Annotated in this window: 52 protein-coding genes and 3 pseudogenes (1 of these 55 running past the window's edge); 26 read left to right on the top strand and 29 right to left on the bottom strand. The window is 70.4% G+C overall.

What is annotated here, in order from left to right; genetic code table 11:
- Window positions 1-364: the beginning of a hypothetical protein gene (locus ACFU5K_RS14110; protein ID WP_384060492.1), read on the bottom strand. It extends 494 nt beyond the left edge of the window; only the first 364 of its 858 coding nucleotides appear in the window; it begins with the start codon at window positions 362-364; the stop codon falls past the left edge of the window.
- A gap of 128 nt (window positions 365-492) precedes the next feature.
- On the opposite strand from ACFU5K_RS14110, the gene ACFU5K_RS14105 reads away from it, so the two are divergent.
- Window positions 493-903 carry a hypothetical protein gene (locus ACFU5K_RS14105; RefSeq protein ID WP_384060489.1) on the top strand — a complete coding sequence of 137 codons (411 nt, stop codon included), beginning with the start codon at window positions 493-495 and terminating at the stop codon, window positions 901-903.
- Window positions 904-970: 67 nt separating this feature from the next.
- On the opposite strand, the gene ACFU5K_RS14100 is transcribed toward ACFU5K_RS14105, so the two are convergent.
- The 3 genes from ACFU5K_RS14100 to ACFU5K_RS14090 form a co-directional block, all read right to left on the bottom strand.
- A complete protein-coding gene (locus tag ACFU5K_RS14100) occupies window positions 971-1,393 on the bottom strand; it encodes a universal stress protein (RefSeq protein ID WP_384060486.1) in 423 nt (140 codons plus the stop codon).
- Window positions 1,394-1,484: 91 nt separating this feature from the next.
- Window positions 1,485-2,144 carry an FMN reductase gene (locus ACFU5K_RS14095; RefSeq protein ID WP_384060484.1) on the bottom strand — a complete coding sequence of 220 codons (660 nt, stop codon included), beginning with the start codon at window positions 2,142-2,144 and terminating at the stop codon, window positions 1,485-1,487.
- Window positions 2,145-2,149: 5 nt separating this feature from the next.
- Window positions 2,150-3,250 carry an LLM class flavin-dependent oxidoreductase gene (locus ACFU5K_RS14090; RefSeq protein WP_384060482.1) on the bottom strand — a complete coding sequence of 367 codons (1,101 nt, stop codon included), beginning with the start codon at window positions 3,248-3,250 and terminating at the stop codon, window positions 2,150-2,152.
- A gap of 353 nt (window positions 3,251-3,603) precedes the next feature.
- Between ACFU5K_RS14090 and trpS the strand changes: the two genes are divergently transcribed.
- The gene (gene trpS / locus ACFU5K_RS14085) at window positions 3,604-4,674 is read left to right on the top strand and encodes a tryptophan--tRNA ligase (protein ID WP_384060479.1); all 1,071 of its coding nucleotides are present in this window, start codon (window positions 3,604-3,606) and stop codon (window positions 4,672-4,674) included.
- A 66-nt stretch (window positions 4,675-4,740) separates the two neighbouring features.
- Here trpS and ACFU5K_RS14080 read toward each other — a convergent pair whose 3' ends face one another.
- The 4 genes from ACFU5K_RS14080 to ACFU5K_RS14065 form a co-directional block, all read right to left on the bottom strand.
- Entirely contained in the window at window positions 4,741-6,741 is a 2,001-nt protein-coding gene (locus tag ACFU5K_RS14080) for an NAD-binding protein (protein ID WP_384060476.1), read from the bottom strand.
- Window positions 6,742-6,778: 37 nt separating this feature from the next.
- Window positions 6,779-11,656: a DNA repair ATPase gene (locus ACFU5K_RS14075; protein ID WP_384060475.1), complete on the bottom strand. Its 4,878-nt coding sequence runs from the start codon at window positions 11,654-11,656 to the stop codon at window positions 6,779-6,781.
- Between the two features lie 209 nt (window positions 11,657-11,865).
- Window positions 11,866-13,974 carry a flotillin family protein gene (locus ACFU5K_RS14070; protein ID WP_384060472.1) on the bottom strand — a complete coding sequence of 703 codons (2,109 nt, stop codon included), beginning with the start codon at window positions 13,972-13,974 and terminating at the stop codon, window positions 11,866-11,868.
- A 99-nt stretch (window positions 13,975-14,073) separates the two neighbouring features.
- A complete protein-coding gene (locus ACFU5K_RS14065; protein ID WP_384060470.1) occupies window positions 14,074-14,712 on the bottom strand; it encodes a hypothetical protein in 639 nt (212 codons plus the stop codon).
- Window positions 14,713-15,009: 297 nt separating this feature from the next.
- Here ACFU5K_RS14065 and ACFU5K_RS14060 point away from each other — a divergent pair, with 297 nt between their 5' ends.
- Window positions 15,010-16,083: a PucR family transcriptional regulator gene (locus ACFU5K_RS14060; protein ID WP_384060467.1), complete on the top strand. Its 1,074-nt coding sequence runs from the start codon at window positions 15,010-15,012 to the stop codon at window positions 16,081-16,083.
- 96 nt (window positions 16,084-16,179) lie between these two features.
- Here ACFU5K_RS14060 and ACFU5K_RS14055 read toward each other — a convergent pair whose 3' ends face one another.
- The 3 genes from ACFU5K_RS14055 to ACFU5K_RS14045 form a co-directional block, all read right to left on the bottom strand.
- A complete protein-coding gene (locus tag ACFU5K_RS14055; protein WP_384060464.1) occupies window positions 16,180-16,635 on the bottom strand; it encodes a tellurite resistance TerB family protein in 456 nt (151 codons plus the stop codon).
- A gap of 214 nt (window positions 16,636-16,849) precedes the next feature.
- Entirely contained in the window at window positions 16,850-18,097 is a 1,248-nt protein-coding gene (locus ACFU5K_RS14050; protein WP_384060462.1) for a cation:proton antiporter, read from the bottom strand.
- 2 nt (window positions 18,098-18,099) lie between these two features.
- Window positions 18,100-18,570 carry a cation:proton antiporter regulatory subunit gene (locus tag ACFU5K_RS14045; RefSeq protein ID WP_384060532.1) on the bottom strand — a complete coding sequence of 157 codons (471 nt, stop codon included), beginning with the start codon at window positions 18,568-18,570 and terminating at the stop codon, window positions 18,100-18,102.
- Between the two features lie 157 nt (window positions 18,571-18,727).
- Here ACFU5K_RS14045 and ACFU5K_RS14040 point away from each other — a divergent pair, with 157 nt between their 5' ends.
- Complete coding sequence (locus ACFU5K_RS14040; RefSeq protein ID WP_384060459.1) at window positions 18,728-18,952, top strand: DUF6892 domain-containing protein; 225 nt, start codon at window positions 18,728-18,730, stop codon at window positions 18,950-18,952.
- Window positions 18,953-19,077: 125 nt separating this feature from the next.
- On the opposite strand, the gene ACFU5K_RS14035 is transcribed toward ACFU5K_RS14040, so the two are convergent.
- The 3 genes from ACFU5K_RS14035 to ACFU5K_RS14025 form a co-directional block, all read right to left on the bottom strand.
- Window positions 19,078-20,517 (bottom strand): flotillin family protein, encoded by a 1,440-nt coding sequence (locus ACFU5K_RS14035; RefSeq protein ID WP_384060457.1) that lies wholly within the window; start codon window positions 20,515-20,517, stop codon window positions 19,078-19,080.
- A gap of 82 nt (window positions 20,518-20,599) precedes the next feature.
- Window positions 20,600-21,121: a hypothetical protein gene (locus ACFU5K_RS14030; RefSeq protein WP_384060455.1), complete on the bottom strand. Its 522-nt coding sequence runs from the start codon at window positions 21,119-21,121 to the stop codon at window positions 20,600-20,602.
- 105 nt (window positions 21,122-21,226) lie between these two features.
- Window positions 21,227-21,712, bottom strand: coding sequence for a peroxiredoxin (locus ACFU5K_RS14025; RefSeq protein WP_384060452.1), 486 nt, complete (start codon window positions 21,710-21,712; stop codon window positions 21,227-21,229).
- Window positions 21,713-21,871: 159 nt separating this feature from the next.
- Here ACFU5K_RS14025 and ACFU5K_RS14020 point away from each other — a divergent pair, with 159 nt between their 5' ends.
- The 3 genes from ACFU5K_RS14020 (at window position 21,872) to ACFU5K_RS14010 (ending at window position 24,853) form a co-directional block, all read left to right on the top strand.
- Entirely contained in the window at window positions 21,872-22,615 is a 744-nt protein-coding gene (locus tag ACFU5K_RS14020; RefSeq protein ID WP_384060449.1) for an alpha/beta hydrolase, read from the top strand.
- 76 nt (window positions 22,616-22,691) lie between these two features.
- Window positions 22,692-24,386 carry a SpoIIE family protein phosphatase gene (locus ACFU5K_RS14015; RefSeq protein WP_384060446.1) on the top strand — a complete coding sequence of 565 codons (1,695 nt, stop codon included), beginning with the start codon at window positions 22,692-22,694 and terminating at the stop codon, window positions 24,384-24,386.
- 53 nt (window positions 24,387-24,439) lie between these two features.
- A complete protein-coding gene (locus tag ACFU5K_RS14010) occupies window positions 24,440-24,853 on the top strand; it encodes a hypothetical protein (RefSeq protein WP_384060443.1) in 414 nt (137 codons plus the stop codon).
- A gap of 97 nt (window positions 24,854-24,950) precedes the next feature.
- Here ACFU5K_RS14010 and ACFU5K_RS14005 read toward each other — a convergent pair whose 3' ends face one another.
- A complete protein-coding gene (locus tag ACFU5K_RS14005; protein ID WP_384060440.1) occupies window positions 24,951-25,169 on the bottom strand; it encodes a hypothetical protein in 219 nt (72 codons plus the stop codon).
- Between the two features lie 398 nt (window positions 25,170-25,567).
- Between ACFU5K_RS14005 and ACFU5K_RS14000 the strand changes: the two genes are divergently transcribed.
- The 4 genes from ACFU5K_RS14000 to ACFU5K_RS13985 all read left to right on the top strand — a co-directional run bounded on the left by ACFU5K_RS14000 (window position 25,568) and on the right by ACFU5K_RS13985 (window position 28,657).
- Window positions 25,568-25,909: a MerR family transcriptional regulator gene (locus ACFU5K_RS14000; RefSeq protein ID WP_384060437.1), complete on the top strand. Its 342-nt coding sequence runs from the start codon at window positions 25,568-25,570 to the stop codon at window positions 25,907-25,909.
- 305 nt (window positions 25,910-26,214) lie between these two features.
- Window positions 26,215-26,418, top strand: coding sequence for a cold-shock protein (locus tag ACFU5K_RS13995; RefSeq protein ID WP_327117007.1), 204 nt, complete (start codon window positions 26,215-26,217; stop codon window positions 26,416-26,418).
- 299 nt (window positions 26,419-26,717) lie between these two features.
- A complete protein-coding gene (locus ACFU5K_RS13990) occupies window positions 26,718-28,289 on the top strand; it encodes a DEAD/DEAH box helicase (RefSeq protein WP_384060433.1) in 1,572 nt (523 codons plus the stop codon).
- A gap of 59 nt (window positions 28,290-28,348) precedes the next feature.
- The gene (locus ACFU5K_RS13985) at window positions 28,349-28,657 is read left to right on the top strand and encodes an SCO5918 family protein (RefSeq protein ID WP_384060431.1); all 309 of its coding nucleotides are present in this window, start codon (window positions 28,349-28,351) and stop codon (window positions 28,655-28,657) included.
- A gap of 81 nt (window positions 28,658-28,738) precedes the next feature.
- Here the strand turns inward: ACFU5K_RS13985 and ACFU5K_RS13980 are convergent, their stop codons facing one another.
- The gene (locus tag ACFU5K_RS13980) at window positions 28,739-28,960 is read right to left on the bottom strand and encodes a hypothetical protein (protein ID WP_384060429.1); all 222 of its coding nucleotides are present in this window, start codon (window positions 28,958-28,960) and stop codon (window positions 28,739-28,741) included.
- Window positions 28,961-29,140: 180 nt separating this feature from the next.
- On the opposite strand from ACFU5K_RS13980, the gene ACFU5K_RS13975 reads away from it, so the two are divergent.
- Entirely contained in the window at window positions 29,141-29,905 is a 765-nt protein-coding gene (locus tag ACFU5K_RS13975; RefSeq protein WP_384060426.1) for an SDR family NAD(P)-dependent oxidoreductase, read from the top strand.
- An 18-nt stretch (window positions 29,906-29,923) separates the two neighbouring features.
- Here ACFU5K_RS13975 and ACFU5K_RS13970 read toward each other — a convergent pair whose 3' ends face one another.
- Complete coding sequence (locus ACFU5K_RS13970; RefSeq protein WP_384060424.1) at window positions 29,924-30,811, bottom strand: ScbA/BarX family gamma-butyrolactone biosynthesis protein; 888 nt, start codon at window positions 30,809-30,811, stop codon at window positions 29,924-29,926.
- Window positions 30,812-30,946: 135 nt separating this feature from the next.
- Here ACFU5K_RS13970 and ACFU5K_RS13965 point away from each other — a divergent pair, with 135 nt between their 5' ends.
- A complete protein-coding gene (locus ACFU5K_RS13965; RefSeq protein ID WP_384060422.1) occupies window positions 30,947-31,591 on the top strand; it encodes a ScbR family autoregulator-binding transcription factor in 645 nt (214 codons plus the stop codon).
- 92 nt (window positions 31,592-31,683) lie between these two features.
- Window positions 31,684-32,424: a peptidoglycan recognition protein gene (locus ACFU5K_RS13960; protein WP_384060420.1), complete on the top strand. Its 741-nt coding sequence runs from the start codon at window positions 31,684-31,686 to the stop codon at window positions 32,422-32,424.
- Between the two features lie 14 nt (window positions 32,425-32,438).
- Here ACFU5K_RS13960 and ACFU5K_RS13955 read toward each other — a convergent pair whose 3' ends face one another.
- Window positions 32,439-32,804, bottom strand: coding sequence for a PH domain-containing protein (locus ACFU5K_RS13955; protein WP_384060418.1), 366 nt, complete (start codon window positions 32,802-32,804; stop codon window positions 32,439-32,441).
- A gap of 125 nt (window positions 32,805-32,929) precedes the next feature.
- Between ACFU5K_RS13955 and ACFU5K_RS13950 the strand changes: the two genes are divergently transcribed.
- The gene (locus tag ACFU5K_RS13950; protein WP_384060415.1) at window positions 32,930-33,760 is read left to right on the top strand and encodes a transglycosylase family protein; all 831 of its coding nucleotides are present in this window, start codon (window positions 32,930-32,932) and stop codon (window positions 33,758-33,760) included.
- Window positions 33,761-34,105: 345 nt separating this feature from the next.
- On the opposite strand, the gene ACFU5K_RS13945 is transcribed toward ACFU5K_RS13950, so the two are convergent.
- Window positions 34,106-34,330, bottom strand: a complete 225-nt coding sequence (locus tag ACFU5K_RS13945) for a hypothetical protein (protein WP_384060412.1) — start codon at window positions 34,328-34,330, stop codon at window positions 34,106-34,108.
- A 136-nt stretch (window positions 34,331-34,466) separates the two neighbouring features.
- Between ACFU5K_RS13945 and ACFU5K_RS13940 the strand changes: the two genes are divergently transcribed.
- Complete coding sequence (locus ACFU5K_RS13940) at window positions 34,467-34,727, top strand: hypothetical protein (protein WP_384060410.1); 261 nt, start codon at window positions 34,467-34,469, stop codon at window positions 34,725-34,727.
- A complete protein-coding gene (locus ACFU5K_RS13935) occupies window positions 34,727-37,156 on the top strand; it encodes a glycoside hydrolase family 65 protein (protein WP_384060407.1) in 2,430 nt (809 codons plus the stop codon). The genes ACFU5K_RS13940 and ACFU5K_RS13935 overlap by 1 nt, the downstream gene beginning before the upstream one ends.
- Here the strand turns inward: ACFU5K_RS13935 and ACFU5K_RS13930 are convergent.
- Both ACFU5K_RS13930 and ACFU5K_RS13925 read right to left on the bottom strand, forming a co-directional pair.
- Window positions 37,151-37,837, bottom strand: coding sequence for a class E sortase (locus ACFU5K_RS13930; RefSeq protein WP_384060404.1), 687 nt, complete (start codon window positions 37,835-37,837; stop codon window positions 37,151-37,153). The two genes, ACFU5K_RS13935 and ACFU5K_RS13930, sit on opposite strands and share 6 nt — an antisense overlap.
- Window positions 37,838-37,914: 77 nt before the next feature.
- Entirely contained in the window at window positions 37,915-39,600 is a 1,686-nt protein-coding gene (locus ACFU5K_RS13925) for an ABC-F family ATP-binding cassette domain-containing protein (protein WP_384060401.1), read from the bottom strand.
- A 502-nt stretch (window positions 39,601-40,102) separates the two neighbouring features.
- Between ACFU5K_RS13925 and ACFU5K_RS13920 the strand changes: the two genes are divergently transcribed.
- The 5 genes from ACFU5K_RS13920 (at window position 40,103) to ACFU5K_RS13900 (ending at window position 45,611) form a co-directional block, all read left to right on the top strand.
- Entirely contained in the window at window positions 40,103-41,677 is a 1,575-nt protein-coding gene (locus ACFU5K_RS13920) for a cryptochrome/photolyase family protein (protein WP_384060399.1), read from the top strand.
- A 754-nt stretch (window positions 41,678-42,431) separates the two neighbouring features.
- Window positions 42,432-43,031: a hypothetical protein gene (locus ACFU5K_RS13915; protein ID WP_384060398.1), complete on the top strand. Its 600-nt coding sequence runs from the start codon at window positions 42,432-42,434 to the stop codon at window positions 43,029-43,031.
- Between the two features lie 299 nt (window positions 43,032-43,330).
- Window positions 43,331-43,717: a hypothetical protein gene (locus ACFU5K_RS13910; protein ID WP_384060395.1), complete on the top strand. Its 387-nt coding sequence runs from the start codon at window positions 43,331-43,333 to the stop codon at window positions 43,715-43,717.
- A 279-nt stretch (window positions 43,718-43,996) separates the two neighbouring features.
- The gene (locus tag ACFU5K_RS13905; protein WP_384060393.1) at window positions 43,997-44,764 is read left to right on the top strand and encodes a polysaccharide deacetylase family protein; all 768 of its coding nucleotides are present in this window, start codon (window positions 43,997-43,999) and stop codon (window positions 44,762-44,764) included.
- 295 nt (window positions 44,765-45,059) lie between these two features.
- Window positions 45,060-45,611 (top strand): hypothetical protein, encoded by a 552-nt coding sequence (locus ACFU5K_RS13900; protein WP_384060390.1) that lies wholly within the window; start codon window positions 45,060-45,062, stop codon window positions 45,609-45,611.
- Window positions 45,612-45,934: 323 nt separating this feature from the next.
- Here the strand turns inward: ACFU5K_RS13900 and ACFU5K_RS13895 are convergent, their stop codons facing one another.
- Window positions 45,935-46,153: a DUF6243 family protein gene (locus tag ACFU5K_RS13895; protein WP_384060388.1), complete on the bottom strand. Its 219-nt coding sequence runs from the start codon at window positions 46,151-46,153 to the stop codon at window positions 45,935-45,937.
- 711 nt (window positions 46,154-46,864) lie between these two features.
- Between ACFU5K_RS13895 and ACFU5K_RS13890 the strand changes: the two genes are divergently transcribed.
- The 4 genes from ACFU5K_RS13890 (at window position 46,865) to ACFU5K_RS13875 (ending at window position 51,537) form a co-directional block, all read left to right on the top strand.
- Window positions 46,865-48,190 carry an ice-binding family protein gene (locus ACFU5K_RS13890; protein ID WP_384060386.1) on the top strand — a complete coding sequence of 442 codons (1,326 nt, stop codon included), beginning with the start codon at window positions 46,865-46,867 and terminating at the stop codon, window positions 48,188-48,190.
- A 165-nt stretch (window positions 48,191-48,355) separates the two neighbouring features.
- Window positions 48,356-49,090, top strand: a complete 735-nt coding sequence (locus ACFU5K_RS13885; protein ID WP_384060383.1) for a DUF5819 family protein — start codon at window positions 48,356-48,358, stop codon at window positions 49,088-49,090.
- Window positions 49,080-50,303 (top strand): HTTM domain-containing protein, encoded by a 1,224-nt coding sequence (locus tag ACFU5K_RS13880; protein WP_384060382.1) that lies wholly within the window; start codon window positions 49,080-49,082, stop codon window positions 50,301-50,303. The genes ACFU5K_RS13885 and ACFU5K_RS13880 overlap by 11 nt, the downstream gene beginning before the upstream one ends.
- A 379-nt stretch (window positions 50,304-50,682) precedes the next feature.
- Window positions 50,683-51,537, top strand: a complete 855-nt coding sequence (locus tag ACFU5K_RS13875; protein WP_384060379.1) for a helix-turn-helix domain-containing protein — start codon at window positions 50,683-50,685, stop codon at window positions 51,535-51,537.
- 293 nt (window positions 51,538-51,830) lie between these two features.
- Here the strand turns inward: ACFU5K_RS13875 and ACFU5K_RS13870 are convergent, their stop codons facing one another.
- The 7 genes and pseudogenes from ACFU5K_RS13870 to ACFU5K_RS13840 form a co-directional block, all read right to left on the bottom strand.
- Window positions 51,831-52,232, bottom strand: coding sequence for a DNA-binding protein (locus tag ACFU5K_RS13870; RefSeq protein ID WP_384060376.1), 402 nt, complete (start codon window positions 52,230-52,232; stop codon window positions 51,831-51,833).
- Entirely contained in the window at window positions 52,229-52,477 is a 249-nt protein-coding gene (locus ACFU5K_RS13865) for a hypothetical protein (RefSeq protein ID WP_384060373.1), read from the bottom strand. Before ACFU5K_RS13865 ends, ACFU5K_RS13870 begins: the two co-directional genes overlap by 4 nt.
- A 90-nt stretch (window positions 52,478-52,567) precedes the next feature.
- Window positions 52,568-52,795: pseudogene (locus ACFU5K_RS13860) on the bottom strand (IS5/IS1182 family transposase); the annotation flags it as partial.
- A gap of 231 nt (window positions 52,796-53,026) precedes the next feature.
- On the bottom strand, window positions 53,027-53,260 hold the full coding sequence (locus ACFU5K_RS13855) for a hypothetical protein (RefSeq protein ID WP_384060370.1): 234 nt from the start codon (window positions 53,258-53,260) through the stop codon (window positions 53,027-53,029).
- Window positions 53,261-53,313: 53 nt separating this feature from the next.
- A pseudogene (locus tag ACFU5K_RS13850) lies at window positions 53,314-53,889 on the bottom strand (putative T7SS-secreted protein); the annotation flags it as partial.
- Window positions 53,890-53,892: 3 nt separating this feature from the next.
- A pseudogene (locus ACFU5K_RS13845) lies at window positions 53,893-54,542 on the bottom strand (hypothetical protein).
- Window positions 54,523-54,999 (bottom strand): hypothetical protein, encoded by a 477-nt coding sequence (locus ACFU5K_RS13840; RefSeq protein WP_384060367.1) that lies wholly within the window; start codon window positions 54,997-54,999, stop codon window positions 54,523-54,525. The pseudogene ACFU5K_RS13845 and the gene ACFU5K_RS13840 overlap by 20 nt, the downstream one beginning before the upstream one ends.
- Window positions 55,000-55,430 lie beyond the last annotated feature (431 nt).

Genomic DNA, 55,430 nt, shown 5'->3' with positions numbered 1-55,430 from the left:
CCGCCTGCCCGTCGTCACCGTGCAGCGCGGCGCTCACGGCCTGGTGGGCCGTCCGGTTCGCGCTGTCCCAGGCCCGCCGGAACGCCGCGGTCGTGGTGAACGACAGGGCCGCCTCGTGCAGGAAGTCCTCGACGGAGTCCTGCAGCGGCCCCACGTCGATGCTCTTCATCGCCTCCTCCGTGACGAGCGTGGCGACGGTGGCCCGCACGTCCGGGTCGGAGGCCAGCGGGGAGACGGCGGCGAGATAGCGGTCGGTGTCGTCGAGCTCCAGGTCGACCCAGGCCGAGAGCGCACTCAGCGGGACCAGCAGGGTGAGCAGGACGAGGAGCACCGCCGACAGGGCCGCTGAGAGGTAGGTCCGCACAGTGACCAGCCAATCCCGTCCGGCGGAGGGGCGCTCCGGGCCGTGGGCCGTTCGAGTTGCCGGGCGGCGCCTCCGGGTGTGCTCTGGAGTGACAGACGGACGGGGGCCGATGTGAGGAGCTGTGCGCCATGGCCACACACGCGACGATGCCGACGCGACGCCGCTCGCATGCCCGCACCCCGGCGCGCAGGAGCCACGGCCCGCTGGCATGGGCGACGCCGGTCTCGCTCGGCGTGATCCTCGGCTTCTGGGCCTTTTACATCAAGAGGGACGGCGGGACGACCACCGACGGCCAGATCTACCTGGGCGTCATCTCCGGGGTCGCGTACGCCGCGCTCTGCTACGCCTTCGTCCTGGTCGCTCACGCCCTCCCGAGGGTGCTGCGGGCCGGCGGATACGCAGTGCTCGCCGGGGGCGCGATCGGCTACCTCTTCAGCCTGAACGGCAACAGCGTCTTCTCGTCGAGCGGACTGGGGCTGGTCGTCGGCGCGGGCATGTTCCTGACGATGTTCTACTTCGACTACAGCCACCAACGGTGACCTGCGCCGAGCGCGACGGGACCCCGCGCGGTCCCGTCGCGCTCGTGTGTGGCGCGTCGGCCGGGGTTCAGTCGTGGACGACGGTCACCGGGCAGGCGGCGTGCTGCGTGACGTGGAGGCTGACCGAGCCGAGCAGTTTCGCCTTGAAGCCGCTGTAGCCGCGAGCGCCGACCACGAGCAGGTTCGCGCCCTCGGAGCGGTCCAGCAGCGACTGTGCCGGGTTGCCGATCACGACGATCCTCTCGATCGCCGCCGCGGCCTCGGCGCCGAGGGCCTCCTCCAGCGCCTCGTCGAGGGCGACGGTCGCCACCGCCTGCGGGTCGAAGTCCTCCGGCATGCCGGGCATCATCGACGCCCAGCTGGTCGCGGGGTACTCCCAGCTGTTCACGGCCTCGACGGTGTCGCCGGTCAGCTCGGCCTGGCGTACCGCCCAGCGCAGTGCCTTGAGTGACGCGTCCGATCCGTCCACTCCCACGACGATCCTGCCCATGTCTGCCTCCCGCTGATCGAACATTTCCGGCATTCGCCCATGACTCTAGTCAAACCGGCCGCCGGGGTCGTGGCGGCCCCCGGCGTCGGCGTCAGCCGATCCGCAGTTCCGCGAGCTGCTGCTCGAAGGGCACGACGGCGTCCTCGCCGTCGTCGAGCGTGAGCGTCCGTGAGGCGCCCGAGACGGTGTGCCCGGTGACGGCGGAGGCCAGCTCGCCGCCCGCGCGCCGGATGCGGGACGGGAGGCCTTCGGTGTACTCGTCGCCCTGCGAACCCCAGTCCTCCGACGCCGCGTAGACGGACGTCGGCAGGACGACGGCCCGCAGGTAGGTGAAGAGCGGGCGCATCGCGTGCTCCAGGACCAGCGAGTGCCGGGGGGTGCCGCCGGTCGCCGCGATCACCACGGGCTTGCCGGTCAGGGCGGTGTTCTCGACCAGGTCGAAGAAGGACTTGAACAGCCCGCTGTACGAGGCGGTGAACACCGGCGACACGGCGATCAGACCGTCCGCCCCGGTCACCGCGTCCAGGGCCTTCTTCAGGCCCGCCGGCGGGAAGCCGGTGACCAGGTGGTTGGCGATGTCGACGGCGAGATCGCGCAGCTCGACGACCTCGACCTCGACCCGCCGGTCCTGATCGCCCGCGAGGCGCTCGCGGGCGGCCTCGGCGAGCCGGTCGGCAAGCAGCCGGGTGGACGAGGGGCTGCTGAGCCCGGCTGCGACGGCGACGATCTTCAGGGGGGCGGTGGCGAGCACGTTCCTCAGAGCTCCTTCGGTTCCGCGGTGGCGGCGGCACGGGCGGCGGCGACCGCCGGGTGGACGGGGGCGTCCGGCACTCCGGCCGGGCGCAGGCGGGCGAACTCCTTGCGCAGTACGGGCACGACCTCCTCGCCCAGGATGTCGAGCTGCTCCAGGACCGTCTTCAGCGGCAGTCCCGCGTGGTCCATCAGGAAAAGCTGGCGCTGGTAGTCGCCGACGTCCTCACGGAAGGACAGGGTCCGCTCGATGACCTCCTGCGGGGACCCGACGGTCAGCGGGGTCTGCTGGGTGAAGTCCTCCAGCGAGGGCCCGTGGCCGTAGACCGGCGCGTTGTCGAAGTACGGGCGGAACTCCCGCACCGCGTCCTGGGAGTTCTTCCGCATGAACACCTGGCCGCCGAGGCCCACGATGGCCTGCTCGGCGGTGCCGTGCCCGTAGTGGGCGTAACGGCGCCGGTAGAGGTCGACCATCTTCCTGGTGTGCTCCATGGGCCAGAAGATGTTGTTGTGGAAGAACCCGTCGCCGTAGTAGGCGGCCTGTTCGGCGATCTCCGGGGAGCGGATGGAGCCGTGCCAGACGAACGGCGGGGTGCCGTCCAGCGGGCGCGGGGTCGCGGTGAAGGACTGGAGCGGGGTGCGGAACTTCCCTTCCCAGTCGACGACGTCCTCGCGCCACAGCTTGTGCAGCAGGGCGTAGTTCTCGATCGCGAGCGGGATGCCCTGCCGGATGTCCTTGCCGAACCAGGGGTAGACCGGTCCGGTGTTGCCGCGGCCCATCATCAGGTCGACGCGGCCGTCGGCGAGGTGCTGGAGCGTGGCGTAGTCCTCCGCGATCTTCACCGGGTCGTTGGTGGTGATCAGGGTGGTGGACGTGGAGAGGATCAGCTTCTCGGTGCGGGCGGCGATGTAGCCGAGCGTGGTGGTCGGCGAGGACGGGACGAACGGCGGGTTGTGGTGCTCACCCGTCGCGAACACGTCCAGGCCCACCTCCTCGGCCTTGAGCGCGATCGCCAGGGTCGCCTTGATCCGCTCGTTCTCGCTCGGTGCCGTACCGGTCGTGGGGTCGGTGGTGACGTCCCCGACGGTGAAGATCCCGAACTGCATGGCGCCCGCCTCCAGAAGATTTTGGTTGAACGTTGAACTATGTGAACACACCCTACAACGGAGCACCCCCCTTCTCTATTCCGGCCCCTCCGCGGCCCTGCGGCCAACGGCGCGGCGGAAAGGCGGTCGCGCCGCCCGGTCGCACCGCCGGACGGAGCGCGACCCCGGCCGGTCGGGCTACAGTCGGACCATGACCTCCGTACCGTGCCGCACCTGGTGGCGCTCCTCCTAGGAGCGGCCGCCTCTGCCAGCACGGAACCAGGGCCGTTCGACACACGGACGGCCCTTTCCGCTGCCCCACCGCTCCGCGACGGGCCGTCCTCCACGCGTACACCAGCAGCGAGGAGAACCCCGTGACCATCACCGCCGACCTGCCCGCCGACCTGCCCGCCGGCCCCGCCGCGCGCCGCAGCGCAGAGCTGGAGCAGCGCCTCACCCGCGACCCCGGAGCGTTCCGCGTGCTCACCGGGGACCGGCCCACCGGGGCCCTCCACCTCGGGCACTACTTCGGCACCCTCGACAACCGGGTGCGGCTCCAGGAACTCGGCGTGGACGTCTTCGTGCTCGTCGCCGACTACCAGGTCCTCACCGACCGGGACGTCGCCGAGCGGCTCACCGAGCACGTCGAGGGACTGCTCCTGGACTATCTCGCCATCGGCATCGACCCCGCCCGCAGCACGGTCTTCAACCACAGCGCCGTCCCGGCCCTCAACCAGCTGATGCTGCCGTTCCTCTCCCTCGTCTCCGTCGCGGAGCTCGGCCGCAATCCCACGGTGAAGGACGAGATCGCCCACTCCAGGCAGGCCGCCGTCAGCGGGCTCATGTACACCTACCCGGTGCACCAGGCCGCCGACATCCTGTTCTGCAAGGGCAACCTCGTGCCCGTCGGACAGGACCAGCTGCCGCACCTGGAGATCACCCGCTCGATCGCCCGGCGCTTCAACGAGCGCTACGGCCGCGTCTTTCCCGAACCCGACGCGCTGCTCTCCGCCGCGCCGCTGCTGCTCGGCACCGACGCCACCAAGATGAGCAAGAGCCGCGGCAACTCCATCACCCTGGGCGCGAGTCCGGAGGAGACCGCCCGTCTGGTCAAGGGCGCCACCACCGACGCCGAACGCCACATCACCTACGACCCGGAGAGGCGGCCCGGGGTGTCGGGCCTGGTCCTGCTGGCCGCGCTCTGCCTCGACCGCGACCCGCACGACGTCGCCGAGGAGATCGGGAGCGGCGGCTCGGCAGCCCTCAAGCGGACCGTGACCGAGGCCGTCAACACACGCATGGCCCCGATCCGGGCCCGACGGGCCGAGTACGCCCGGGACATGGGGTACGTACGAGAGGTGCTGCGCGCGGGCAACGAGAGGGCGAACGCCTTGGCGGACGCGACGCTGCGCGAAGTGCGCGAGGCCATGGGCACGCCGGGCTGACCGTACGGGACCGAATGGGGCGCGGCGCGGGACCCCGCACCGCCCGGCGGGCGGGCCGCCGGGCGGTCAGCGCCGGGCCATCGAGCGCTGCCCGCGCAGCAGTTCGGCCAGACCGCGACGGGTCGCCGCGATCACGACGCGGTCCTGCGCCCGCAGCACATAGCCCGGGTGCAGGTCCCAGACCAGCCCGGCGGGCCGGTCGGCGGCCGCCGGCCCCGGCGCGAGCGGGTCGAACGGCGGTACGGCGGCCAGGTCGGGGAGGCGGTCGCACGGCGGGGTCGCGTCCAGGGCCAGGACCCGCCAGGCGCCCGCCCGGAACGCCTGCTCGACCGTCCGGCCCTCCAGCTGCGGGTGGCCCGCCACCTCCAGGGCCGCGAAGAGCAGCACCTTGCGCTCGACCGGAACCGCCCCCAGGATCTGACGTCCCATCATGGCCACCGCGAACGCCGGGGCCGCCAGATGGGACACCGAGCGGGAGCGGGTCAGGGCGTGCGGATGGGCGGTGCGCAGGGTGCGGTATACGGCGGTCGCGAACTCGTCGTCGAACAGGCGCAGCGCCACCCGGAGGTCGGGTTTCACCGACCGGGCGTACAGCGTGGCCTCCAGGTTCGTCGTGTCGACGCTGGTCAGGGCGAGCAGCGCGCGGGCCCGGCGGATCTTGGCGGCCTCCAGGACGCCCTCCTGGGTGACGTCGCCCAGGACCGTCGGGACGTGCAGGCTGCGGGCCAGCGGGATGCCCCGTGCCTCCGGGTCCTCCTCCACCACGACGACGGGTATGTCGAGCTCGCGCAGCCGCACCAGCACCCTCGTACCGATCTTGCCGAGGCCCAGCAGGACGACGTGGCCCGACAGACCGCGCGGCGGGCGGCGCAGCGAGGACGCGGTGCGCAGCGAGCCGAAGGCCTCCAGGACGGCGGCGACCAGCAGGGGCAGCAGCAGGAGCCCGGCCGTCCCGGACAGCAGCTGGATGACCTGGCGGGACGCGGGGTCGCCCTCCTCGACGGCGGGGTCGCCCATGGCCAGCAGGTCGAGCAGGGTGAGATAGGCGGCGTGCAGCGGGCTGTCGCCGGTGGTGATCACCGACGCCACGGCGAGGGCGACGACGGCCGCCGCGACGCCCAGCGCCGACCAGCGCAGCCTGCGGGAGAAGACCTGGCCGAGCGGGGCGCCCCTGCCTCCCATCCGGGCGGGCGCACGGTCGGGGCCAGCCTGGCTGATGGCCTCCAGGACGATCGTGCCCCGGCCGGTCGCGGCGCGCACCGTCGCCCGGTCGGGCAGGAGCTGCGGCCCTTCGGCGCCGCTGCTGTCCGAGCCCTCGGAGCCCGCCGGGTCCTGACTGGTGGAGGAGAGGAGTGCGAGGGTGCACAGCCCGGGGTCGGCGTGTTCGCCCTGCCGGGGAGGTGTCCGCTCGACCGCCCGTAGCAGCAGGCCCTCGGCCTGGATGACCTTGCTGCTGCCGGTCAGTGCGGTGGCGGCCAGCGCCGGGGCGGCCGTGTCGGCGTCGGACAGGACGGTGGTGGAGGCGTCGAGCGCGGCATGCTCGAGACCCGGCATGGAGACGGCGGCGGCCTGGTCGAGCAGGGTCTCCAGGTGCTGCCCGAGCTTGCGGTTGTACAGCCGGATGACGAGCCGCAGACGTGGATTGAGCCGACGGGCCGTCAGGGCGGCGCGGATGTTGAGCTCGTCGTCGTCGTGGACGAGCGCGAGCGCGGCCGCCCGGTCGACGCCCGCCTCCTCCAGCACGTCGTAGGAGGGTTCGTGCGCCTCGATGATGCGTACGGCCTCGACGCCGGCGTTGGTGTCGCCCCCGCCGGCGGCCCCGTTGCGGTTCATGGCTGCCGACATCCGCCCGAACAGAGCGCTCGCGCGAGCCCGTTGGGTCAGCGGCAGCTCCGGCCGGCCGGCGTCGCGACCCGGCGGGAGCAGGAGGGTGACCCGCTCGCCGTACACGTAGCGCAGCTCCACGGCGAGCCGCCGGGCGAGGGCGTCGTCGCCGCTGACGACCATGTGGCCGCTTACGGGCGGGCGTTGGGGCTGCTGTGGAAGTGGTGACACGGAACCCAGCATGCCTTGCTCCTTCCGGTTCGGTCGGGCGGGTCGGTGATCACCGCGTGACGGGTCCGTGGCCCGCGTCGGGGCGGTGTGACCCTGCGGCCCGCTCGATGGCACCCTCGACCGCCTCGATCCGGTCCGCGAGCAGCCCCAGCGCCCCGACCGCCCGCGCGGCGGGATCGCCGTCCGGTCCGCCGAGCGCCTGTGCGCGCACGTAGGAGGCGGAGACCGCTGCCAGGCGCTCGGCCTGCGACGGGGTGAGTGTGCCCCGCAGGGCGGCCAGCTTCAGCAGGTTCCACTCGGCGCCGGTGGTGAGCGTGCCGGCCTCGCCCCGGTAGTGGTCGTCGACCACGGCGGCGAGTTCGGCGTCGTTCATGACGGGCACGATCCGCTCCGCGATCTTGTTCATGTCGCGGTACGACCCCTGCAGCCGGAACGGCGGCTCCGTGCGCGACGTGTCGGTCCGGGCGGCCGAGGCGATGTATGCCGCGTTCACCGCGAGGACGGTGTTCCTGGCGGTGATGAGATGGCGCAGGACGGCGACGATCCGGTCCAGCTCGGCGGGGCTGTAGGGGTGTTCCAGGCGGTCCGCCCGGACCCTCGCCCCGCCGTCGCCCGGACCGGTTCCGGACGCCGTGCGCACCAGGATGTCGAGGTCGCCGCGTGATCCGGCGGCCAGCGGAGCCAGCACGGGATTGGCGGTCAGGGCGTTCTCGACGAAGCTCAGCGCGAAGGCGTCGTCCCGGCCGCTCAGGACCTCGCCGAGGTTCCGGACGTCGGCCCGGTTGGCGAGCATGTCCGGGATGCGGAACCGCGCTCCGGACTCGGTGTACGGATTGCCCGCCATGACCACCGCGAACCGCTTCCCGCGCAGGTCGTAGCTGTGCGGCCGCCCCTTTCTCACACCCTCGACGCGCCGCGTGGCGTCGCACAGCGGAATGAACTTCTGGAGCAGCTCCGGTGAGGTGTGCTGGACGTCGTCGAGGTACAGGAGCGTGTTGCTGCCCGACTCGAACGCGAAGTTGATCTTCTCGACCTCCCGGCGGGCCGTGACCCCCGGCGCCAGATCCGGATCGAGCGAGGTCACCTCGTGCCCGAGGTTCGGGCCGCTGACCTTGACCAGGACCATCCCGAGCCGCTCGGCGACGTACTCCACGAGCGTCGTCTTGCCGTACCCCGGGGGCGACAGGAGCAGCAGCAGACCCTGCGAGTCGGTGCGCCGGTCCGTGCCGGCGGTGCCGATCTGCTTGGCCAGGCTGTCGCCGACGAGCGGGAGGTACACCTCGTCCAGCAGTCTGTTGCGGACGAAGGCCGGCATGGCGCGCGGTCTGTGGTCGTCCAGACGCAGCCGGGAGCGCTCGGCCGCGACCAGTGCCGTGCGCAGCCGCTGGTACGCGCGAAATCCGGGCACCACATGCGCCCTGAACGCGGCTGTACGGGCGAGCAGTTCGTCCAGCCGGACCGTCAGCCGCCCCCGATCCAGCCGGGGATGGTCGCCGAGCAGCCCTTCCACGGTCGCGGTCAGCGGCGCGTCGCACTCGTAACGTTCCAGCTCCGGGCAGAGCTCCACGGCGACGGCCTCCGCCAGGTCACCGGCATCCGCGTCCGCACCGCTCGTCGCGGCGTACGATCCCAGCCAGCCCTCGACCAGCCGGCGACGGGCGGACAGGTCGCCCGCGAGAGCGTCCAGGTCGTCGTCGTACGCCGAAGTGCCCACGGCACGACGGAACTTGTCCAGCAAGGTGCGGGCCCCGGCGCTCGTGACGAATCCGTCCGGCCCGCTGCTCAGCTCCTCGAAGAGATACGCGGCGACGGCGCCATCCGCCCCCATCACCCCGGCCCACTCCTCCTGGAGCGCGGCGATGGCGGGTGCCAGGCCGAAGGTGTCGCGGGCGCGGGCGAGCGAGCGGGCCTGGCGCGTCCACGAGGTACGCACGACCGCGTCGGCGGTGTGCTCCCAGAACAGCTGGGCCGTCGCGCGGTCCGAGGGCGTGAAGCGCAGCAGGCCGGCCCCGGCCCGCAGCCGCAGCAGGACGGTCAGGACAGCGAGGGCGTCCTCGTCGTGGACACCGCGCTGATACCCCTCGTCGTACGCCGTCGCCGCCGCTTCCCTGACGAGCGCCGCGAGATCCCTCCCGGCCAGGACCTCCGCGCCGTGCTCGTCCAGGAGCCGGGCGGCCAGGTGCTCGGCGCGGTACACGTCCCGGGACTCCGAGGGCAGGCGCTGGTCCCAGTAGGGCCGGGTCGCCGCGAACTCCGGGTCGGTGACCGGCGCCCGGTAGTCCGTGCCGGTGAGCGCGAAGGCGAGCCCGTCGCCGGAGGGGACCAGGGTCAGATCGAAGGGCCGGGTGTTCACCGCGAAGCGGTGGCGGCCGAACCGGATCACCGCACCGCCGTCCGCGTACAGCTCGCCGCGGTCGCGCAGGGCGCGCGCCGCCTCCTGCCGGGCGGCCTTCAGCAGGCCCTCCAGCTCCTCGGCGCGCACCGTGTCGCCGAGGCCGCGCAGTTCGGCTGCGGTGCGGCGGACCTTCTCGACCATGGGGTCGGACGCGAAGTAGGTGTGGACGGCATCCAGGTCCGCCAGGCCTGTCAGCCGCCGGGAGACGGTGTCCAGGACCCGGGCCGCCGACTCGGCGAGCCGTTCGGCGTGCCGGGCCCGGGTGTCCTGCAGCGTCTGTCTGCGGCCCGAGAACGCCTCGTACACCTCGGTGCGGCGCTCGGCGAGGCGGGCGAGGAAGCCGTCGTGCTCCGCGAACCGGGACTCCAGATTCTCCATCCGGAGCAGCACACGGGCCAGCTCGTCGTCACAGGCCTCGGGGGTCGCGGCCGACGCGAGCGCCCCGGTGACGGTCTGCCCGAGCAGCGCGAACTCCGCGGCGAACTCGGCCCGCCCCTCACGGGACACCAGCTCCCCGTGGCGGGCGTCGACGGCCGCGCGGGCGCGGTTCGTGCCGCCGAGCACCTCGGCGATCCGCTCCAGGACCGCTGTGCGGACGGTGGCGTCGCCCATGTCCAGCCCGGTGACGACGTCCGTGACCGTCCCGAGGTCCTCCGTGATCGCGGTCAGACGTTCCCCGGCCGATGTGGCGTCGGCGACGGTGCCCAGCCCTTCGGCGTCGGCGAGGATCCGCGCCAGGTCCTCGTGGTAGCCGTCGAAGGCGTCCTCTCGTGCCAGGAAGGCGACCGCCCGCCGGGCGGCGGATTCCAGGTCCCGTGCGGTCTCCTCGCGAAGTGCGTCGATGCGCTCCGTGTCGGCGTAACGCATCGTGGCGAGCGACGCCAGCCGGCCGTGGGCCCGGCGCAGCTCGGTGAGCCGGGCGACCCAGGCCGATGCCGAGTGCGGGGCCTCGCCCCGGATACGCCGTACCAGGGCGGTGAGGCCGGTGGCCGTTTCGTCGAGTGCTCCGGCGGCCTCCCGGGTCAGCTCCTGGACGGTCTCGAACTCGGCCACGATCCGGCGGGCCGTGGTCCCGAGTTCCTCCAACGGCTCGGCCAGGGAGCCCAGATCAGGTTCGGCGAGCCAGTGGTAGCGGTCCCGTGCCCGGGCGCAGTCGGCGACCAGCCGGGCGTAGACGGCGGCGGTGGGGGCCATCTCCCGCACGCCGTGCGCCAGGGCCAGGCAGTCGGAGATCCCGCGCACCAGGTCGGCGTTGCCGGTACGCGCCAGCGGTCCCGTACCGGTGGGACGGGACGCGGCACGGGTGTCCGACACGTACGGCGTCCGCCAGCGCTGCAGTGGATGGACGCGGCCCGGCCCGTCCGCGCCTTCCCGGAGAAGGATCAGGGTGCCGTCGTCGAGAAGGGCGTGGCCGCGCCCCACCAGGGGGGTGGCGACCTCCTGGCGGATCAGGTTGTAGGGGAGGAGCAGGGTGCGGCTCCCCTCGCGGGACCGGAAGACGTAGAGGACGTCCTCGCCGCCGGGGGATCGGACCGCTCCTTCGAAGACGGGATCGGCGAGCTCCTCGGTGACGTCGAAGGTCCTGGTGGCGCCCGTGGTGAGGTGGTAGCCGCCGGGGAAGATGATCCCCTGGTCCTCGGGGAGCCGCCGGCAGGCCGGCCCGATGCCGTCGAGGCGCCGCACGGTGGACAGCAGCGTGTTGAAGACGAGGTGGCGCCAGGCCTTCTCCTTGTAGGGGCGCACCCGCAGCAGGATCAGCGGCCCTGCCTCGGCGTATTCGACGGTGGCGTCGGCCAGCGACTGCAGCGGCTCGTCGACGGGCTCCTCGTGGATCCCGTCGGGGGACTCGGTGTCGTCGGCCGACTTCACGGTCAGCGTGCCGCCCAGGGTGTCGACGAACACCGTGCCGAGCACCGAGATGTGCGGGTGCCGTCCGGGCACGTGGGAGTCCCGCCCCGCGGGAGTCCAGTCGAAGTCGTGCGAGGGCGGGAACACGTGGTCGCGGTCGCCACGGGCGTCCAGGAACGCCCCGGGCGCACCGTCCGGACCCAGGGCCCAGCGCAGGACCCGGATGTCCTCGGCGGTCTCACCTGTACGGAAGACGGCGAGCAGACGCCCGCCGGCGCGCCGGAGCCGGAGCAGCCGGGCGTCCCTGTAGTAGCGGTGCAGGGCGGCGAACTCCCGCACGAACGACTCGTCTTCGAGGAGTCCCGCGCCGGATTCTTCGAGGCCGCCCTCGCGGAGCACGAGCACGTCACCGACCCCGGTGTCCCCATGAGCCCCCGGCCCCCGCTCGAACCCGAACAGCAGCCGCCCGCCCACGGCCACGAGGTCCCGGACCAGCGAGGGGTGCTCCGTGTGCACCTGCTCGGTGGCGAGCAGTTCCAGTCCGGCCGATCCGAACTCCTCGGTCCGCCGGGCATCGAGCGCTTCGGCCCGCCGGACCAGCTCGTCGGCCCGCTGCCCGAGCCGCCGCCGGAGCACCTCGTAGGCGTCGGCGTCGTCGTCGGTGAGGGTGATGCCGCTGTCCATGAGTGAGGCTCCCAAAGAGATGACGTGCGACTGTGCGGGCCACCGCCCGCCCCGGCAGCCCCTTCCGGCCGGGGGTCCCGGCACTGTTCCCGGCCCGTCCTGCCCGGCTACCGTCCCCGGCCCGGGCGCGGCGGCGCCGGCCGCCGGATCGCGCCACCGGGACCGGGCCGGGTCCCGGTGGCGCGATCCGGCAGCCGGCGGGCGTGCCACTACCCGGCGGCCGCCCCGTTGTGCGCGGCGGCCTTGGGTGAGCCGCCCGTCAGGGACGACACCGTCATCCCGGCCAGCCCCAGTTCCTCAGCCGCGGTGAGGAGTTGTCCGACCCGCCCGGAATCCGCCCCCGACGACCCCATGAGCCGCATCAGCAGGGCGGACACCGTCAGGTTCTGCACATCCCCCGTGGACACGGAACCCAGCACCCGGGTCAGGTCGTCCGTGAAGGACGACCTGCCGTCGAGCCAGGGTCCCGCCAGCGCCTGCGCGGTCTTCGAACTCCCGACGAACCCGTCCACGCTCCGGCCCATCGAGACCGAGGAGACGAGCCGGTCGAAGAAGACCGAGTCCCCGCCCACGATGTCGATGTCCGCGTTCTCCAGGCCCGTCGCCAGTACGGTCGCCTGGGACTCTGCGATCTGCCGCTGCACGTCGAACTCCGCCAGCCGGATCTCCTTCTCCGCGGCCAGCCGCAGCCGGTACTCCTCGTGGCCGCGCGACGCCTCGTCCAGCGCCGCCATCGCGGCCGCCTTCTGCGTGAGCCCTTCGGCCTCGGCCCGCAGCTTCTCGCCGATCACCGCCGCATCGGCCGTCGCCTGGGCCCGCGTACCCTCCGCGACCGCCAGTGCCTTCACACGTGCGCCCTCGGCCTCCGCCTTGAGCCGGGCCTCCGTCGCCCGGGCCTCCGCGAGGCCGGCCTTCTCCGTGACCTCGGCCTCGGCGTCACGGACCTGGACATCGGCCAGTCCGGCAGCGGCGCTCTCTGCCTGCACGGCCCCGGCGAGCCGCAGTTTCGCCTGCGCGTCGAGATCGGCGGTCTTCAGCCGGGCGTCCGCCAGGGTCAGCTGCTCGGCCGCCCGGTGGACCGCTGCGGCTTCGGCGGCCTCCGCCGCCTTGATGTCCTTGACCAGCTTCTCCTGAGCCTCGGCCTCGGCCGCGATGATCACGGACCTGCGGGTGCGCTCCGACTCCTCGACGGCCCGCAGGGTCAGGATCGACTCCTCCTGTTCGGCGACCGTGCGGTCCACCGCGATCCGCTCCCGGATGACGTCGGCGACCTCACGGCGCTCGGCCTCGACCTCCTTCGTCGCGGCGATGCGGTTCAGTTCGGTCTCCCGCTCCCGCCCGATGACCTCCAGCAGCCGGTCCTTCTCGATGCGCTCGTTCTCCACCGCGATGACCCGTTCGCGGTTCTTCTGCGCGACGGTGACCTCCCGGGCCTGGTTCTCCCGCTGGATGCCGAGCTGTTCCTCGGTGCGGATGAACGCGCTCTGCGCACCGAGCCGCTCCTCCTCCTGCACCCGGGCGGTGGCCGACTCCTCGCGTGCCCGCAGCGTCTCGACCTCGCGGCGCTGCTTGATCTCGGCCTCGGCCTGCCGGCGCTCCAGCTCCAGGATGGTCTCCCGGGCATCGACGTCCTGGCGGGTGATCTCCTTCTGCTCGGTGCGCTGGAACTCGTTGGTCCGCACGTGCTCGATCGCCGTCAGTTCGGTGATCTTCCTGATGCCCTGCGCGTCCAGGATGTTGGCACCGTCGAGCTGAGCCATCGGGGTCTGCTCGAGGAAGTCGATGGCGGCGTCGTCGAGGTGGTAGCCGTTCAGGTCGGTTCCGATGACCCGGATGATCCGGTCCCGGAACTCCTCCCGCTTGGTGTAGAGGTCGACGAAGTCGAGCTGTTTGCCCACCGTCTTGAGCGCCTCGGAGAACTTCGCGGCGAAGAACTCCTGGATGGCGACCTTGTCGCTGGCGCGCTCCGTGCCGATGGACTGCGCGACCTTGATGACATCCTCGACGGTCTTGTTGACGCGCACGAAGAAGGTGATGTGGATGTCGGCCCGGATGTTGTCCTGACAGATCAGGCCCTCGCGGCCGGTCCGCCGGATCTCGATGGTCTTCACCGAGATGTCCATCGTCTCGGCCTTGTGCAGCACCGGCAGGACGACCGCACCGGTGAAGGTGACGTCGACCTTCTTCGTCTTGGAGATGATCAGCGCCTTCCCCTGTTCGACCTTGCGGAAGAGGCGGGTGACGACGAGGAGCAGGGCGATGGTGATGAGCAGGACAACGGCGACTAGCACACCGATGCCCAGGGAGATGGCGTCCATGAAGGTCCTTGGCGGCTGGTGAGAGGTACGAGGAGAGACGGGCGCGCCCCATGCGCGCACGCGGAACCAGGCCCGGGGCCCGGAGTGTGGGAATGCGGGTCAGGCGGCCTCGCGCGGCAGCGGGTGCGGGGCGAGCGCCGCGTCGTAGGGCGAGACCCAGAAGAACTCGCCCTCGGCGTCGTACGCGTAGAGGAGTCCCGTACTGCCGGAGGTGAACACCTCAGCGGGTGCGGGCCGCCCCACCGGTCGGCGTACCTGCACGATCGCGGTCGAGCCGTCGTCCGCCGCGACCTCCGCCTGCCCGAAGTCCGAGCTGACACAACCCGTGCGGATCGTGCAGATCTGACCCACGAAGTCCTGGCGCGACGGGGGAGGTTGTGCCGGGAAGCACCGACGGAGACAGCGGACGAGCAGGCGCACCGCACCCCAGGCGGTCAGCAGAGCCCCCACCAGCACGGCGACGTGGAGAGCGGCCCGCGGCGTGCCGGTGGCGCCGGCGCGCAGGACCAGGAGGGACCCGGTGAGGCCGGTGAACCAGGAGATGACGACGAACAGCGACACCGACACCGCCACCGGAACACCGTCGAAGCCGACGGCCTCGGCGTCGAGGTCGGTGTCGAAGGAGTCGTGCCCGACCGCTCCGGCCAGCACGAGCAGCCAGAAGCAGACGACGACCACCAGTGCGGCGCCGAAGAGAACGGCCGGGAAGGCGAGTGCTGCGGAAATGAATTCGGTCATCGGGCCCACCCCCTGCGACGCCTGCGCTGCTGTACGGTCCGGGAGGTTGAAGGGACTTCGGGGGCACCGGCGCCGCGAGGCCGTGCTCGGCCCCGCAGCAACCGGTTCCTTCCCCCGTGATCCCCCGTGATCCCCCGTTGTTCCCCCGTGTGTTGCTGAACAGATCATGTCAGCCGGGGACGCCGGGTGCATTGCCGTGTTCCGGCAGAGTTCGCCGGGTCTGCCTGCCGGGCGACGGCACCGCGCCGCGTGCGCCGGCGGGGTGAACAGTGTGAGTGACGTGACGAGGAGAATGCTGTGGCGGAGCCCGAGATCCCCGAGGAGTTCCTGGCCGGCTACGCCCGGATCCTGTCCGAGGTGGCGGACACCGGCCGCCGGCTCACGCGTGACGAGCTGGAGACCCGGCGCACGCTCGGCCGCGAGGCCGCTGAGGCGGGGCACCAGCTGCGGGCCCTGGTGAGTCTGCACCTCTCAAAGACCCGCGCGGCCTGGCCGGTCACGGGCTCCGGGGCCGGTCCCGTCGGCACCGACGCGGTACTGGGTGCGGTGGAACAGGCGGTCGACGCCTTCGCGGAGGGCTTCGAGCGGGCGCAGCGCCTCACGGTGCGGCGCGAGGAGGCGGCGCGGCGGGAGTTCATCGACGACCTGCTGTACGGGCGCAGTGACCTGGGACGGCTCGCGGAGCGGGCAACCCGCTTCGGGCTGCGGCTCTCGCGGGCCCACGCCGTGGCGGTGGCCGCGGGCCCCGAGGCGTACACCGAGTCGGACGCAGTGCCGCGCGCTGTGGAGGCTGCCCTGTTCGCGCGCTTCAGCGGCCGGAAGATCCTGGTCACCACGAAGGACGGGCGCATGGTCTGCATAGCCCCCGGCAGTCAGCCGGACGTCCTGAGGTACTTCGCGAAGCAGGCGCACGCCGCGACCGACGGCGGCCAGGTCGCGGTGGGCCGCCCGCACCGCGGCCCCGGCGGGGTCGTCCACTCCTACGACGAGGCGCTCGACGCCCTGGACCTGGCGAAGCGGATGGCCCTCGACGACCCGGTGCTGTACGCGAGCGACCTGCTGGTCTACCCGGTGCTGACCAGGGACCGTCAGGCGATGGCCGACCTGGTGCGCAGCGAGCTGGGCCCGCTGAGGGAGGCGAGGGGCGGTGCGGAACCGCTGTTGCGGACGCTGTCCGTCTACTTCGACGCGGGCTGTGTCGCGGCGGAGACGGCCCGGCGCCTTTCGCTGAGCGTGCGCGCCCTGACCTACCGGCTGGAGCGGATACACCAGTTGACCGGATCGGATCCCACCGACCCGATGCACCGCTACAAGCTGCAGACGGCCGTGATCGGGGCGCGGCTGCTGGACTGGCCCGCGCGGGAGCTGTGACGCGCGGCGCCGGCCAGACGGGCCCGGGCCGCGGAAGCGTGCGAGGCGCCGGTGCGTACGGCCCGTGAATCCGGGCCGTACGCCGTGGGCGCGGTTCTACAGGTCGAACTCGTGCGGCGGCAGGTCGAGCGCGAAGCACGCCTCCCGGACGACGGCCTGCTCGGACTTGTCGAAGTCGCCGTCGGCGCCGCCGATGACGATGCCGATCTGGATGACGGCGCGGGCCTCGGCGGGCTTCTTCCTGGCCTTGCCGATCTCCTGGAGCACGCTGACCTTGCCGAAGGCGAAGTCCGCGGTCAGCTTGTCCACGTAGTCGTTGAACCGGCGCTGCAGATCGTCCGCCGGGAAGTTCCGCAGCACCTCGTTGCCTGCGATCAGCGAGGCGACGCGCTGCCGCTCGGACGGGTCGATGGAGCCGTCGGCCGCCGCCACGAGGGCGCACATGGCCATGCTCGCGTCCCGGAACGCCCCGCTCTTGAGGTCGTTCTTCTTCGCCTCCAGCTGCGTCTGCATCGTCGACGCGGATTCCTTGATCCGATCCCAAAGGGCCATGACGTCTCCATACGTAGCGTTGCCTGTGATGCGGGAACCAGTCGCACTCTACAACTGTGTAGAAGTCGGCAGGGGCGGCAGTCCGCCGGGGCGGGCACCGGCCACCGGCGGGCCACGCGCCGGTGGCCGTCCGACGCCGACGGCCCCGGGGCGGGTGCCCCGAGGCCGTGACGGTAGTGCGGGATCGCTCCGGCAGGTCCGCCGGAGGTGGCTCTCAGCCGGATTCGCGCCCGGCGTGCTCCGGAGTCAGGTCGTCGTGCGAGGGCATCGGGTCGTCGCGTGTGACGGCCTGCTTCTGCCTCTTCCCGGCCAGCGCCGCCTGCAGCCTGGAGGCGACCGGTTCCGTCCACCGGGCGGTGAGCGGCCCGGCGATCACCAGGATCAGGACGTACGCCGTCGCGATGGGCCCGATCCGCGGCTCCGTCGCCACGGCCAGACCGGCGATGACGATGGAGAACTCCCCGCGCGCGACGAGCGTGCCGCCCGCGCGCCACCGGCCCCGCGGCCCGATCCCGGCCCGCCGGGACGCGTACCAGCCCGTGCCGATCTTCGTGAAGACCGTGACGATCGCCAGCAGCGCCGCCGGGAGCAGCACGGGCGGGATCTCCGCCGGATCGGTCGACAGCCCGAAGAACACGAAGAAGACGGCGGCGAACAGGTCCCGCAGCGGCGTCAGCAGCTTGCGCGCGCCCTCGGCGACCTCGCCGGACAGGGCGATGCCGACCAGGAACGCGCCGACTGCCGCCGACACCTGGAGCTGCTGCGCCACACCGGCCACCAGCACGGTGAGCCCGAGCACGACGAGCAGCAGCATCTCCGGGTTGTCGGAGGACACCGCCCGGCTGATGAGCCTGCCGTGGCGCAGCGCGAGGTACAGCACGAACCCGACGGTCCCGAGCGCGATCAGCAGCGCGATGCTGCCGCCCGCCAGGCCGACGCCGGCCAGCATCGCGGTGAGCAGCGGCAGATAGACGGCCATGGCGAGGTCCTCGATGACGAGCACCCCGAGGATCACGGGCGTCTCGCGGTTGCCGAGCCGCCCCATGTCGGTCATCACCTTGGCGATCACGCCCGACGACGAGATCCAGGTGACCCCGGCCAGCGCGACCGCGCCGACGGGTCCCCACCCGAGCACCAGGCCGGCGATGGCACCGGGCGTCGCGTTGAGCACGAAGTCGACGACTCCGGACGGGTACTGCGTCTTGAGGCTGGTGACGAGTTCCGATGCGCTGTATTCGAGCCCGAGGAGCATCAGGAGCAGGATGACGCCGATCTCCGCCCCGATGGCGGTGAACTCCTCGCTCGCGCCGAGGGGCAGCAGACCGCCCTCCCCGAACGCGAGCCCGGCGAGCAGGTAGAGCGGGATCGGCGAGAGACCTATGCGCCCGGCGAACCTTCCGATGATGCCGAGCCCCAGAATGACGGAGCCCAGCTCCACCAGCAGTGCGGTTGTGTCGTGCACGGTCAGCCCTCCGCGATGATCTCGGAAAGCGTGTCCACGCCCTCACGCGTTCCGACGACTACGAGCGTGTCCCCGATGGCCAGCCGGAAGTCCGGGCCGGGCGACGGGTGCGCGCTGTGCGTGCGCAGGACGGCGACGATCGACGCCCCGGTCCTCATCCGCGCCCGGGTGTCCCCGAGCAGGCGCCCGCCGTACGGTGAACGGGTCCCGAGCGGGATGTGCTCGGTGACCAGGTCGATGCCCTCGGTCCGCACGGCGTCGATCGGCGCCGCGTCGATCAGGTGCGCGAGCCCGGTTGCCTCGGCCGTGGTCAGGGGCACGGAGAGCACGCACGAATCGGGGTCGTCCTGTTCGTAGAACCCGAGGAACCGTCGCCCGTCGTGATGCACGACGACCGAGATGTGCTGGCCCGACTCCGTCGTGTAGTCGTACTGGACGCCGACTCCTGGCAGCGATGTGCGGTGGGTTCCCATGACTTCCTCCCGAGGAGCACGCAGCGGCAGGGCGACGCTTTTGGTCATCTCTTTAGCTGCCCATTACCCTAACCGGGGCCGGCCCGGGGCTGCCGGGCACAGGAAACAGGGCTCCGGGCACGGCGGAGCCGCCGGTGCGGCGGCATGGTCGTCCGCCGTGGCCGACTTGGAGGACTTCGACTTCAAGGCGTTCGTCGTCGACGGCGGCCACCAGGTCTGCCACGAGTGCTCCCCGGTGCGGGACGGCGAGGACGCGCTCTTCGGCATCCACTCGCTCGACGACCTGGCACTGCACGGCGGACCTCACGCGCGTCTTCGGCGCGGAGCTGATCACGGTTGCCGGCCGGAGCGTACTCTTCGCGGCCCGCGGGCGTCACCGTAGTCGGCAGCCGAGTCCTTCCGGCTGAGCGGCTCCGGCCGCTGAGCCCTTCCGTCCGGTGTCAGGCGGGCCCGCGACCGGGCCGGGCCGCGGCACCCGAGCGGTACCGCGGCCCGGCCCGGGTGGTGTCAGTCCTTGATCTCGATCTTCTCGCCGTTGGCGGCGGGGGACGGGACCACGGCCGGCGGGGCGGTTCCGGCCGTCTTGGCCTGGAGGTTCTTCAGCAGCGCGCCCAGGTCCACACCCGTGGTGGAGTTGAGGAGTTCGATCCCCTGCGCGACGTTGTCGGTGACCGTCCGCGACAGCTGGCTGGCACCGTCCGTCGAGATGACCGTCATCTTGTCGATCGCGCTCAGCGGCTCGGCCGCCTTGGCGACGACCTGGGGGAGCACCTCGACCAGCATCTGCAGGACGGCCGCGTCACCGTACTGTTTGAAGGCGTCCGCCTTCTTCTGCATGGCCTCGGCCTCGGCGGCGCCCTTCGCGGCGATGGCGGCGGCCTCGGACTCACCCTCGATGCGTACGGCGTCGGCGAGGGCCGAGCGGTGCAGCTTCTCGCCCTGGCCGGTCAGACGGGACCGCTCCGCGTCGGCCTCGGCCTCCTTGACCTGCGCGATGCGGCGGGCTTCGGCCTCCTGCTCCGCGCGGTAGCGGGCGGCGTCGGCGGGCTTGCGGACCTTGGTGTCGAGCTCGCGGTCGGTCAGGGCCGCCTGGCGCTCGGCGACCTTCTCCTGCTCGGTGAGCACCTCCTGCTGGCGGGCGGCTTCGGCGAGGGGGCCCGCGGCGTTGGCCTTGGCCGCGGCGGCCTCGGTCTCGGCCTTGATCTCGGCCTGCTTGAGGTAGAACGTCCGCTCGGCGATGGCGATCTCCTCGGCGGCCTTCAGCCGGGCCTGCTCGGACGCCCGCCGGGCGATGGCCTCGGCGATGTCGGCCTCCTGCTTGGCGCGCGCGGCCTCCGGGCGGCCGAGGTCCTCCAGGTAGGAACCCTCGGTGGTGATGTCCTGGATCTGGAAGGCGTCCAGGATGAGGCCCTGGCCGGAGAGGCTGGCCTCGGCCTCTTCGGCGACCTGGCCGGCGAACGCGGCACGGTCGCGGATGATGTCCTCGACGGACATGCGGCCGACGATGGCCCGCAGGGCACCGGAGAGCACTTCCTGGGTGAAACCGACGATGCCGTTCTGCTGCTGGAGGAAGCGCTGGGCCGCGGCCCGGATCGCGTCCTCGCTGCCGCCGACCTTGACGATCGCGACGCCTTCGAGGTTGGACTTCACGCCTCGCAGGGTGACGGCCCCCCGCACGGCGACGGGAATGTGCCGGCTGGAGAGGTCGAGGGTGAACTTCTGCTGGACGAAGGGCACGACGAAGACGCCGCCGCCCACGACGACCTTCTGGCCGCTGTTGTCGATGCTGGTGCGGCCGGTCACCGGATCGGTGGACTTCTTGCCGCGGCGCCCGGTGATGATGAAGGCCTGGCTGGGGCCCGCGACCTTGTAACGGGTGATCACGGCGAGGGCCAGAAGAACGACAAGTGCGACGATGCCGATGACGGCGATCACTACTGGACTCATGAAGGTGTCCCCCCTGCCCCCCGACGGGACGGCAGTGTGCTCGGTTGTGCGAGTTCCGGACTGGCGTGCTGGCTCGGTGGTGTCAGCGCTCGACGGGGCGCACGGTGACCGAGGTGGTGGAGAGCGTGGCCTCCACCCAGATCTCGGCGCCGCGTTCGACCGGCACGGCGCTCTTCGCGGAGAACTTGACGGTCTGGCCCGCGAGTCGCAGCAGGACCTCGCCGTAGCCGTCGGCGGGAATCGGTGTGACCACCGATCCCGATGTGCCGATGAGATCGGCGCCGCGCGGTGTGGCGGTGGTCTGATCCCGCATCAGGGCCTGGCTGAACTTCCAGGTCAGCCAGGCCGCGACGATGCCGGCGCCGGAGCCCGCCACGAGAGCCACGGGGAGGCCGGCACCGGTGGTGCCGAGCACGATCGCACCGCCGAAGCCGAGCATCGAGAGGAAGCCGGCGACGACGGGCAGCGAGAGCAGGCCGTCGAAGAAGCCGTTGAGCAGTCCGCCCAAGGCGTCGCCCAGGAGCCCTTCGAGGATCCCGTCGAAGATCAGGGACAGGGTCAGAAGCGCGATTCCCGCAATGCCGAGACCGAGAAGAACGGTCACGCGATCACTCCCCCGGTGCCGCTGTTCCCGCGAAACGTTTCCGTCGAACTGCCTGAATGGTCCCATGCCGGATCCCGCGGTGGTACTGCCGGAGTCCGGCAGTTTTCAGCGAGTTCCGATGCCGGAGAGCTGACCGGCGAGCGTGTCCAGCGACTGGAACGTGGCGCCGAGCAGAGCGACGTGCTTCCACCTGAGCACCCCGTCCGGGCCGATCAGGAAGACGGAACGGCGCACGCCGATGCCGGGCGCCGCCACTCCGTACGCCCGGGCGGTCTCCCGTGCCTCGTCGGCCAGCAGCGGCATGCGCAGGCCGTGGCCGCGGGCGAAGTGCTCATGACTGTCCACACCCTGTGGACTGATCCCCCAGACCTCCGCGTCGAGGCCCTCGAAGGTCTCGAGGCCCGAGGAGTAGGAGCAGAGCTGCTTCGTGCAGACGGCCGTGTTGTCGCCGGGGTAGAAGGCGAGCACGACGGCCCGGCCGCGGGCGGCGGAGAGTGCGTAGTCGGCCCGGGCGAAGGTGTCGTCGGTGAGCACGCCGCCCGGAAGCGTGAAGTCGGGGGCGGGCCGGCCGGTTCGGGGTCCTGACGCCATGTCGGCGCCTCCTTTGCTCGCGTACGGGAAGGGGTCCATGCGTCCTACGGTGAACGGCACTTCCCCCGCATAGACACGTCCGACCCATCCGCAGGCCGACCCGCACCGAATACGGGGAGAACGCGGGGCGCCGCCCCGCACCCCGATCCGGAGGTACGTGTGGCCGAACGACCGCCGTCCGCAGCGGTGCTCATCCTCCACGGCGGCTACGAGACGGGCCTGGCGGCACCCGCGCCGGGGGCTCTCAACCTGCCCGGCCTGCGCATGCTGCCGGTATCGCGCGCGGTGTCCAACGCGGTCCGCGGCGACTCCGGGGTGCGCGTGCAGCGCGTGCGGTACACGCACCGGGGCTGGAACGGTGCGCGGAAGGACCCGCTGCACGACACCGTGCGCGTGCTGGACGACCTCCGTCGCGAGGCGGGTGACATCCCGGTCGTCCTCCTCGGACACTCGATGGGAGCCCGCGCCGCCCTGCACGCGGCCGGCCACCCCCTGGTCCGCTCGGTGGTGGGCCTCGCCCCCTGGTGTCCGCCGGGCGACCCGGTGACACAGCTGGCCGGCCGCGACGTCGTCCTGCTGCACAGCACCCGGGACCGGGTGACCAGCCCTCTGGCGTCCCAGTCCCTCACGGCCAGGGCCCGCCGCGCGGGCGCCCGTACCTGCCTGGTGACCATCCCCGGCAGCGACCACGCGATGATCCGCCGCGCCCCGGCCTGGCATCATCTCGCGGGACTGCTCGTGACCGGTCTGCTGGGGATGGAGCCGGTGCCGGAGCAGGTCGGGGCGGCGCTGGATCTGCCTCCCGGGGCGCCCGTCTCGGAGGGGACGCTGTCGCTGGACGGGCTTGACGCCGGTGCGTCGCGGTCACGGAGATGCGGGGCGGCGCGCGGCGACAGACGATGAGGATCCGGGTGCCGGACCGCCCGTGAAGGGCCGAAGGCTCCGCACCCGCCGGGCAACGATCCGTCTGGAGGCTCCGTTGCAGGCCGAAGAGCATGCCGCCCCGCCGTCCTTCGACGTGACAGTGACGGCCGGTCTCGTCGGGGGCAGCCCGGCCGGAGTAGCGGTGTTCGACACCGAGCTGCGTTACGTCTACGTGAATCAGGCACTAGAACAGCTCAACGGTGTGCCGGCCGCCGCGCACCTCGGCAGGACCATGGCCGAGGTGCTGCCCGAGGTCGACGGGCGGACCGACCTGATGAGCCAGGTCCTGACCGACGGGCGGTCCCGCGAGTTCACCACCAGCGGCCGGACCTGGGCGGACTCCGCCGTGCGCCGCAGGTACTGGAGGGTCGCCTGCCACCGCGCCGAACGGGACGGGCGCGTGCAGGGCCTGGTCTCGATCGCCCAGGAGATCACGGCCACCAGAACCCAGCACGAGGAGCTGGAGCGCGCCCGGAGCTATCTGACACTGCTGGACACCGCCGCCGTCAGCATCGGAACGACGCTCGACGTGGAGGCGACCTGCCAGGAACTCGCCGAGTTCGTGGTGCCGGTCATGGCCGACGTCGCCATGGTCGAGACGATTCCCGCGGAGGACGGGCACCCGAGGCGCGAGCCGCCCCCCGGAGTGCTGCGGCTGCGGCGGTCGGGGGTGGCCGCCGTCCCCGGACTCGCCGACCTGGTGGACCGTTTCGGCGGCGCGGGGGTGGACGTCGAGTACCAGGAAGGCACCGCGGTGCCCCGTTGTCTGGCGGCCGACCAGCCGGTCATCGAGGACCTGGCGGGAGACGAGCAGCTCATCCGTTCGCTGCTCACCCCGGAGCGGTTCGCCGCCTACCGGGCCATCGGGCTCCACTCGGCGGTCGTCGTACCGCTCACGGCGCGCGGACGTCCGCTGGGGGCGCTCACTCTCCTGAGGGCCGGGGGTTCGCCGCCCTTCACCGAAGGGCTGGACGTCGTCGTCGCCAGGACCCTCGCCGGCCGTGCGGCCGTGGACGTGGACCACGCGCACCGCTACACGCACGAGCACCACGTCGCCCGGGAACTCCAGCGGTCCTTGCTGTCCGAGCCGCAGGGGCCGGACCGCGGCATCGAGATCGCCTCCCTCTACCTGCCCGCGGGGGTCGGCGCGGTCGTGGGCGGGGACTGGTACGACGCCATCCCGCTCCAGGGGGGACGCCACCTCAAGGTGATGGGCGACGTGATGGGCCATGGGGTGGAGGCCGCTGTCGCCATGAGCAACTACCGCTCGATGCTGCGGATCATGGCCGACGACGACCAGCCGCCCCACCGCATCCTCGAGCGGCTCGACAAGGCGGTCGAGCGGTCCGGCCTGGACCGGGCGGCGACCTGCCTGGTCGCGGTCGTCGACCGGCGGCGGGGCGTCTGCGAAGTGGCCAGCGCCGGACATCCGCCGCCGGTCTTCATCGACCCCGGGGCGCCCCGGGCGCGCGTGGCACGGGTGCCCGTAGGGCCCCCGCTGGGCACGGGCGTGGGCGGGTACAGGACCGCGGTCGTGCCGTGCGGCCCCGGGACGGTGCTGTTCATGTACACCGACGGTCTCGTCGAACGCAGAGGTGAGGACATAGACGTGTCGATCCAGCGGCTCGCCGGGCTCACGATGCCGGCGAGCGGGCGGCTCGAAGACCTGCTGGACGAGATCGTGGACCGTTTCGCGGACGCTGCCGAGGACGACATCGCCGTACTCGTCTCACGGAGCCGCGACCACTGAAACGCGAGCTCCGCGCTGAGGCGCTGTCGGTGGCGGATGCGAGTATCCACCGCATGGAACCTCTCCTGCTCACGGACGTCGAGGCCGCAGTCCGCGCCGGCTGGGACGCGGACACCACCACGCCCGAGTACCGGTCGCGCTGGAGCGCGGACAATCCCGCGCGGGACCAGTGCGGGGTGACCGCCCTGGTGATCCACGACCTGCTGGGCGGCGAGCTGATCCGGGGCGAGGTGAGCGTGGGCGGCGAGCGCGTCGACTTCCACTGGTGGAACCGTCTGGGCATGGGCATCGAGGTCGACCTGACCCGGGAGCAGTTCGAGGTGCACGAGACCGTCTCCGGCGGCGTGGTGATCGAGCGGCCGGCCGAGATCGTGCGCCTGCGCGCGGAGTACGAGCTGCTGCGCGACCGGGTGCTGGAGCGGCTGAGGGCGCGGGCACGTGACGAGGCGCCGGACCCGGTGGCCTGATGGCTGCGGGTCGGGGCGGTCCTTTCCGGGCGGTCCCTCCTGGACGGCCCACCGGATCGGGGGCCGTGGGGGTCGCGGCCATGGTCAGTGGCCTCGGTCAGGCGGTCTGCTTCCGGGAGCGTCCGCGCAGCCGGCGCAGGATGAGCAGGGCGGACGTGACCAGGGGCAGCAGCCCCGCGAGGGCGTTCGCCGTCGTCAGCCTGTCCTGGTCGCCCCGTGTCCTGCGAAGCTGCTTGAGGGAGCGCAGGACCGCGAACGCGCTGCTGCCCAGGCTGAGGATCAGACCGGCCTTGGAGTTCGTGGGTGTCCTGGGCATCTGGGTGCCTCCCGGTGGCATCGCTGCACGGCCCCCTGTCCACGTAACCGGGTCGGGGGCGGGTCCGCAATCGGGGCCGGATGTCACGGCAGCCGGGTGTGGGCGTCGCGGGCGCACGTGAAGTAGCCCTTCACGACGGGGGATGCGTGAAGGGCTACGCGTGAAGTATGACCGTTCGAGGGTCCGCCGACAACTGACCGGTCGGTCAGCGCTGTTGGGCCGGTCACGTTGTCGCGAGCCGTGTCATGAGGGTGTCGTGCGGCGAGCGGTGACGTGCGGGCGGCGCGGGAGCAACGGAAACCTCCTCCGGCCGCAATAGACATGACCTACCACTACACCTAGGGTTTCTTGTGCAGCCAGGCCATATCGAGGGCCGGTGCACAGCAGAAGAGGTGCAGATGACCCCGGAGTCCCCGTCGCATGCCACGGACCGTCTCGACGACGACGACTACCCCGCGTACACCATGGGGAGAGCCGCGGAGATGATCGGTGCGACACCGGGCTTCCTCCGTGCCATCGGTGAAGCCCGACTGATCACGCCCCTGCGCTCGGAAGGCGGCCACCGCCGCTACTCGCGCTACCAGCTGAGGATCGCGGCGCGCGCCCGCGAGCTCGTCGACGGCGGTACGCCCATCGACGCGGCGTGCCGCATCGTCATCCTGGAGGACCAGCTCGAAGAGGCCCTTCGTCTCAACGAGACGCTGCGGCGGCCCACGGCAGGCGGCGGCGCCGATTCCTGACCGACGTACCGGCGTATATCTGTTTCGGTCGGCACAGAAATACGCGCAATGGCCGGTGAGGGTTTATGTCGTGTGCGGATCACTGCCGCGCCAGTGATATGGCGTACAGCTCGCACGTGCCCGAATCGTGCTACGGTTGATCTCAGTTGCAGTTGTGGTTCCCAAAACTTCAAGTGCTCTCGCCGTTTTCACTCCGGCGGGTGCTCTTTTGTATTTCCGGTCTCTTCCGGACGGGGCAATCATTTGCGGCGACGGAGGGCTCGCACAGTGCGGGCCCTCGGGCAACGCCCCGAAGGAGATATGACATGGCTACTGGCACCGTGAAGTGGTTCAACTCGGAAAAGGGCTTCGGCTTCATCGAGCAGGAGGGTGGCGGCGCTGACGTCTTCGCCCACTACTCGAACATCGCCTCCTCCGGCTTCCGTGAGCTGCAGGAAGGCCAGAAGGTGAACTTCGACGTCACGCAGGGCCAGAAGGGCCCGCAGGCCGAGAACATCACCCCCGCCTGATCACTCGGGCGTACGGCGCAGCTGGGGCCCGCACCTTGGGGTGCGGGCCCCAGCTCGTTGTGTTTTTCCGGCCGCGACCGGTCTCGTTGCGGCCGTGAGGTAATTCCGGGTGTGCGCAGTTCGTGCGCACCGGTTATCTGCAGTCATATGGAGTGCCGATTCCGGCTGGTTGATCCGGCGGACGGGCTTCGTTATTCGATATTTCATCGGCTCGTTCTTGCGATTCTTGGCGCCGTACATGGCTGCAGCCGCCCGGAAAGAATCCCTCGACACGTGCCATTCGAGGGAAAGGTTCTCCATTGAACCGCGATCGCACATCTCGCACTGACGACCGATTCTCCCGGACGCGCTCCGGCGGATCCTCAGGTGGAAGCCGCACGGCGAACGGATTCCGTTCGGCGGGCTCCGGCCGGCAGGGCGCCACAGGCGGCTACCAGGGCCGTTCCGGCGCGCCGAAGCGTTCCGGCGGCTACGGCCGCCGCTCCTCCGCCGTCACGGGTGAATTCGCCCTGCCGGTGACCATCACCCCGGCCCTGCCGGCCGCGGAGACCTTCGCGGACCTCGACATGCCGGAGCCCCTGCTGGCGGCGCTGACCGCCGAGGGCGTGTCCGTGCCGTTCCCGATCCAGGCGGCCACCCTGCCGAACTCGCTCGCCGGCCGGGACGTCCTGGGCCGTGGACGTACGGGTTCGGGAAAGACGCTCGCCTTCGGCCTGGCCCTGCTGGCCCGGACCGCCGGCAACCGCGCCGACGCCCGCCGCCCGCTGGCCCTGGTGCTGGTCCCCACCCGTGAGCTGGCACAGCAGGTGACCGACGCCCTGACGCCTTACGCCCGGTCCCTCAAGCTCCGGATGGCCACCGTCGTCGGTGGCATGTCGATCGGCCGCCAGGCCAGCGCGCTGCGCGGCGGCGCCGAAGTCGTGGTCGCCACCCCGGGCCGGCTCAAGGACCTCATCGAGCGCGGCGACTGCAAGCTCGACCGGGTCGCCATCACCGTCCTCGACGAGGCCGACCAGATGGCCGACATGGGCTTCATGCCCCAGGTCACCGAGCTTCTCGATCAGGTCGGCCCCGACGGCCAGCGCATGCTGTTCTCGGCCACCCTCGACCGCAACGTCGACCTGCTGGTCCGCCGCTACCTGCACGACCCGGTCGTCCACTCCGTGGACCCCGCGGCCGGTGCGGTGACGACGATGGAGCACCACGTGCTCTACGTCCAGGGCGCGGACAAGTACGCCACGACCACCGAGATCGCCGCCCGTGAAGGCCGGGTGATCATGTTCCTCGACACCAAGCACGCCGTGGACAAGCTCACCGACCACCTGCTGAACAGCGGTGTGCGTGCGGCCGCGCTGCACGGCGGCAAGTCGCAGCCGCAGCGCACCCGCACCCTGGACCGGTTCAAGACGGGCCACGTCACCGTGCTCGTCGCCACGAACGTCGCCGCCCGCGGCATCCACGTCGACAACCTCGACCTCGTCGTCAACGTCGACCCGCCGAGCGACCACAAGGACTATCTGCACCGCGGCGGCCGTACCGCACGCGCCGGGGAGTCCGGCAGCGTCGTCACGCTGGTGCTGCCCAACCAGCGCCGCGAGATGACACGCCTGATGGCCGACGCCGGGATCACTCCGCAGATCGCCCAGGTCCGCTCCGGCGAGGCCGAGCTCAGCCGCATCACCGGAGCCCAGGCGCCCTCGGGCGTCCCGGTCACGATCACCTCGCCGGTGACCGAGCGCAAGGGCGGCGGTTCCGGTCCCCGGAGCCGGCGTGGCGCGCGCCCGGGTCAAGGCCGTCGTTCCAACGCCAACACGGCTACTCCGCAGGCACGCGCCGCGGCGGTACAGCGTCGGTCCAACAAGGCCGCGTAGTCACGGACGGCCGCCCGGCCGATCCTTTCCGGCATTCTCTCCGACCTTGTTGAGGCACCATGCGCTGTGTCATCGCCCGCTTCCCGTTCGATCTGTTCAAGAACGAGGTCGAGGCCTCGATGAAGGGCATCAAGCCCGAGCCCGTCACCGGTGACGCGGTGGTCATCGCCCGTCGTGTCTACCCCGTCAAGCAGGTGGGCGAGATCATCACGCGGCAGGACCGTCGTGACTTCAGCGCGGCGGAGGTGACCAGGGCGCTGTCGCGCCTCGGCTTCACCTGCCGCCCCGCGGAGGTGCCCGCACCCGCGGTGCCCCTCACGCCGTTGGAGAACGCGTCGGCCCTGCTCGGAACCCCCGGCGACGTCTGAGTCCGCAGGCACCGCCCCTCCGCACCCCCGCGCCCGAAAGGGCCGGGGGTGCGGTGCGTCCGGGTGCCCCCGGAGCGGGGGTCAGGACGTCGGCACGGGTTTCCTGGCGCGGTCGAGCCGGGGCTCGACCGCGTAGCGGAAGGCGCGGCGCACGGGCGGCGTGCAGAGGAGGGTGACCATGGCGGCGGCGGCGACGGACACCAGGAGCCGGCCCGCGGGCCTGGAGACGAGCTCGGCGTCGAAGAGGTCCAGCTTGACCCGGTTCGTCCGTCGCTCATGGACTGGACCGCGTCCGGTAATCACGGGGCGGGCACGCTCCGACAGGGCAAAAACAGCACAAACGGTTGGTTACTGTCATATGTCGAGACCGGGGTGACTGTACGGGACGGCCAGGTCCGGGCCGCCGACGTACCCGGGTGCGGGCTGCGGGGCCGGGATCGCGCGGCTGTGGTCGCGGCCCCGCCGGCCTGCCAGACTGCGCGCATGAGCGATCTACTCAACGACAGAGTCGTCCTGATCACCGGGGCGAGCAGCGGTATCGGAGCGGCGGCGGCACGCGTGTTCTCCCAGGAAGGCGCGACGGTGGTCCTGGCTGCCCGCAGGGAGGAACGACTTGCCTCGCTGGTAGGGGAGTTGAAGGGCAAGGGGGCCACAGCGTCGTACGTCGTCTGTGATGTCACGGTCGCCGAGGACGCCGCCCGCGCTGTCGGCTTCGCGGTCGACACATACGGGCGTCTGGACTCGGCGTTCAACAACGCTGGCCTCGGCGGCGACCGAACTCCCCTGCATCTCATGGGTGATGACGTCTACGACGCGGTGATGGACGTGAACGTCCGCGGCGTCTGGAACAGTCTGCGGGCCGAGATAGCGGCGATGCTGCCGAACAAGGGCGGCTGTTCCATCGTGAACAACAGCAGTGTGGGCGGCCTGGTGGCCATTCCCGCCGCCGCCCCCTACATAGCGGCCAAGCACGCTGTCGTCGGTCTCACCCGGGCCGCGGCGGACGAGTACGCCCAACAGGGCATCAGGGTCAACGCCGTTGCGCCCGGAACCACGCGCAGCGAGATCACGGCCGACTGGTTCGGGCGCAACCCCGGGCTGGAGGAGATGGTCAACAGCCGTACACCGCAGGGCCGTACGGCCGAGCCCGAGGAGATCGCCAACGCCGTGGCGTGGATGCTCAGCGACCGGTGTCCCTTCCTCACGGGCACGGTCATGCCGGTGGACGGCGGCTTCATCAACCAGTGAGCCGCCGCCCGGCGGCCGTCAGCCGCAGGGACCGCTCAGCCGCCCCCGGAAGACCGACTGCCCGTCCTGGGTCGCGGTGACCAGGACCGAGGTCTCACCGGGGGCAGCCGAGGGGACGACCTCGACATCGATCCAGCAGGGGCGGTCGAACTCGGCGTACTGCTCGAACGCGCTGGTGACCGTGGTCGGTTCGAAGGGTCGCGGATACAGGGCGGCGTTCGCCGCCTGGCTCGCGGCCTCCATCAGGACGAGCCCCGGGACGTGGTCGACCGGGTGGTCGTACAGCAGGACGTTGTCGACGTCGTTGCGCAACTGCCAACGGTGGGAACCGTCGCCGGGTGCCAGGACCACATCGCTTGGGCCGGTTCGTCCGACGGTACGGGGGTCGAGCGCCGGGAGCGCCGGCCACTCGTTCCACCTGCCGGTGAGATGGCGTCCGCGGAGCCTGCGGTAGGCGGCCGGGGATATCCAACCGAATTCGGAGTCAGCCCGCGCCACCACCCTGTCACCCTGGAGGAGACGGACGTCCATGCCAAGTGAACTGACGCTCCGCCCCCTCTTCTTGGGGTCCATGACGGTTATCCCGACCGTGAGTGGAGAGGAGTCCCCGGGAGCGGCGCGAAAACCGGGGACGACGGTGAAGTCGAAGTAATGCAGCAGTGTTTGGCAGGCGAGCGGAACCTCGTACGACGCGTGCGCGACGACGAGACCGCTCTGCCGGATGGTCTGGGTGAGCACACGGGGGTCGTACGGAAGCCCCGCCGGGGGCTCCGGCCACCTCGCGGTGAGCGAGAATTCGCCATCCTCGAGACGCTGCCAGCCGGTGAGGAAGACCCCGTCCTCGCGGACGAGGTGCACATATTCCTTCGAAACCCTGTGCCGGTCCCCCGCGGCAGATCTTGGCATATACGGGACAACAGGTATCTCCGGCACGGTTCCCCCCCACGTACATGGCGCAAAATTGGCGTACCAGCGCTGATATGATACCGGCCCATCGGTACTTTTTGAACAGTCGTCAGGCAAGGTCAAAGGGAGCGCGAGTTGGCACGACAGCAACGGGCGATCCGCACGCGCAGAATCTTCCTCGAAGCGGCCGCCGAGGTCTTCGACGAGCACGGTTACGACGCTGCCACCATCGCCTCGATCCTCGATCGGGCCGGTCTCACGCGGGGCGCGCTCTACTTCCACTTCACGTCGAAGGAGGAGCTCGCCCGTGGGGTCCTCGAGGAGGCCGTGACCGCGGACGGGGTCACCCCGCAGACGTTCAAGCTCCAGGAATGGGTGGACACGGCCCTGCTGCTGGCCTACCGGTTGCCCAGAGAACCCCTGCTCAGCGCCTCGATCCGACTGTCCGTCGACCCCCGCGCGCGTGGCCTCTTCGGCACCCGCTGGCCCGACTGGATCTCCCTGGGCACGGAGATACTGACCGAGGCCAAGGAGCGCGGTGAGCTCCTCCCGCACGTGGACCCCGTCGCCACCTCCCGGCTCTTCGTCGGCGCGTGGACGGGCGTGCAACTGGTGACCGAGTCGATGGCGGAGCCGCCGGACCTGGTCGCCGAGATCTCCGCCCTGCTCGAACTGATCCTTCCGAACAACGCGGTTCCGGGCGTCCTGGCCAGGCTGGACACCTCCCCGCACCGTGCGGAACGCATCATCGAGGAGAGCCGGGCGGTCGCCGTCTCCTGACCGCTCCACGCGGCTGCGGGCCGGGCGGCCGCGATTCACCCGATCGGGTGCGCGCGCCTGCGAAGTAGCTGGTCAGCCCGCATGGTGGCCCTATGTGGCTTCGCCGAACAGTCGTGGGCGCCATGGTCGTCCCGCTGGCTTTCCTGGTCCTCAGGGACGCGCCGGTGCGGCTCGTCGCGCCCGAGCGGACCACCGCGAAGCCGGCGGTCCCGGCGGGAGCCCCGAGGCCCACGATCGTCACGCGGGCGCAGTGGCACGCCGACGAGGGCCTGGTGAAGGAGCACGCGGTGTACACCGGATCGGTGAAGGCGGTCTTCGTCCACCACACCGGGCACACCAACGGCTACGACTGCGCCGACGCCCCCAAGATGCTGCGGGCCATGGAGGAGGCGCACGTCCGGGGTGAGGGCTGGGACGACATCGGCTACAACTTCGTCGTCGACCGCTGCGGGACGATATACGAGGGCCGGGCGGGCGGGGTGGGGCGCTCGGTGCGCGGAGCCCACGCCACGGGGTTCAACGCGCACAGTGTGGGCATCGCGGCGCTGGGCACCTTCGGCCCCGGGGTGCCGGTGCCGAAGGCGCTCATCGAGGGGATCGCGAAGGTCGGCGCGTGGAAGCTGAGCCGGAGCATCGATCCGCAGGGCCACGTGCGGATGGTCTCGACGAACGACGACAGCCTGTACGACCGTGGCGAGGAGGTCTACCTCCATGCCGTGTCGGGTCACCGGGACACCTATCGGACGGACTGTCCCGGCGAAGCGCTCTACGGTCAACTACCCGCGATCCGTGCGGAGATGGCCCGGCTCCGGGAACCGAAGCCGGGCTCGTAGACCGCTGCCGCCGCTTACCGGGCGACGAACTGGGTGAGCACCGCCTGCACCTCGTAGATGTCGACGCCCTTGGTGAAGGTCTTCTGGATCGGGGTCGCACTGCCCGAGAGCCAGATCGACAGCTCGGCGTCGAGCTCGAACGTCCCGGCCGTCTCCACCGAGAAGTGCGAGATGCTCCGGTACGGGATCGAGTGGTACTCCACCTTCTTGCCCGTTATCCCCTGCTTGTCGACGAGTACGAGCCTGCGGTCGGTGAACAGGATCGTGTCACGGATCAGCAGATACGCGGCGTGCACCTGTTCGTCCTGCCCCAGGAGCCGTGCGTAGTCGCTCTGTGCCGCCTCGACGTCGACGGTGTGAGCGTTGCCGAACAGTGCCATGAAGGGGCCTCCACCCGAGTGAAAGTGCCGACGCCGAACGCGTCGGAACCAGGGGAAAAGAATATCGGAGGCTTATCTGTTCGTGCCCTCGCACACCTTCCGGAGCACAGCGGAGGAATACCGTCATGCCGGCATCACCCCTCGCCAAGCGGCCCGTCGAATCGGTGCTCGCCCTTCTGCTGGTCCTCCTGAGCGTGCTGGGCCTCGCCGGCCGCAGCGCGGCGGACGCGCCCGCCAAGGCCCCCGCCCAGGCGGCTCCCGCGCACGCCGTTCCCGCGCAGGCCGTCATCGCACCGACCGTCACCGCGGGCACGGACTGGGACCGCATCGCCAAGTGCGAGTCCAGCGGCCGCTGGAACACCAACACCGGCAACGGCTACCACGGCGGGTTGCAGTTCGCGCCCTCCACCTGGCGGGCCTACGGCGGCGGTCAGTACGCACCGCGCGCCGACCTCGCCACCAAGTCCGAGCAGATCGCGGTCGGTGAGCGCGTCGCCCGCTCGCAGGGGATGGGCGCCTGGCCCACGTGTGGACGACTCGGCGCCAACGGCACGTCAGGTTCCTCGTCGTCGAGCAGCTCCGACCGTGGTGACAGCGCACAGGCCACGCCGCAGCGTCAGTCGAGCGGTTCCTCCGGTGGCTCGTCCAGTGGCTCCTCGCACCGCACGGACGGCGGATCGTACGGCAGCACGACCGGTTCCTCGCACGGCGGCACGAACCACAGCTCCGCCGGCTCCTCCTCGTCATCGGGAAGCGCCCCCGCTGCTGAGCACCACTCCGAAGACCTTGCCGACTCCGAGTCCTACGTCGTCGAGTCGGGCGACTGCCTCTCCGCGATCGCCGAGCGCGCAGACGTGTCCGGTGGGTGGAAGGCGCTGTACGAGATGAACCGCGAAGTCCTGGACCAGGGACCGCACCTGATCTTCCCCGGTCAGCGCCTGCGCCTGAACTCCTGACCTGTTGCGGTCACGTCGCGTCACGTCCCGTCCGCGACGACCACGTCGTCACGGTGGCCTCCGCCTACCGAGGATGCAGGTATCCACGATGAACAGCGCACCGGACACGGCACTTCACGGACTACGCCCGTTCAGCCGCTCGTCTCCGACGGCCGCACCCTGCAGTCCCGGGACCCGAAGCCTGCCCCCACTCAGGGCCGATGCCCGGTGGCGGGAAGCGCGTCCACTCCTGAGTACGTCGGCACGCGCAAAGCCGGGACATGAGAGCCACGAGGCCGGCCGCATCGCCGCCCTCCCCTCCGCAGCCAAACCCTCGCGGCACGACAGTCGGCTCAGCAGGCCCGCTCAGCGACCGAAGGTGTGCGAGCCCCGCGTCACCCCGGACGTGTCCCCCGACCCGGACTCCGCCGTGTGTCTGTGGCACTCGGGGTTGTGGCACGGTCCCGGGCCCCAGTGGGGAACGAAGATCCCGAGGGTCTTGTGCCGCTCGATCACCGTCTCGACGGGCTGCTTGCAGGCCGGGCACGCGTACTCCGCCTGCCGGCCGGTCTGACGCTCGGTACTGCCCACATGTGCACGGTAAGCCCATAAGGGGTAAATCAAAACTTCTGCGACTCTTTGCCTGGTGACGCGAGAAGCGTGCCCAGGTGGAACCTGGTGCTGTCCCACGAACGGGAGCGAAGGCCTCGACGGAAGGACACCGGTCATGGCACGTGCTCCGTCACCGACCGCGGCGTCCAGAGGGCTGGGCCTCTCCGAGGTGCGTCCTCACGACCCGAGGGGGACGGGGACGGTGCGGTCCGTCGCGGCACGCATGGACGAGGTGATCACGCAAGGGCTGCGTACCCGTCCGGCCGCCGTCCGGCCCGGGGACACCCCGCAAGGCACCGCCGAGTCGCGGCGGCAGCACCGTGCGGACCTCGTGATCTCCGATCCGGGAGACCTCCTGATCACGGGGCTGGACTGATGGTGCGGGGCTGGATGTGGGAGTACGAGGGGTACGACCCGGAGAAGGAGCGCCTGCGTGAAGCCCTGTGCACCCTGGGGAACGGCTACTTCGCGACCCGGGGAGCCGCGCCGGAGACCCCGGCGGCCCGGTCGCACTATCCGGGTACCTACGTCGCGGGGTGCTACAACCGGCTGACCTCGTCCGTCCAGGGCCGGCAGGTCGAGAACGAGGACATGGTCAACCTCCCCAACTGGCTGCCGCTGCGCTACCGCATCCGCCCGGAGGGAGCCCGGCCCGGCCCCTGGCTGACCCCGGACCACACGTATTTGGTGGAGCACCGCCAGGCGCTCGACCTGCGCGGCGGGACGCTGACCCGCAGGTCCGTCTACCAGGACACCCGGGGCCGGCGGCTGACGGTGGCGCAGGAGCGGCTGGTGCACATGGGCGACCCCCATCTCGCCGCACTGCACACGGTGTTCGGTGCCGAGGGCTGGTCCGGCGAGCTGGAGGTGGAGGCGGGGATCGACGGCGACATCCGCAACAGCGGGGTCGCCCGCTACCGGGAGCTGGCCGACCGGCACCTCACCGGCTGGGAGACGGGCACCGAGCCGGACTCCATGGTGTGGCTGCGCTGCCGGACCGTGGAGTCGGACATCGGGATCGTGCTGGCCGCCCGTACCGTGGCCTCCTGCGGCCCCGAGCGCAACGGGGACCACCGGGCCGAACCGGTGCAGCAGCCGCGTGCCGTCCACCAGACGCTGCTGCTCCCCCTGGACCCGGACTCGGACGCGGTGGTCGACAAGACGGTCGCCCTCTACACCTCCCGCGACCCCGCGATCGGCAGCCCGCTGCACGCCGCGGTGACCGCCGTGTGCGAGGCGCCGGCGTACCACGGGCTGCTTGCCTCCCACCGGCGGGCCTGGGCGGACCTGTGGCTGCAGGCCAAGCTCGAAGTGCGGGGGGAGCCGGGGCGGATCCTGCGGCTGCACCTCTTCCACGTACTGCAGACCCTCTCGCCGCACACCGCGGAACTCGACGTCGGGGTGCCGGCAAGGGGGCTGCACGGAGAGGCCTACCGGGGGCACGTCTTCTGGGACGAGCTCTTCGTCCTGCCGTTTTTGAACCTGCACCTGCCGGAGGTCTCGCGGGGGCTGCTCGACTACCGGCACCGGAGGCTGCCCGCGGCGTGTGCCGCGGCGCGCGAGGCCGGCAGGCGAGGGGCGATGTATCCGTGGCAGAGCGCCGACGGGGGCCGCGAGGAGACCCAGGAGGTCCATCTGAACCCCCGCTCGGGGCGCTGGCTGGAGGACCGTTCGCGTCTGCAGCACCACGTCGGCTCGGCCGTGGCGTACAACGTGTGGCAGTACTGCCAGGCGACCGGCGACACGGAGTACCTGTACTCCAAGGGCGCCGAGATGATGCTGCAGATCGCCCGCTTCTGGGCGGACAGCGCCGAGTGGGACGACTCGCTGCGCCGGTACCGCATCCGGGGTGTCGTCGGGCCCGACGAGTACCACGACGCGTATCCGGACGCCGAGTCCGCGGGCCTTGACGACAACACGTACACGAACGTGACGGCCTCCTGGGTGCTGGCGCGGGCCGGTGAGATCTTCCACGACCTGCCCGCGACCCGTCGTCGGCAGCTCCTCGACGTCATCCGGCTCGACCCCGACGAGCTAGACCGCTGGGAGGACGTGTCCCGACGGCTGTACGTGCCCCATCACCGCGGCGTCGTCAGCCAGTTCGCCGGATACGGCGACCTGGCCGAGCTGGACTGGGACGGCTACCGGCGGCGGTACGGGGACATCCGCCGACTCGACCGCATCCTGGAGGCGGAGGGCGACACCGTCAACCGCTACCAGGCGTCCAAGCAGGCCGACGTGCTCATGCTCGGCTACCTCTTCTCACCGAGGGAACTGGCCGCGATCTTCCGGCGGCTCGGCCACGAACTCGACGACGAGGCATGGCGGAAGGCCGTCGACTACTACGCGGGGCGCACCAGTCACGGCTCCACCCTCAGCTCCCTCGTCCACGCCTGGGTACTTGCGAGGGTCAACCGCGACGAGGCCTGGCGATACTGCGAGGAGGCGCTGATCGGCGACGTGGCGGACATCCAGGGCGGTACGACCGAGGAGGGCATCCACCTGGGGGCGATGGCCGGCACGCTCGACTTCGTACAGCGGGGGATGACGGGCCTGGAGACCCGCGACGACGCGCTCTGGATGGCGCCGGCCCCGCTGCCCCAGCTCTCGAAGTTCCGGATGCGGATCCGGTTCCGCCGGCACTGGGACGTCGACCTCCGGCTGCGCGCCGAGCGTCTGCGGATCGCAGTACCCGACTCGGGACGGCCGGGGGTCCGCGTGAGGCTGGACGGCAGCGCCTACGTCATCGCCCCGGGCACCTCGCGCTGGCTGGAGCTGCCGACCGACATGCCGGGCGGCTCATGAGGGCCGGGAGGACACCAGGACGCCGACCTTGTCGATGCGGTGCTCGGGATTGTGCTGGGCATCGCGCCAGAAGTTGCCCGCCGCGTCGTCCTCCGGAGTCGCGCAGGTGGAGAGGGTGATCATCGCCCGGGTCGGCTTCTCGCCCGGCTCGCCCGGCACCTGGGCACGCTGCTCCGCGAGCGAGTGCGCGGAGCGGAAGGACGTGAGCCGGCTCTCGGTGATCCGGTACTCGTACACCGTGCCGCTCTCCTCGACGAGGACCTTGTCGCCCTTGTGCAGGGCCGGCAGGTCGTGGAGCGGGCCTCCGGCGGAGAGCCGGTGGGCCGTCACGAGGTAGTTCCCGACCTCGCCCGGTCCGACGCCGCCGTCCACGCCGTACGGGCTGGCGGCCACGCCCCGGTCCTGCACACGGGTTCCCGGCGCGTCGTCCGTCGTGCCCTCGTACGGGACCACGCGCAGGTCCGTCACACCGATCGCGGGGATGGTGAGCTCGGCGGTCGTGGTCCTGGGATCGGTCCTGTCCTCCGGTAGTGGACCGGCGGTCGCGCCGGCCGCCGACACCGCCGGGGAGGCAGTACCGGGCGGCCCGGCCGCCGCTGCCGCGCCGCCGGCGGCGAGTACGAGGACGGCCGCGCCGGCGACGGCCCGGGAGGCTCTGCGCAATCCATGGGTTCGGTGCATGGCGGGATCCGGATCGGTAGCCGGGTGTACTGGAAGGTGCGGGCGGGGAGCGCCCGCACCTTCCAGTACACCACCGCTCACCCGATCGCGTCGGGTGCGCCGAGCAGCGCACGCACCTCGTCGGCGTCCAGCTCGGTGAGTTCCTCGCCCACGAGCAGCCACCGGGTGATGCCGGCCGACTCCAGGAACGCCAGGTCGTGCCCGGCGATCAGGAGCGCGCCCTCGTAGGCGTCGAGCGCGCCCGTCAGCTGCCGCACGCTCGCCAGGTCGAGGTTGTTGGTGGGCTCGTCCAGCATCAGCAGCTGAGGCGCCGGTGCGGCGAGCATCGTCGCCGCGAGCGCGGCACGGAACCGCTCGCCGCCGGAGAGGGTGCCCGCCGGCTGCTCGGCGCGCGCCCCCTTGAAGAGGAAGCGCGCGAGCTGCGAACGGATCTCGTTGTCGGTGATCCCGGGCGCCAGGCGGGCCACGTTCGATGCGACCCCGAGCGCGTCGTCCAGCACGTCCAGCCGCTGCGGCAGGAAGCGCAGCGGTACGAACGTCCTGGCCTCGCCCGCGAGCGGTTCCAGCTCCCCGGCGAGGGTGCGCAGCAAGGTCGTCTTGCCGGCGCCGTTGCGCCCGACGAGCGCGATGCGTTCCGGCCCCCGGACCTCGAAACCGCCGTCGCGCAGGCTGCCGAAGCGCGGGCGCGGCCCCTGCACGCTCAGGACCGTGCGGCCGGAGGGCACGGCGGTGCGGGGGAGCCGCACCCTGATCTCGTCGTCGCGGATCGCCTCCGACGCAGTGTCGAGCCGCTCCCTCGCCTCGTGGAGCCGGTCCTCGTGCAGGCCGCGGAGCTTGCCCGCCGCCTCCTGGGACGACCGCTTGTGCCCACCCGCGACGATCTTCGGCGCGCGCCGCTGGGCATCCATCTTCTTGTTGTGCCGCTGCCGCCGGGCGATCTTGGTCTGCGCCTCCTCCAGCTCGCGCTTCTGACGGCGTACGTCGGACTCCGCGGCGCGCACCATGCGCCCGGCGGCTTCCTGCTGTGTGGCCAGCGCCTCCTCGTAGGCGGACCAGCCGCCGCCGTACCAGCTCACCGAACCCGCGCGCAGGTCGGCGATGCGGTCGACCCGTTCCAGCAGGTCACGGTCATGGCTGACCACGACGAGCACACCGGAGCGCCAGGAGTCCACGGCCTCGTACAGCCGGTGGCGCGCGAACACGTCGAGGTTGTTGGTCGGTTCGTCGAGCAGCAGGACGTCGGGGCGCTCCAGCAGCAGCGCGGCCAGCCGGAGCAGCACGGTCTCACCGCCGGACAGCTGCCCGACGGTCCGGTCGAGACCGATGTCACCGAGGCCGAGCGACCCCAGGGTCGCCAGGGCGCGTTCCTCGACGTCCCAGTCGTCGCCGACCGTCTCGAAGTGCTGATCGGCCACGTCGCCGGCCTCGATCGCGCGCAGGGCGGCACGCCGCTGTGCGATGCCGAGGGCCGTCTCGACGCGCAGCTCCGTGTCGAGGGTGAGGTTCTGCGGCAGGTAGGCCAGGCGCCCGTTGACGGTCACGGACCCCGCGGAGGGGCGCAGCTGCCCCGCCAGCAGCCGCAGAAGGGTCGATTTCCCGGAGCCGTTGGTACCGACCAGGCCGGTGCGGCCCTGGCCGATACCGAGGGACAGTCCGTCGAAGACCTCCGTGCCGTCCGGCCACCCGAAGGACAGGGCGGAGGTAACTGAGGGACGCGGCGGGGGCGGTGGGCTGAGACATGTGATCCTCGCAGTCGCAAGCATGTGAACGGGGGATTCGTATGCGAGCAACACGCGGCGACCGGCCGGGAGGGGGAGCTGTGCGGTCCTGGGGACGTACGGGGACGGCTCATGCACCGAGGTCGCATCCACGCGGATGTCACGGGCGGCGGAAAGCCGACGCAGGCGTGACGGGCTGCGGCAGGGCCGCACCGCGCGATGTTCGCGGACCTCAGATGCGCAACGTCCACCTCTATCGGAGACGACAGGACTCAGAAACTGTATACCTGGGCGCACCGGGACGGGGTGAATGAAGCCCGTCGTCGCCCCGGGGGCCCCGCCGGCCGCCCGGAGTGGCGGCGGAGTGTCGGCCGGGCCCCGCGGGGTGGATGCTGGCAGCATCGGCCGGGTGGGGAGACCCGATGAGGGCGCCACCGTGCCGGCTCCCGTTGCGGTCGCCCGCACCCGCACCCCGCCCGCGTCCCGGTCGGCCGTCATCCCGGCGTCGTTCCCGTGCGGCGGGCCCCCGGCCGTGAGAGGCGGACCCATGGCGCCACGCCCCCACTGGATCTTCGGGGACCAGCTCGGCCCGCACTTCCTCGACCCCCGCCGCGGTGGCCCCGACGGCAAGGCTCCCGTAGTGATGATCGAGGCGCGCTCGGTGCTGCGGCGACGCCGTTTCCACCGCGCCAAGGCCCATCTCGTGCTGTCGGCCATGCGCCACCGGGCCGCCGAACTCGGCGACCGGGTCACCTACGTCCAGGCCGAGACGTACGCCGAGGGACTCGAGCAGGCGGCCGGGCTCCGTACGACCCGGCCGCCTGCCGCCCGTGACGAGGACGACGATCGCCCGGTGGGGCAGAACTCCCGTGGCCGGCTGACCGTCTGTCATCCCACCTCCCGCGCGGCGCTCGATTTCCTCGGCCGGTACGGCGACATCGAGATCCTGCCCGCGAAGGGCTTCCTGGTGGCCCAGGACGACTTCGAGGAGTGGGCCGGCCGCAACGGAGGACGCAGCTTGCGGCTGGAGGGCTTCTACCACTGGGTACGCGAGCGGCACGATCTGCTGATGGACGAGGGTGAGCCGTCGGGCGGCAGGTGGAACCTCGACCACGACAACCGCGAGGCTCCGCCGCGCGGACAGGACACCCTTGACGTCCGGCGCCCCTGGCAGGCCCACGAGGACGACATCGACGAGGAGGTCCGTCACGACCTCGACCGCTGGGAGCGCGACGGGGACGTCTCCTTCGTCGGCAGGGACGGCCCGCGCCGCTTCCCCGCCACCCGGCGTGAGGCGATGTCGGCGCTGCGCCACTTCATCACCCACCGGCTGGAGGACTTCGGCCGGTACGAGGACGCCATGCTCGCGGCCGATCCGGTGATGAGCCACAGCCTGCTGTCCGCTCCACTGAACCTCGGCCTCCTGGACCCCGCCGAATGCGTCGAGCGCGCCGAGCGGGCCTACCGGAGCGGCCGCGCGCCCCTGAACAGCGTGGAGGGTTTCGTACGGCAGATCTCCGGCTGGCGCGAGTACGTGTGGCACCTCTACTGGCACTTCGGCGAGGACTACCGCGCCCGCAACGCACTGCGCCACACGACCCCGCTTCCCGACTGGTTCCTGGAGCTCGACGCGGACGCGGTCACGGCCAACTGTCTCTCCACGGTGCTCACCCAGGTGCGGGACACCGGCTGGACCCACCACATCCCGCGGCTGATGGTGCTGGGCAGCCGCGCGCTGCAGGACGGCTGGGACCCGGCCGCGGTCACGGACTGGTTCCACCGCTGCTTCGTCGACGGTTACGACTGGGTGATGCTGCCCAACGTCGTGGGGATGTCCCAGTACGCCGACGGCGGCCTGATGACGACCAAGCCGTACACCTCGGGCGGGGCGTACATCCACCGGATGAGCGACCTCTGCGGTCCCTGTGCCTACCGCCCCACCGAGCGCACGGGCGACCGGGCCTGCCCCTACACCACCGGCTACTGGGCCTTCATGGACCGTCACCGCACCCGCCTCTCCTCCAACCACCGCACCGCCCGCGTGGTGAAGGGCCTCGACCGTCTGAAGGACCTGGACGAGCTCCTCACCAAGGCGAGGGAGCGTGGCGCGGCACCGCCGTGACGTGGTCGTGGACGGCACGGGCACCCTGACGTGCGCACCCTGATACCGCGGTACGCCGGCCTTGCACGGGAAGCCGTGCTCCTCAACCCGAGCCCGGCGACCCGGGGACTCCGACCTCATCGCGACGAAGGTGGGTGGTCGGCCCGTCTGGACACAGCCCGCCGACTGGCCGGACCGCGAGAGCGGTCACCGCATGGAGCACCTCCTGGCCGTCACCGGCGATATTCAGTTGGGTGACTGCGGCGGCGCCTATTTCTTCCGTTGCCGCCGGTGCGCAGGACTTCCGGCGCGTGACGGCGCCATAGGTGCCGGAGAATGCGTCAGTCTTCCGCGTGGCCGGCATCTGCGTGATGGTTCGAATTTGCCGATATGCCGCCGAAACGGAAAATCCCCCGCATCCGGAGTTAATGGCCGGTTGCCGGTCGGTGGCTGCGCTGCGGTGCTTTATCCTGCTGGTTCATCCTGCCGTGGACGTGGGGCGCGACGAACTCGCGCTCCTCATCGTTTCCCCTGGTCTCGCCCGGTCCTGGCGATGGAGGTCCTGGCGTCGTCATGTCTCGTTGCCGAAAGTGGCACCTGAATTACGGTATATTTCCCAGGTGCCTCCTTGCCGGTTCGCAATACCGCGATTCGCTCGCTCGATTGGTGCGTGGCAACATCCCGTGTCGGGGTGAACCTAATGGGAAGTGGTGCGTCCTTTTCGTGGTAGAGTGTTAATGCATTCACAGGGCGTCACAATTAAAAGGGGAATGGCGTGAATACCGAGAAGGTTACGGCTCGACGTCTGGCGGCCGAGGAGATTTCGGGCTTGGGCCTGCAGGATGGCATCTTCGTCTCGGCGGGGACGGAGGGTCTTCCTCTCGACTGCTATGCCCCGGCTTTCCTCACGGAGCCGGGTAAGAACTTCGAGGGCGGGTCCTTCGTTGCGAGGACGGTCTTCGGTGAAGAGGTTCACGTCCTCCCGGACAACGCTGAAGAGGCCGGTATCTGGATTGCCGACAAGGCGGGAGAGGAGATCGAGGTTCTGCAGAGTGCCGGCGTCCTCCTGAATCTCGCCCTCTTCGTGCCCAACGGCAGCAGGGAATCCCTGGATTCGCTCTACTCCGCCGCGCGGGACGCGTTCGGCGCGGGCGTCGTACAGCGCTGGAGCGAGGAATCCGTCGCGGTCCCGGACGTCAAGGTCGACCTGTACGAGGAGCCGGCCCGGGGACGTAAGAACTCGAACAGCCAGAACCGCGACCGTCGCGCCCTGGACATCTACCCGACCCGAGTGCGGTTCCTGGAGCCCAGTGAGGGCTGGAAGTTCGTCGTCGAACCGCACCAGGAGATCGTCGACGACACGCCGACGATCTGACCTGACGGCAGCCGTGGGGTCGTGGCGGAGGCGCAAGCCGCCCCCAGTGGTTCAAGCAGGAGCGCGTAGCAACCTCCTTGCCATGAGGGGCTGATGCGCAGCGCAGCCGACGCCCGGCCGGGTCCTCCCGGCCGGGCGTTCCGCATGGCGGGTGCGGAATTCCGCGACGGGCGTCGTGCTCGCGCTCCGGGAACTCACGGCGTCCAGGACCCTCTGATCCGGCCTCCAGCCGTTCCGTGCAGGGAAGTTCGGGTACCCGAGTGGCACGAACGAACCGACGGACGAGCATGGAGAGCGCCATGGCGAAGACGAAGGCATCCGGCTCCACCCACCCGAAGGCCGCCTCGGAGGCAGGCCGGGCCGCCAAGGGTGGCAAGTCGAAGAGCAGCAGAAGGGCCGCTGCGAGCGCGCTGTCGCAGACCTCCGGCAAGGCGGGTACGGCCGAGGCGAAGACGACCACGTCCGGACCGGCCTCAGCCGCGGGCAAGACGGTCCGGGCCAAGAAGCGGTCGAAGGCCGAGAAGACCGCCGCGGCCAGCGCCCTGGCCCAGTCCGCACCGCGCAGGCCCGGCAAGAAGGTTCTCACCGCCGCCGCCAAGGTGCTGGCGGACAAGAAGTCGACCAAGGCGGCGCGATCCGAGGCGGCGAGCACGCTCGCACAGGCCGCGGCGCACGCGCTGAAGTAGCGCGCGCGGTCGTCTTGTCGGACGCCCGGCTACGCCGAGGGCACGGATGGGGCACAGCGAACCGGGGCCGCGTGACGGCCGTCGGCCCCGTCCGGCCCGAAGCCGCTGGCCGGACCGCACCGTGTTCCCCGCTCCGCCTCATGTCCGTCGCGGAATCCCCGTGTTTGTCGCCGGCCTCCTGTGGATTCGTCCGGGACCGGTAACAGAGGGAGCCTGTACGGACGTTCGTATGTCTCCATGGACGCACGGCATCGGCGGAGACGACAGAGGGGCGGGGACATGGCACGGCACAGGGAGAGGGGATGGAACGGCCGGCTTCTCGCGGCGGCACTCGGGGTGACCATGCTGGCCGCAGCCGCCTCGGTGTGGACGGCGCAGGCCGACCAGGTCGAGGGGCGACAGCCACAGGCGCGTGAATCCGCGCCGGACACCCGGGTGGCCAGGGTCGCGGTGGACATCGCGCACGCCTCGGACCGTGGACCGCAGGGTGTCAACATCACCATCGACGACGGACCGGACCCGGTCTGGACACCGCAGGTGCTGCAACTGCTGAAGGACAACGGGGTGAAGGCCACGTTCTGCATGGTCGGCACGCAGGCCCAGGCCCACCCGGACCTCGTCAAGGCGGTCGTGGCGGCCGGGCACCGGCTGTGCAACCACACGGTCTCGCACGACACCACCATGGACACCAAGTCCGAGGCGTACCAGTCACAGCAGATCCTGGACGCCGAACGCATGATCATCAAGGCGTCCGGCGGCGTGCGGCCGCAGTACTACCGGGCCCCGGGCGGCGCCTTCACCCCGTACAGCCGACAGCTCGCGGCATCCCGGGGAATGCGGCCGCTGGGCTGGAACGTCGACTCCAGAGACTTCGAGCGTCCCGGCGCGGAAGCCATGGTCGCCACCGTCAAGACCGAGATCTCCGGTGGGCCGACCGTCCTCTTCCACGACGCCGGAGGGGATCGGTCCCAGACCGTGGACGCTCTGCGCGAGGTACTGCCCTGGCTCAGGGAGCAGGGGTACGTCTTCGGCTTCCCGGTGAGGTGAGCGGAGTCCACCCGTTCCCCGGAGCTGTACGTGGGCTGCTCCGAGAGCGCCGGACCCGGAGCCCGCTCCCGGCTCACGAGCTACCGCGTGGAGCGGTGGGCCCGCACGCCGCGTGGACACCACGGTGCACGAGGACCGGATCGGCCTGTAATACCCGCGCATCGTGCGCCCGGACGCCTCGGGGCGCCGAGGGTGGGCGTCACGCGACTACGCCGAAGTTCTGGGGCTCCGATAGGCTGATGACCGCGAACACTGGCCCGTATAGGGGCAGAGCATGACATAGAGGAGCAGTCTGATGTCGACCCGCAGGATATCCTCCGGTGTCTGGATCGTCGTTTTGCTGGCTGCCGCCCTCGCCACGGTTTCCTTTCTCTCGGTGCAGGCTTCGCGGAACATACCTGCGCAGGGCACTGCGAGTGTCGATGCCAAGCCGAGTCCGAAGCCCCACCCCCACCCCTCCGCCGCCAAGCCCAAGACGTTCAGGGTTCCCGACGACTCCGGAACCGGGCGTCGAGTCGTGTATTCGCTTTCCCAGAAAAGGGTCTGGCTGGTCTCCGAGAGCGAGTCCACGACCCGTACTTTCCCGGTCTGGCCGGGCAATGTGCCTCCGGTGGAGGGGAAGCACTCGGTGACCTTCCGGCGCGAGGAGGGTACGGGCAGCGACGGTGTGCGAATTGAGCACGCGGTCTATTTCGGGGTGCGATCAGCCTTTTCCAATGCCCTTGACGGAGCCTCGCCCGCACCCGACAGCACCGTGAAGACCGGCGCGATTCGCGAGACCGTCGCGGACGGATCAGCGCTGTGGGATTTTGCCACCAAGGGGACGTTCATCCACGTCGTCGGCTGAGTGCGAGCTGTTTCCGAGATCATGACGTGAAGGCTTCGCGGGCGGTTTCCGCTCGTTCGGACATCCTTAAGCGCGCCTGGAGCCTCGTTCCTTCCGTCCTGACGGTTTCTTTCTGCGTTTCGGTCTCCACGCGCCGAACGAGTCCGTGACCAGTCCGGTCTTCGTCCCGCAGGCGACGTCCTTCCGGGCCGCGCGTACCTCCGTGCCGCTCGTCCGCTGCTCGCGTCCGGCGGCTGCGGAGCCCTTCACGGAAGCAGGGCCCGGACCGCGCGACGCGGTCCGGGCCCTGCCCTCTGCACAGCCCTTGGGCGGCGGTGGGTGCGTCAGCTCTGTGCGGCGGCGTCGTCGCCCGCCTGCCCGGCGCCCCCGGCCGAGCCCGTCTTCTCGCGCATCTTGCGCACCAGCTCCGCCTTCTGGTCGGCAACCTCCTTACGGTCGAGGTTGCGGTGCGGACCGTTGTTCTGACGCTCGGCGCGGGACAGCTTCTTACGCTGGCCGCCGCCCATGCCCACGGGGTTGTTGATGTTCTTGCTGTCGGTCATGGGTTCTCCGTGATGTGAAGTGATCTACGGATCCATCGGTGGGGGACGGGCGCGGCGACGTCGGGGGACGTCAGCGGGGGCCCATCACGCTCTCACTCGTGAATCGGCGTCTAGAAGATTATGAGAAAGACGTTACCCGGTTCTGCCGCCCCCGCACTCCAACCCCTTCGCCGCCCCGCCCCCGGGCATCGAGCTCCTGGCTGTGCCGGTCGACCAGGCCGTGCGCCTGGACCGCGGCAGACGTACCGGGGCGGGCTGAAGATCGGCAAGCCCGGAGAGCGCTACGGGCAGGCATCTGGGCGCTGACGGCCAGAACGGCGGCGATGACGGGATGGGCTGTCGAATGTGTCGAGGCCGTGCGGGAGATGCGGTCGTGGGCGTGCCGCGCCCGTGTGGCAGCGATTCTTCATCTCACCTGGACGGCGGCACGAGGGGTTCCGGGATGGGAATTGCCTCAAGTCGCGACTGAAACTTTGCGTCATGTGAGTTAAGGAAAGAGGCGCACCGGAGTGAATAGGCTTATGGTCAACAGTTTCCTTATCTCCGATTGTCACTTTGATGGAGTGTCGTTGTCGCTGGAATTGCTCGCTTCCTCTCCTGGGTGCGGAAGATTGCTGCGTAATATTCGGCGCAAACGTGACGGCTGCTCGGACGTTTGGCTGGGCCGGGTGGGCCGTGGACCACGACTCTCCGACAGGAAATGGCCTCTCGATGAAGTTGAAGATCCCTAAGCTGGCTTCCCGCCGCGCTCTCTCCGGCTGGCTTGCCTCGGGGCTTGCCGCGACCGTTGCCGGTGTCATGGTCGCCGTGACACCGACGCAGGCGCTGGCCATCGCGACTCCCGTGCCGTTGGGCACGGCTGCCTCGTACTCCGTCCTGGCGGGTTCGGAGATCACGAACACGGGGCCCACGGTCATCAGCCAGGATCTCGGGGTGAGCCCGGGGACGGCGATCACCGGATTCCCGCCCGGGCAGGTGCTCGGTGCGGTGCATTCTGCGGACGCCGCGGCGCTGCAAGCAAAGAGCGATCTGGTCGTGGCCTACAACAACGCGGCGGGCCAGGCCACGGATTTCGCGCTCGCGGCGGGTATCGGGAACGGCGACACACTGCTTCCGGGCGTGTACACCGCTGTGTCGGGTGTGGGACTCACCGGTGACCTGGTCCTCGACGCCGGGGGGAACCCGAACGCGGTCTGGGTGTTCCAGATTCCCGAAGCCCTCACCACGGCGTCCTCCAGCCGGGTGCTTCTGACGAACGGTGCGTCTGCCTGCAACGTGTACTGGCAGATCGGCAGTTCGGCCACGCTGGGTACCAACTCCACGTTCGTCGGCACGATCATGGCTCTGACCTCGATCAGTGTGACCACGGGGACGAACATTCAGGGCCGTGCGCTGGCCCGCAACGGTGCGGTGACGCTCGACAACAACCGGATCTTCCCCGGCACGTGCTCGACCACGACCACGGGCGGAACCACGACCGGAACCACGACCGGCACCACGACCGGCACCACTACCGGAACGACCACTGGAACCACGACCGGTGTGCTGGGTGGTGTGCTGGGTGGCGTGACGACCGGCGGCGCGACGACGGGCGTGGTCGGCGGTGTACTCGGAGGCGTTTCGACCGGGGGCTTGGTCGCCGGCCAGGTGACCGGCGGTACGTCCGGGAACATCTCCGGCAACACCTCGGGGAACGTCGCGGGCAACATGACCAGTGGCAACACCGCGGGCAACACGACCGGTGGCAACACGGCGGGCAACACGACCGGCGGTAACGGCGGCGGGCCTGGCGGCCCCGGCCACGGCGGTCCGGATCACGGCGGTCCGGGTCACGATCACGAGGGTGGACCGGACAAGGGACACGAGGGTGGACCGGACCATGGTCCCGAGGGCAAGCCTGGGCACGGTCCGGGGGGCAAGCCCGGCCACGGTCCGGAGGGCAAGCCTGGGCACGGCGGCGACGACAAGCACGGTGAGCACCACGGCTACGGGGACAAGCCCGATGAGCAGGGTGGCCCGGAAGGTCACGCGGGCTAGGTCTCGGACCCGCATGGCAGTCCCGGGAGTCACGGGGGCCAGGTCTCGGACTGACCGCAGGTATCGAATGACTGGATGACAGCTCGACGGCATGCGGCAGATTCCACTTTCTGTCGCATGCCGTCAGTGGTATTCGCTACAACGCCATTAAATGCGAGAGTTGGCATGAGAAGAACTGGGTGGGCGGTGTCCGGCGGAACGCAAGCAGTGGACACGGAAGAAGCGCAACAGTCCGAGTCCGGTGTGCCCGGCGCCGGCGTCAAGGGAGAGGTCGTGTCGCCGAAGCGGGCGAAAGCAGCCCGCGCCCTGCACAGAGGTCTGTTCACCGTGGTGCTCATGTGTATGGCGACAGCGCTGACCCATGTCGCCATGGTTTTCCTCCATGTGGCACCCGCGAACCCTGTGTCGAAGCGGTACAGCCCACAGGTGAACGCATGGGTGTATCCCCTGTTCGAGCAGAACTGGCGGCTGTTCGCCCCTGATCCGGACTCCGCCAACCGGCAGATCCTGGCGAGGACGTCGCACACCGCTGCGGACGGATCGGTCCGGGTGAGCGACTGGTTCGACCTGGCCGCCGTGGATTCTTCCGCAGTCGAGCACAACGTGTTCCCGAGCCACACGACGCAGAACCTGTTGCGGCGGGCGTGGACGACCTACGTCGAACTGCACGGTGACGACGACGCGGCGAACTCGGAACGGGCCGTGATGTTGCAGCAGTACCTGCGCAACATCGCCGCCGGCCGTTTCGCGCACCACAACAGCGATCCGTTCGAGTTCATCCAGCTTCGTGTCCTGACACTGCCCATCGCAGCTCCCGGCACGGCGGCTTCGAAGCGTCCGCCCGTACCGGTCGAGAACCGGCTTCTGCCCTGGTGGAAGGTGACCCCACATGGGATCTGAGCAGATCACCCCGTTCCCTTCCCAGGCCGTGCCGCCCGACGGACCGCCGGGACAGACGACCACGGACACGCGTGTCGTCCGGTGGCTGAGTGACCGCGCCGGTACGTTCTGGGCTCTGGTGACCGGCCGCCCGGTGTCCTTGTACGCGGCCGCGGTACTGCGCATCGGTTACGGGCTGCTGTACCTCGCCTTCCTCCTGCGTGAGTTCCCGCACCGGAGCGAGATCTGGGGCCCCGCCTCGCCGTGGACACCCGAACTGGCGCAGGAGCTCTTCGAGCAGTCGGGGTGGAACAGCGTCCTGACTCTGTCCGACAGCCGCGCCTACTTCGAGCTCTGCTACGCGGCGGCCGTGGTGACGTCCGTCCTGTTCACGCTGGGCTGGCGGACGCGCATCATGTCCGTCCTGTTCGCCGTGGTGGTGGTCTCCTTCCATGCGAGAGCGATCTTCATGACGGACGGGGGTGACAATCTGATCCTGCTGATGGCCCTCTACCTCGTCCTCACCGCGTGCGGCCGGCGCTGGTCCCTGGACGCGCGCAGAACCCGACGGGCGGTCGAACGAGCCGGCACAACGCCGCCGCGCGCGAAGACCTTCTGGCTGCGGCAACTGACCGACGCACGGGTCACGCTGACGACCGTCGTGCACAACTGCGGACTCTTCGTCATCGCAGCCCAGGTCTGTCTCCTCTACGGAGCGGCCGGCCTGTACAAGGTCCAGGGCCCCTCCTGGGGAGGTGGCACCGCCATCCACTACGTGCTGAACCTCGAACTCTTCCAGCCCTGGCCCGCGCTCTCGCATCTCGTGGATCAGTACCCCACCGTGGTCGCGGTCGCCAGCTACGTCACCGTACTTCTGCAGGTCGCCTTCCCGTTCGTACTCTTCGGCAGACTGAAGTACCCCGTCCTCGCCATGCTGCTGGGCATGCACATCGGCATCGCGGTCCTCATGGGCCTCCCGCTGTTCTCCGGGGCCATGATCGTGGCCGACGCGGCGTTCCTCCCCGACCGCTTCTACACGTTCCTGGCCCGCCACGCCCGGCGCCTGGCCACACGAGCCGGCAGGCGATGGTCCAGCCCTTCAGGAGAGGCGGATTCCCGATCCGTACCTCCACAGCTCAGGGGCGGCCCACCGGCCTCGGGCCAGCAGATCACCCCAGGACGAGAACGTCCGGCCTCAGCCGGCAAGGACAAGCTGGTCCCCGACCCGCGTTGAGTCTCCGGCAGTTGTCACCGGGCCGGTGGATTTCCCACAGCATCTACCAAGTAATCGCTACCTACTGTGGCCGGATGCCGGGCGGTTCACCGGCCTGCGCACTGACGGCCGAACACCGCCCGGGCTGAGCTGTGGCACCTGTTGACGCCGCTGGTTCCCGTGGCGGCGGAGGTCGTGGAAGTCGCTGACCGAGGTCCGTGAAACCCCTCCTTCATCACAGTGGGTCACTCACTGTTACGCCACATGGGTGGATTCCTCCACGCGGCTGTGTAAGCGCCTCGGCACAGCGATGCACAATGCGCTCAAGTTTTGATCTTGGCGACCTGTTGAGCAGCAGTGTGCCCATACACCCGGAGATGCACTACCCGTGGTTTCGAGGATGAGCCCCACCGTCAGGAAGCGCCGCCTGGGAGCCGAGCTCCGTCGACTCCGCCTCGACAGCGGACTGACCGGTGGGCAAGTGGCCCAGCGCCTCCTGATCTCCCAGCCGAAGATCAGCCGCATGGAGAACGGCCACTGCGCCATCAGGCCTCGCGACGTCCGCGACCTCTGCGCACTCTACGGCGTGACCGACCAGCAGCTACTCGGCTCCCTTATGCGGATGGCGAAGGAATCCGCACAACAGGGCTGGTGGAATGCCTACGGCGACATCCCCTACAGCATCTACATCGGCCTGGAAGCCCACGCCCACTCCATCAACTCCTTCGCGCCCATGGTCATCCCCGGCCTGCTGCAGACCCCCTCCTACGCTCTGACAGTCATCGAGGAAACGATCCCTCTGGTCACCGCCGAACAGGCATCCAATCGCCTGAAGGTACGACTGCGCCGCCAGCACCGGATCTACGACCCCGTCGACCCGCTGAGGCTTCGCGTCATCCTCGACGAATCAACGCTACGTCGAGTCGTTGGCAGCCCCTGTCTCATGCGCGAACAGCTAGAGCACCTGAACGCTCTGAACGACGAGCCGCACATCACCGTGCAGGTCCTCCCGTACAGTGCGGGTGCCCTCCCCGGTGTCACAGGACAGTTCGCGATCCTGAACTTCGCGGACAGCCCCGAAGCAGGGGTGGTGTATCTCGAAGGATCGACCAGCGACCTGTACCTGGAGAAACGATCCGATCTGGAGCATTACGACCTCATCCACGCCCACCTGCAAACCCGGGCGCTCAGCCCCGACGCCACCCGGCACTTCGTCTCCCACATCATCGGGAGCTACGGCGCTTCCGCACCGTGACCGTCGAAAGACAGAACCCCACGCGGGGCAAGGGGGGCGTGGTCCTGCCGGCCTTCTCCGGACCGACCTTCGCCGACACCTCGACCGGTACGCCGAGAAGGAACTCGCGCTCTGAGCTTGGGAATCAACGGTTCTTGAACGGCTGTAGTGGCCCTGAGCTGCATGTTTGGTTTAGACGTGCGGGGCCGGAGCGGTCTCCGGGCACCGTACCTGACCGCTGTTGTCCGCTCTGCTGGGCACGGATGGGGCACGAGAGCTGGCAGTGCGACGCGTGCTCCGGGTGGGCCGACTGGTCAGAGGGGGATGATGCGGACTTGGTTGCCGCAGAGTTTGGTCATGTCGTCGCTGTCGGAGGTCAGCAGGGCGGCGGGTTTCGGCTGGCGGAGCGCGACCTCGGCGACCGTGGCGTCGATCGCGTACTTGTGCCCGTGCAGTCCGGCGCCTTTGAGGAGCTCAGCCGCCGCTTTCGCCGCCTGCTCGGTGACGGGCTCCACCTTGGCACGTGACAAGGCCCAGTTCAGGCGGGGCATGTTGGTACGGGAGTGGGTGACTTCAACGATGGTGTTCGCCCCGATCACCAGATCGGCTCCCATGTCGTGGAAGACCTGCAGCATCGCGAGGAGCTTGCGGTCCTGCACGATCCAGGCGGAGAGTCCCTCAGAGTCCAGGACAACGGTCTCGATGCGCTCGTTCACGCGGCGTCCGCATCCTTGGAGGAGCCGACGGCACCGAAGATCTTTGCACGGGCCTCGGTGAGCTCCTCGTCGCTGAAGTGTCCGTGTTCTTCCTCGTGGCGGCGAAGGTCGTCGCCCAGCAGCTGGTGCCGAATCTGGCGGGCCACGGCTTCCGCCACGTAGCCGGAGACGTTGTCCGTGAGCTTGCGGAGCTCCGCCACCTGGTCGCTGGGGAGCGTGACGGTGATGCGAGTCGTTGAGGACATACGTCAAGCATACTGGAGTATGCATAGGAGGGCTTGTGGCTTCCCCTGACGCTCCGCAGTCGAGGTCGCATGATGAAACCGGTGGGGTCTGATGCACCGCTCGACGGTGTTCCGCTGCTTGCAGACCTTGCGGTCGAGCTGGGTGGGCAGCCACCTCGGTGGCCCCGCCGCAGGCGGTGGCTGGTCTGGTCGGAAGGCTGCGGGATCACCGCCTGGATTCCCCGGCGCCGGAGGTGGCCGCGGATGGCGCGGGAGGGGTAGGGCCCGGTCGGCCAGCACGGCGAGGGGCCGGGTTCGCGGTCTGCCGGGGCCGCTGCGCGCCCGGTCTGGATCAGGAGCGTCAGACCGGGGGCGATCTCGACCCGGGCATCCAGCGGGGTGTCGAAGACCGCGAGGTCTCGCAGGCAGGTCAACTCCGTTGCTTCGGGATCGCAGCACAGCGTCTTCGTCTGTGCGAGGGCGAAATCGCGTACCTCCTCAGCGAGGAGGCCGCCCTGGACGGCTCGGGGCTCGGCGGGCAGACTGAGCTGAGTGTGCGGCCGTCGGTGGTCAGGTGCTCGGCGGACAGTCGTCCGGCCTCGTCCCAGGCCGAGGTGACGGTGAGGGAGTCGCCGAATACGCGGGCGGTTTCCCGCCCGGCGACATCGTGGGTGAAGCCGACCCGGTGACCCCCGCGATCAGGTGACCGGGGCGTCCACCGTTGTCGTAGGCGTAAGTGGTCACCTGCCCGGTGGGTGTGGTGCGGCGGGTGCGGCGGCCTACGGCGTCGTACGCGTAGTCCATGGCGTATCCGTCCACCAGCTCGGTCTTGACCTGACCGCGACGGTCGTACCGGTAGAGGAGGCCTGGCCCTGTGCCCACTCGACGGTCCCGGCGAACGATTCCAGCGCACCGGCGGCCTTCTCGAAGGCGTCGGCGGCCTTGAACCACTTCGGCGGCGCGACGGACACCGAGTCCCGGAACGCGTCCGCCGCCTGACCCTTCAGGGCGGAGGAGTCCAATCCCCTCATGCCACCGCCGACCTTGTCGAAAGCGCCCTGCAGGTCCTTGAGGTGGGACGCGGTCGAGCGGAGTCCCGACGGGCTTGCGTAGATGAGCTTCGTCTTGTCCTCGGTCTGCCCGAGGTCCATCTCGTCGACCTCGGCGCCCATCCGGTTCGCCACCGAACGTGACTGTTCGCGCACCCAGTCTGCGCCGGAGTCCCAGCCCACGTCCTGCAGCCGGTCGGCCGTCCAGTTGCCCGCGTCCTCGACCCGGTCGCCGGCCCACTCGACACCGTCCTCGACACCGTCCTCGACACCGTCCTCGACACCGTCCTCGACGACGTCCTCGACACCGTCCTCGACACCGTCCTCGACGACGTCCTCGACGACGTCCGGAGTGAGGTCGCTGACGATATCCCCGAGTCCCATGGATCAGTTCCCCCCGTTGTCCTGCTGCTGTTGCCGGGACCGTTCCTCGGGCGAGGGACCGAACGTTTCGTCCACGGATCGGTCGAAGGCTTCCTGGTCGACACCGAGAATGTCGTTCAGCTGGTCTGCCTGACGGCCGCCGTTCCCCTCGGTCAGTAGCGCCCGCCCGGTGTCCTTCCACGTCTGCCCGGCCTCGTCCGCCGCCCGCTCGAAGGACTCCGCGCTGTAGTCCGGGCTGAGGTAGTCCGGGGTGAACACATCACCCCAGTTCTGCTTGACGATCTCGTCCTCGGACGCGTGCGGGTTGCCCACCGCGGCGTTGACCACGACCTTCATGGTGCCCTGGACGTACTGGTCCTCCTCCCACAGGATTCCGGCGGCCAGGCCCAGCTTCGCCGCGATGGCGTTGGCGTCCTGCACCAGGGCCCGGACCCCCACTCCCACCGCTCGCAGAAGTCCTCGAAGTCCACCGACAACCCGTGGTGACCCGCCTCCATGCCGGTCATCGACAGGTCCGACAGCCCCTTGCCCAACACCGCTCCGGTACCGGTACCGAACTCCTTCAGCTCCGCCACCGCCGCCCGCAGACCACTGGTGATCTGCTGGACACTGGCCCGGTCTACGTTCAGATCCTCAGCACCACTGCCGCTCATCGGGCCCCGCCCCCCCGTCATGCACCTGTGCCCCCACCGCGGCTTCCGCATCCTGCGCGTCGACGGCGACCGCGTCAGGCACGATCCTCTTCACCGGAGGAAAGAGCATCGAGCCGTCCGGGTCGGCGATGTTCACCGCGAGCCCGGCCGGCACGCCCATCGCCGGAATGATCTCGTCCAGAAGCCGCGCACCCCGCAACTCGGCGAACTCCCACGACCGCCCGACAGCACCGGCATCGCTCCCGGTGCTCCGTGCCTGCGCGAACCGGGCCAGCGCTTCCTCGTCGGTGAACCCACAGACCCAGCGGATGCCGCCGAACTCCGCGGTCCACAGCCCGCCACCGTCGAACGGCACCAGTACCAACGCCCGCCGCAACTCACCCAGCATCGCCCGCGGATCTCCGATGCCGGCCCGCCGCTCTGCGATCCGATCCGCCAGCGCTGTCCCCTCAGCCATCGAGCCCCCGTTCACGTGCCACCGTCCACTGACCCCGGTGCTGGTCCAGGGTTCGAAACACCGTAGGACACCATGCTCGGTATGAACCAGCGGTTCCACCGACCCTGCCGCCCCCAGGGCGGTCTCCGTGGACCTGTGGCCTGCGACGCATGGACGGGATCGACACGGCGTGCGACCGGAGGCGCGGGCCGGTCAGGATGAACAGACCGGCCCCGTAAGACGTAGCGTGGTCCGGACAACAAAAAAGCCCCCGGCCGCTGGTCTGGGGCTTTTCATGGAGCGGGGTGACGAGAATCGAACTCGCGCTCTGAGCTTGGGAATCAACGGTTCTTGGGCCAAGACCGCGAAGTTTGCTGATCGGCGGGGCTGTCAAGGGGTGATTTGTGCTGGTGGGAGGGTCTGGACGCACGACGGGACCCCTGACGATGGTG

It is taken from the genome of Streptomyces sp. NPDC057428 (assembly GCF_042803195.1).
Lineage (GTDB): Bacteria > Actinomycetota > Actinomycetes > Streptomycetales > Streptomycetaceae > Streptomyces.
The sequence above is the reverse complement of the archived record's forward strand: the minus strand, read 5'-3'. Positions and strand labels throughout refer to the sequence as shown.

Excerpts from the sequence above, each read along its gene's own strand:
- ACFU5K_RS14035 (WP_384060457.1), bottom strand. The coding sequence starts at position 20,517 with ATGAGTCCAGTAGTGATCGCCGTCATCGGCATCGTCGCACTTGTCGTT.
- ACFU5K_RS13940 (WP_384060410.1), top strand. The coding sequence starts at position 34,467 with ATGGCACGTGCTCCGTCACCGACCGCGGCGTCCAGAGGGCTGGGCCTC.
- ACFU5K_RS13975 (WP_384060426.1), top strand. The coding sequence starts at position 29,141 with ATGAGCGATCTACTCAACGACAGAGTCGTCCTGATCACCGGGGCGAGC.
- ACFU5K_RS13905 (WP_384060393.1), top strand. The coding sequence starts at position 43,997 with ATGGCACGGCACAGGGAGAGGGGATGGAACGGCCGGCTTCTCGCGGCG.
- ACFU5K_RS14025 (WP_384060452.1), bottom strand. The coding sequence starts at position 21,712 with ATGGCGTCAGGACCCCGAACCGGCCGGCCCGCCCCCGACTTCACGCTT.
- ACFU5K_RS13910 (WP_384060395.1), top strand. The coding sequence starts at position 43,331 with ATGGCGAAGACGAAGGCATCCGGCTCCACCCACCCGAAGGCCGCCTCG.
- ACFU5K_RS14090 (WP_384060482.1), bottom strand. The coding sequence starts at position 3,250 with ATGCAGTTCGGGATCTTCACCGTCGGGGACGTCACCACCGACCCCACG.
- ACFU5K_RS14080 (WP_384060476.1), bottom strand. The coding sequence starts at position 6,741 with ATGCTGGGTTCCGTGTCACCACTTCCACAGCAGCCCCAACGCCCGCCC.
- ACFU5K_RS13895 (WP_384060388.1), bottom strand. The coding sequence starts at position 46,153 with ATGACCGACAGCAAGAACATCAACAACCCCGTGGGCATGGGCGGCGGC.
- ACFU5K_RS14075 (WP_384060475.1), bottom strand. The coding sequence starts at position 11,656 with ATGGACAGCGGCATCACCCTCACCGACGACGACGCCGACGCCTACGAG.
- ACFU5K_RS13880 (WP_384060382.1), top strand. The coding sequence starts at position 49,080 with ATGGGATCTGAGCAGATCACCCCGTTCCCTTCCCAGGCCGTGCCGCCC.
- ACFU5K_RS14100 (WP_384060486.1), bottom strand. The coding sequence starts at position 1,393 with ATGGGCAGGATCGTCGTGGGAGTGGACGGATCGGACGCGTCACTCAAG.
- ACFU5K_RS13985 (WP_384060431.1), top strand. The coding sequence starts at position 28,349 with ATGCGCTGTGTCATCGCCCGCTTCCCGTTCGATCTGTTCAAGAACGAG.
- ACFU5K_RS14045 (WP_384060532.1), bottom strand. The coding sequence starts at position 18,570 with ATGGGAACCCACCGCACATCGCTGCCAGGAGTCGGCGTCCAGTACGAC.
- ACFU5K_RS13925 (WP_384060401.1), bottom strand. The coding sequence starts at position 39,600 with ATGCTTGCGACTGCGAGGATCACATGTCTCAGCCCACCGCCCCCGCCG.
- ACFU5K_RS13885 (WP_384060383.1), top strand. The coding sequence starts at position 48,356 with ATGAGAAGAACTGGGTGGGCGGTGTCCGGCGGAACGCAAGCAGTGGAC.
- ACFU5K_RS14010 (WP_384060443.1), top strand. The coding sequence starts at position 24,440 with ATGGAACCTCTCCTGCTCACGGACGTCGAGGCCGCAGTCCGCGCCGGC.
- ACFU5K_RS13920 (WP_384060399.1), top strand. The coding sequence starts at position 40,103 with ATGGCGCCACGCCCCCACTGGATCTTCGGGGACCAGCTCGGCCCGCAC.
- ACFU5K_RS13890 (WP_384060386.1), top strand. The coding sequence starts at position 46,865 with ATGAAGTTGAAGATCCCTAAGCTGGCTTCCCGCCGCGCTCTCTCCGGC.
- ACFU5K_RS14070 (WP_384060472.1), bottom strand. The coding sequence starts at position 13,974 with ATGGACGCCATCTCCCTGGGCATCGGTGTGCTAGTCGCCGTTGTCCTG.
- ACFU5K_RS13900 (WP_384060390.1), top strand. The coding sequence starts at position 45,060 with ATGTCGACCCGCAGGATATCCTCCGGTGTCTGGATCGTCGTTTTGCTG.
- ACFU5K_RS13960 (WP_384060420.1), top strand. The coding sequence starts at position 31,684 with ATGTGGCTTCGCCGAACAGTCGTGGGCGCCATGGTCGTCCCGCTGGCT.
- ACFU5K_RS13875 (WP_384060379.1), top strand. The coding sequence starts at position 50,683 with ATGAGCCCCACCGTCAGGAAGCGCCGCCTGGGAGCCGAGCTCCGTCGA.
- ACFU5K_RS14055 (WP_384060464.1), bottom strand. The coding sequence starts at position 16,635 with ATGGCCCTTTGGGATCGGATCAAGGAATCCGCGTCGACGATGCAGACG.
- ACFU5K_RS14000 (WP_384060437.1), top strand. The coding sequence starts at position 25,568 with ATGACCCCGGAGTCCCCGTCGCATGCCACGGACCGTCTCGACGACGAC.
- ACFU5K_RS13935 (WP_384060407.1), top strand. The coding sequence starts at position 34,727 with ATGGTGCGGGGCTGGATGTGGGAGTACGAGGGGTACGACCCGGAGAAG.
- ACFU5K_RS13855 (WP_384060370.1), bottom strand. The coding sequence starts at position 53,260 with ATGGACTACGCGTACGACGCCGTAGGCCGCCGCACCCGCCGCACCACA.
- ACFU5K_RS13955 (WP_384060418.1), bottom strand. The coding sequence starts at position 32,804 with ATGGCACTGTTCGGCAACGCTCACACCGTCGACGTCGAGGCGGCACAG.
- ACFU5K_RS13840 (WP_384060367.1), bottom strand. The coding sequence starts at position 54,999 with ATGGCTGAGGGGACAGCGCTGGCGGATCGGATCGCAGAGCGGCGGGCC.
- ACFU5K_RS13950 (WP_384060415.1), top strand. The coding sequence starts at position 32,930 with ATGCCGGCATCACCCCTCGCCAAGCGGCCCGTCGAATCGGTGCTCGCC.
- ACFU5K_RS13970 (WP_384060424.1), bottom strand. The coding sequence starts at position 30,811 with ATGCCAAGATCTGCCGCGGGGGACCGGCACAGGGTTTCGAAGGAATAT.
- ACFU5K_RS14005 (WP_384060440.1), bottom strand. The coding sequence starts at position 25,169 with ATGCCCAGGACACCCACGAACTCCAAGGCCGGTCTGATCCTCAGCCTG.
- ACFU5K_RS13930 (WP_384060404.1), bottom strand. The coding sequence starts at position 37,837 with ATGCACCGAACCCATGGATTGCGCAGAGCCTCCCGGGCCGTCGCCGGC.
- ACFU5K_RS14065 (WP_384060470.1), bottom strand. The coding sequence starts at position 14,712 with ATGACCGAATTCATTTCCGCAGCACTCGCCTTCCCGGCCGTTCTCTTC.
- ACFU5K_RS13865 (WP_384060373.1), bottom strand. The coding sequence starts at position 52,477 with ATGTCCTCAACGACTCGCATCACCGTCACGCTCCCCAGCGACCAGGTG.
- ACFU5K_RS13995 (WP_327117007.1), top strand. The coding sequence starts at position 26,215 with ATGGCTACTGGCACCGTGAAGTGGTTCAACTCGGAAAAGGGCTTCGGC.
- ACFU5K_RS14105 (WP_384060489.1), top strand. The coding sequence starts at position 493 with ATGGCCACACACGCGACGATGCCGACGCGACGCCGCTCGCATGCCCGC.